The organism is Arthrobacter sp. 2RAF22 (genome assembly GCF_052115325.1).
Classification (GTDB): Bacteria; Actinomycetota; Actinomycetes; order Actinomycetales; family Micrococcaceae; genus Arthrobacter.
In genome coordinates, this window is record NZ_JBFRGL010000011.1 from 1 (window position 1) to 57,671 (window position 57,671).

General features: G+C 64.3%; 49 protein-coding genes and 1 pseudogene (1 of these 50 running past the window's edge). 16 read left to right on the forward strand and 34 right to left on the reverse strand.

Annotation, left to right across the window (positions count from 1 at the left end):
- A pseudogene (locus AB4068_RS10205) lies at positions 1-183 on the forward strand (DUF222 domain-containing protein); the annotation flags it as partial.
- A gap of 82 nt (positions 184-265) precedes the next feature.
- Positions 266-1,021, forward strand: a complete 756-nt coding sequence (locus AB4068_RS10210) for an ArsR/SmtB family transcription factor (RefSeq protein WP_078106162.1) — start codon at positions 266-268, stop codon at positions 1,019-1,021.
- 27 nt (positions 1,022-1,048) lie between these two features.
- On the opposite strand, the gene AB4068_RS10215 is transcribed toward AB4068_RS10210, so the two are convergent.
- Both AB4068_RS10215 and AB4068_RS10220 read right to left on the reverse strand, forming a co-directional pair.
- Complete coding sequence (locus AB4068_RS10215; RefSeq protein WP_441433311.1) at positions 1,049-1,402, reverse strand: GNAT family N-acetyltransferase; 354 nt, start codon at positions 1,400-1,402, stop codon at positions 1,049-1,051.
- Positions 1,403-1,515: 113 nt separating this feature from the next.
- A complete protein-coding gene (locus tag AB4068_RS10220; RefSeq protein WP_113990616.1) occupies positions 1,516-2,340 on the reverse strand; it encodes a pullulanase X25 domain-containing protein in 825 nt (274 codons plus the stop codon).
- A 293-nt stretch (positions 2,341-2,633) separates the two neighbouring features.
- Between AB4068_RS10220 and AB4068_RS10225 the strand changes: the two genes are divergently transcribed.
- The gene (locus AB4068_RS10225) at positions 2,634-3,347 is read left to right on the forward strand and encodes a hypothetical protein (RefSeq protein ID WP_441433312.1); all 714 of its coding nucleotides are present in this window, start codon (positions 2,634-2,636) and stop codon (positions 3,345-3,347) included.
- A gap of 61 nt (positions 3,348-3,408) precedes the next feature.
- Here the strand turns inward: AB4068_RS10225 and AB4068_RS10230 are convergent, their stop codons facing one another.
- Positions 3,409-4,431, reverse strand: coding sequence for an adenosine deaminase (locus AB4068_RS10230; RefSeq protein ID WP_059388098.1), 1,023 nt, complete (start codon positions 4,429-4,431; stop codon positions 3,409-3,411).
- Between the two features lie 142 nt (positions 4,432-4,573).
- Here AB4068_RS10230 and AB4068_RS10235 point away from each other — a divergent pair, with 142 nt between their 5' ends.
- Together AB4068_RS10235 and AB4068_RS10240 are read left to right on the forward strand one after the other, a co-directional pair.
- Positions 4,574-5,479 (forward strand): MSMEG_6728 family protein, encoded by a 906-nt coding sequence (locus AB4068_RS10235; RefSeq protein WP_284989727.1) that lies wholly within the window; start codon positions 4,574-4,576, stop codon positions 5,477-5,479.
- An 18-nt stretch (positions 5,480-5,497) separates the two neighbouring features.
- The gene (locus AB4068_RS10240) at positions 5,498-5,902 is read left to right on the forward strand and encodes a DUF1622 domain-containing protein (protein WP_307054045.1); all 405 of its coding nucleotides are present in this window, start codon (positions 5,498-5,500) and stop codon (positions 5,900-5,902) included.
- A gap of 202 nt (positions 5,903-6,104) precedes the next feature.
- Here AB4068_RS10240 and AB4068_RS10245 read toward each other — a convergent pair whose 3' ends face one another.
- The 4 genes from AB4068_RS10245 to AB4068_RS10260 form a co-directional block, all read right to left on the reverse strand.
- Positions 6,105-7,418 (reverse strand): sensor domain-containing phosphodiesterase, encoded by a 1,314-nt coding sequence (locus AB4068_RS10245; RefSeq protein ID WP_441433313.1) that lies wholly within the window; start codon positions 7,416-7,418, stop codon positions 6,105-6,107.
- A 166-nt stretch (positions 7,419-7,584) separates the two neighbouring features.
- Positions 7,585-10,023, reverse strand: a complete 2,439-nt coding sequence (locus AB4068_RS10250) for a Tex family protein (RefSeq protein ID WP_441433314.1) — start codon at positions 10,021-10,023, stop codon at positions 7,585-7,587.
- A 108-nt stretch (positions 10,024-10,131) separates the two neighbouring features.
- A complete protein-coding gene (locus AB4068_RS10255; protein ID WP_284989722.1) occupies positions 10,132-10,569 on the reverse strand; it encodes a CBS domain-containing protein in 438 nt (145 codons plus the stop codon).
- 132 nt (positions 10,570-10,701) lie between these two features.
- Positions 10,702-11,160 carry a nucleoside deaminase gene (locus tag AB4068_RS10260; protein WP_441433315.1) on the reverse strand — a complete coding sequence of 153 codons (459 nt, stop codon included), beginning with the start codon at positions 11,158-11,160 and terminating at the stop codon, positions 10,702-10,704.
- Positions 11,161-11,239: 79 nt separating this feature from the next.
- Between AB4068_RS10260 and AB4068_RS10265 the strand changes: the two genes are divergently transcribed.
- The 3 genes from AB4068_RS10265 to AB4068_RS10275 all read left to right on the forward strand — a co-directional run bounded on the left by AB4068_RS10265 (position 11,240) and on the right by AB4068_RS10275 (position 15,988).
- Positions 11,240-11,632: a GntR family transcriptional regulator gene (locus AB4068_RS10265; RefSeq protein ID WP_307054041.1), complete on the forward strand. Its 393-nt coding sequence runs from the start codon at positions 11,240-11,242 to the stop codon at positions 11,630-11,632.
- A gap of 333 nt (positions 11,633-11,965) precedes the next feature.
- A complete protein-coding gene (locus tag AB4068_RS10270; protein ID WP_441433316.1) occupies positions 11,966-12,232 on the forward strand; it encodes a DUF5808 domain-containing protein in 267 nt (88 codons plus the stop codon).
- 90 nt (positions 12,233-12,322) lie between these two features.
- Entirely contained in the window at positions 12,323-15,988 is a 3,666-nt protein-coding gene (locus tag AB4068_RS10275; protein ID WP_441433317.1) for a TM0106 family RecB-like putative nuclease, read from the forward strand.
- Between the two features lie 38 nt (positions 15,989-16,026).
- Here AB4068_RS10275 and AB4068_RS10280 read toward each other — a convergent pair whose 3' ends face one another.
- The 12 genes from AB4068_RS10280 to AB4068_RS10335 all read right to left on the reverse strand — a co-directional run bounded on the left by AB4068_RS10280 (position 16,027) and on the right by AB4068_RS10335 (position 29,116).
- Entirely contained in the window at positions 16,027-16,860 is an 834-nt protein-coding gene (locus AB4068_RS10280) for a triose-phosphate isomerase family protein (RefSeq protein ID WP_441433318.1), read from the reverse strand.
- A complete protein-coding gene (locus AB4068_RS10285; protein ID WP_059388113.1) occupies positions 16,811-18,160 on the reverse strand; it encodes an MFS transporter in 1,350 nt (449 codons plus the stop codon). The genes AB4068_RS10280 and AB4068_RS10285 overlap by 50 nt, the downstream gene beginning before the upstream one ends.
- A gap of 80 nt (positions 18,161-18,240) precedes the next feature.
- Positions 18,241-19,008, reverse strand: a complete 768-nt coding sequence (locus tag AB4068_RS10290; protein WP_306962219.1) for an SDR family NAD(P)-dependent oxidoreductase — start codon at positions 19,006-19,008, stop codon at positions 18,241-18,243.
- Positions 19,009-19,031: 23 nt separating this feature from the next.
- Positions 19,032-20,021, reverse strand: coding sequence for a 3-hydroxyacyl-CoA dehydrogenase family protein (locus tag AB4068_RS10295; protein WP_284989716.1), 990 nt, complete (start codon positions 20,019-20,021; stop codon positions 19,032-19,034).
- Between the two features lies 1 nt (position 20,022).
- On the reverse strand, positions 20,023-20,505 hold the full coding sequence (locus AB4068_RS10300) for a ribose-5-phosphate isomerase (protein ID WP_441433319.1): 483 nt from the start codon (positions 20,503-20,505) through the stop codon (positions 20,023-20,025).
- Positions 20,502-22,241 carry a dihydroxyacetone kinase subunit DhaL gene (gene dhaL, locus AB4068_RS10305; protein ID WP_441433320.1) on the reverse strand — a complete coding sequence of 580 codons (1,740 nt, stop codon included), beginning with the start codon at positions 22,239-22,241 and terminating at the stop codon, positions 20,502-20,504. The genes AB4068_RS10300 and dhaL overlap by 4 nt, the downstream gene beginning before the upstream one ends.
- 4 nt (positions 22,242-22,245) lie before the next feature.
- Entirely contained in the window at positions 22,246-23,277 is a 1,032-nt protein-coding gene (locus AB4068_RS10310; protein WP_441433321.1) for a sugar phosphate isomerase/epimerase family protein, read from the reverse strand.
- A gap of 283 nt (positions 23,278-23,560) precedes the next feature.
- The gene (locus tag AB4068_RS10315) at positions 23,561-24,259 is read right to left on the reverse strand and encodes a GntR family transcriptional regulator (protein ID WP_284989712.1); all 699 of its coding nucleotides are present in this window, start codon (positions 24,257-24,259) and stop codon (positions 23,561-23,563) included.
- Between the two features lie 132 nt (positions 24,260-24,391).
- Positions 24,392-25,462, reverse strand: a complete 1,071-nt coding sequence (locus tag AB4068_RS10320; protein ID WP_441433322.1) for an alkene reductase — start codon at positions 25,460-25,462, stop codon at positions 24,392-24,394.
- 89 nt (positions 25,463-25,551) lie between these two features.
- Entirely contained in the window at positions 25,552-26,487 is a 936-nt protein-coding gene (locus AB4068_RS10325; protein WP_441433323.1) for a hypothetical protein, read from the reverse strand.
- Positions 26,488-26,493: 6 nt separating this feature from the next.
- Positions 26,494-27,132, reverse strand: coding sequence for a DUF6318 family protein (locus AB4068_RS10330; RefSeq protein ID WP_441433324.1), 639 nt, complete (start codon positions 27,130-27,132; stop codon positions 26,494-26,496).
- Positions 27,133-27,364: 232 nt separating this feature from the next.
- On the reverse strand, positions 27,365-29,116 hold the full coding sequence (locus AB4068_RS10335; protein WP_441433325.1) for a purine-cytosine permease family protein: 1,752 nt from the start codon (positions 29,114-29,116) through the stop codon (positions 27,365-27,367).
- A gap of 234 nt (positions 29,117-29,350) precedes the next feature.
- On the opposite strand from AB4068_RS10335, the gene bioB reads away from it, so the two are divergent.
- The 6 genes from bioB to AB4068_RS10365 are packed head-to-tail and all read left to right on the forward strand — an operon-like array spanning position 29,351 to position 34,916.
- Positions 29,351-30,379, forward strand: coding sequence for a biotin synthase BioB (gene bioB / locus AB4068_RS10340; protein WP_441433326.1), 1,029 nt, complete (start codon positions 29,351-29,353; stop codon positions 30,377-30,379).
- Positions 30,376-30,627: a biotin synthase auxiliary protein BsaP gene (gene bsaP / locus AB4068_RS10345; RefSeq protein WP_441433327.1), complete on the forward strand. Its 252-nt coding sequence runs from the start codon at positions 30,376-30,378 to the stop codon at positions 30,625-30,627. Before bioB ends, bsaP begins: the two co-directional genes overlap by 4 nt.
- Positions 30,624-31,934: an adenosylmethionine--8-amino-7-oxononanoate transaminase gene (locus tag AB4068_RS10350; protein WP_441433328.1), complete on the forward strand. Its 1,311-nt coding sequence runs from the start codon at positions 30,624-30,626 to the stop codon at positions 31,932-31,934. Before bsaP ends, AB4068_RS10350 begins: the two co-directional genes overlap by 4 nt.
- An 8-nt stretch (positions 31,935-31,942) precedes the next feature.
- On the forward strand, positions 31,943-33,118 hold the full coding sequence (locus AB4068_RS10355) for an 8-amino-7-oxononanoate synthase (RefSeq protein ID WP_441433359.1): 1,176 nt from the start codon (positions 31,943-31,945) through the stop codon (positions 33,116-33,118).
- Entirely contained in the window at positions 33,115-33,795 is a 681-nt protein-coding gene (gene bioD / locus AB4068_RS10360; RefSeq protein ID WP_441433329.1) for a dethiobiotin synthase, read from the forward strand. Before AB4068_RS10355 ends, bioD begins: the two co-directional genes overlap by 4 nt.
- Complete coding sequence (locus tag AB4068_RS10365) at positions 33,792-34,916, forward strand: cytochrome P450 (protein ID WP_441433330.1); 1,125 nt, start codon at positions 33,792-33,794, stop codon at positions 34,914-34,916. Before bioD ends, AB4068_RS10365 begins: the two co-directional genes overlap by 4 nt.
- On the opposite strand, the gene AB4068_RS10370 is transcribed toward AB4068_RS10365, so the two are convergent.
- Positions 34,900-35,157 (reverse strand): hypothetical protein, encoded by a 258-nt coding sequence (locus tag AB4068_RS10370; RefSeq protein ID WP_332601659.1) that lies wholly within the window; start codon positions 35,155-35,157, stop codon positions 34,900-34,902. The genes AB4068_RS10365 and AB4068_RS10370 overlap by 17 nt on opposite strands.
- 2 nt (positions 35,158-35,159) lie before the next feature.
- The gene (locus AB4068_RS10375) at positions 35,160-36,569 is read right to left on the reverse strand and encodes a glycosyltransferase family 2 protein (RefSeq protein WP_441433331.1); all 1,410 of its coding nucleotides are present in this window, start codon (positions 36,567-36,569) and stop codon (positions 35,160-35,162) included.
- Between the two features lie 277 nt (positions 36,570-36,846).
- Between AB4068_RS10375 and AB4068_RS10380 the strand changes: the two genes are divergently transcribed.
- Complete coding sequence (locus AB4068_RS10380) at positions 36,847-37,314, forward strand: very short patch repair endonuclease (RefSeq protein WP_059388124.1); 468 nt, start codon at positions 36,847-36,849, stop codon at positions 37,312-37,314.
- On the opposite strand, the gene AB4068_RS10385 is transcribed toward AB4068_RS10380, so the two are convergent.
- The 13 genes from AB4068_RS10385 to AB4068_RS10445 form a co-directional block, all read right to left on the reverse strand.
- Positions 37,256-37,492: a PLDc N-terminal domain-containing protein gene (locus AB4068_RS10385; RefSeq protein ID WP_084784400.1), complete on the reverse strand. Its 237-nt coding sequence runs from the start codon at positions 37,490-37,492 to the stop codon at positions 37,256-37,258. The genes AB4068_RS10380 and AB4068_RS10385 overlap by 59 nt on opposite strands.
- A gap of 91 nt (positions 37,493-37,583) precedes the next feature.
- Positions 37,584-38,774, reverse strand: coding sequence for a 5-methylcytosine restriction system specificity protein McrC (locus AB4068_RS10390; RefSeq protein ID WP_441433360.1), 1,191 nt, complete (start codon positions 38,772-38,774; stop codon positions 37,584-37,586).
- Between the two features lie 91 nt (positions 38,775-38,865).
- A complete protein-coding gene (locus AB4068_RS10395) occupies positions 38,866-41,100 on the reverse strand; it encodes an McrB family protein (RefSeq protein ID WP_284989699.1) in 2,235 nt (744 codons plus the stop codon).
- A gap of 143 nt (positions 41,101-41,243) precedes the next feature.
- A complete protein-coding gene (locus AB4068_RS10400; protein WP_441433332.1) occupies positions 41,244-43,175 on the reverse strand; it encodes a DUF5107 domain-containing protein in 1,932 nt (643 codons plus the stop codon).
- A gap of 151 nt (positions 43,176-43,326) precedes the next feature.
- Positions 43,327-44,067 (reverse strand): copper homeostasis protein CutC, encoded by a 741-nt coding sequence (locus AB4068_RS10405; RefSeq protein ID WP_441433333.1) that lies wholly within the window; start codon positions 44,065-44,067, stop codon positions 43,327-43,329.
- A gap of 52 nt (positions 44,068-44,119) precedes the next feature.
- Positions 44,120-44,536, reverse strand: a complete 417-nt coding sequence (locus AB4068_RS10410) for an acyl-CoA thioesterase (protein ID WP_307054017.1) — start codon at positions 44,534-44,536, stop codon at positions 44,120-44,122.
- A gap of 26 nt (positions 44,537-44,562) precedes the next feature.
- Complete coding sequence (locus tag AB4068_RS10415; protein ID WP_441433334.1) at positions 44,563-46,659, reverse strand: ABC transporter ATP-binding protein; 2,097 nt, start codon at positions 46,657-46,659, stop codon at positions 44,563-44,565.
- Complete coding sequence (locus tag AB4068_RS10420) at positions 46,656-48,389, reverse strand: ABC transporter ATP-binding protein (RefSeq protein WP_284751458.1); 1,734 nt, start codon at positions 48,387-48,389, stop codon at positions 46,656-46,658. Before AB4068_RS10420 ends, AB4068_RS10415 begins: the two co-directional genes overlap by 4 nt.
- A gap of 273 nt (positions 48,390-48,662) precedes the next feature.
- A complete protein-coding gene (locus AB4068_RS10425; protein WP_441433361.1) occupies positions 48,663-50,648 on the reverse strand; it encodes an MFS transporter in 1,986 nt (661 codons plus the stop codon).
- A gap of 65 nt (positions 50,649-50,713) precedes the next feature.
- Entirely contained in the window at positions 50,714-51,196 is a 483-nt protein-coding gene (locus AB4068_RS10430) for a MarR family winged helix-turn-helix transcriptional regulator (RefSeq protein ID WP_059388130.1), read from the reverse strand.
- A 195-nt stretch (positions 51,197-51,391) separates the two neighbouring features.
- Positions 51,392-53,122: a thiamine pyrophosphate-binding protein gene (locus AB4068_RS10435; RefSeq protein WP_441433335.1), complete on the reverse strand. Its 1,731-nt coding sequence runs from the start codon at positions 53,120-53,122 to the stop codon at positions 51,392-51,394.
- Positions 53,119-54,192, reverse strand: a complete 1,074-nt coding sequence (gene speB / locus AB4068_RS10440; protein ID WP_441433336.1) for an agmatinase — start codon at positions 54,190-54,192, stop codon at positions 53,119-53,121. The genes AB4068_RS10435 and speB overlap by 4 nt, the downstream gene beginning before the upstream one ends.
- Before the next feature lie 182 nt (positions 54,193-54,374).
- Entirely contained in the window at positions 54,375-57,035 is a 2,661-nt protein-coding gene (locus AB4068_RS10445; protein ID WP_441433337.1) for an exo-alpha-sialidase, read from the reverse strand.
- A gap of 280 nt (positions 57,036-57,315) precedes the next feature.
- Between AB4068_RS10445 and AB4068_RS10450 the strand changes: the two genes are divergently transcribed.
- Positions 57,316-57,671, forward strand: the start of a protein-coding gene (locus tag AB4068_RS10450; RefSeq protein WP_441433338.1) for an amino acid transporter. It continues 1,633 nt past the right edge of the window; 356 of the gene's 1,989 nt are visible here — the first part of the coding sequence; the start codon lies at positions 57,316-57,318; the stop codon falls past the right edge of the window.

A 57,671-nucleotide genomic window follows, 5' to 3' on the forward strand; every position in this document is an offset into this window, starting at 1 on the left:
AACCAAGGCACCACCGGAACCGACAACGGCACCCTGCTCTGCAGCCACCACCACCACGTCATCCACAAAGAACACTGGACCATCACCCTGGACAACGGCACCGCATGGTTCAAACCACCACCCCACCTCGACCCCCGCCAAACACCCCGACGCAACCACCACTTCAGACCCACCCGGACTTAAACCCGCCCACGCAGGAAATACGCCGGACCCAGTCCGCCAAAATCCGTTGACATGTGACCAAATGGTCACCTATTCTGAATGCATGGACGCCGTCTTCAAGGCACTTTCCGACCCCACCCGCAGGGATCTGCTCGACGAGCTGTTCCGCGAGGACGGGCAGACACTCAGCGCGCTTGAAGCACGGTTCGACATGACCCGTTTCGGGATCATGAAGCACCTCAAGATCCTTGAGGAAGCCGGGCTGGTTGTGACCCGCCGTCGTGGTCGCGAAAAGCTCCACTACCTGAATCCGGTACCCATCAGGCTCGTCCACGACCGCTGGGTGAGCAAATATGCAGAACCATGGGCCGCTGCGTTGAGCGACCTCAAGACCAGATTGGAAAGTCCCGTGGAAAAGATCTTCGAAATCTACATCAAGACCACTCCGGAGCGGCTCTGGGAAGCCATCACGGACAGCGACACCCGCAGCAAGTACCAGTTCGGCAACACCCACACTGCCGACTGGACGCCGGGCGGCCACTACGAGATGCACAATCCCAAGGCGAACGGAATGGTCCTGGGCGAAGGCGAAAACGTGGAAGTCGATCCCCCGCGCCGGCTCGTCCAGACCATGCGCGCGCTCTGGGGTGAAGACGTCAAAGCCGAGGGCACATCACGCGTCACGTGGGAGATCGAACCGGTCGGCGATTCCTGCCACCTGACCGTCACCCACAGCGACCTCCGCGAAGGCGGCAACGACCAGATCTACGGCGGTTGGCCGATGATCCTCTCCGGCCTCAAGACCTGGCTGGAGACCGGCGAAGTCCTGACGACTCCCGGTTCATTGATGTATTCGTGAGGCTCGACGGCGGCGCGACCCGCCGCTTTAGGCCCTGGCAGCGGGGACGAGGGCCGCGTTGAGGTACTCCAGGTGCGCCAGCGTCGGGGCAGTAACGTTCGCCGCGTACTCCGGGTGCTTGGTGAGGAACTTCTTGATGAAAGGGCACACCGGCACGATCCCGAGTCTCTCGCTCATGGTCTCGTTCAGGGCCACTTCGGCGAGCCTGCCCGCAAGCCCTTGTCCACCGAACTCCTCGTTGATCACGGTGTGGTAGAAGATCCGCTGCGGGGACCCGCCGTCGTCGTACGCCTTGTACGCGGCCTTCCCGATTACATGGCCGTCAACGAGCACCTCAAAGCGTTCGCGGTCAACGTTGTGGCGGAAAGTGGCATCGGTCATCGCTAGCTCCTCGGTTAGGTTCTGTTGACCTACCCTAACCTCGGAGCCTGGGCGCTTGTTCCCGCGTTTTCTCCAAGTCGCATGTGGACTTGGAGAAAACGTGGGAGAACCGGCTAAGCCGTGACGATGTCGCGTGTGGCGTGGTCGTACGTGAAGGTGACCTTGCCGCCGTCGTGCTTTAGCTCGTGGTTGGCACCGTCACGTGCGCCGAACGCGCCGTAGTTCTCGTCCCACGATCGGTTCAGCGCGATCTTGTACGTGTAGAAACCGGCAGGCAACGTGGCGGCGAGGGTCCACACCTTGCGACGGGCGTTGAACTTCATCTGCACCTCGTCGTATTGCGGAGCCCAGTCCTCAGGCGCGCCGAGAATCGTGTTGAAGTCACCAGCGATCGCGACGGCGGACGGCTGCTCGAGCTTCTCGACGGCGGCAGCCGCTTTGGGTGCTGCAGCTTTCTTGGGCGTTGCCTTGGCGGCGGGGGCCTTCGTTGCTGCAGCTTTGGCAGCAGGTGCCTTTTCCACTGCGGGAGCCTTCTTGGCCGCGGTCTTCCTGGCGGGAGCCTTCTTGACGGGAGCCGTGGGAAGCGGGGTATCTGCCGGGACGGGGATGCCCTCAGTCAGCGCCGTGACGAACTCGTCCGGCTTGGCGAAAGCGACCGTGGCACGCAGGCCGTCGTCGGTGATGGTCCAGCCTGAACGGCCCTTGACGAGCCAGCCGGCCTTGACCAGCTTCGCGGTCTCCGTCGTCAGGCTCTTATGGCCGCGCGGAATGCCTCCACTGAGCAGCTCACTCTCACGCTCATCCAGCGGGACACGGACAATCGCTTCTGCCAGGATCTCGCCGGCATTCAACGACTTCTCGGACCACGTTCCCTCAGCCAAGACGTCCAGGACGGTCTTGAGACGGGCACTGCTTTTTTCGACGGTGGACTTGGCCACTGGGTCTCCTTCAACGGCGAACATTCCTTCAGCAGTCTGCCAATGTTCTGTAAATTCTGGCGACTGTTCTTGGTAAACACCGTGTGTCGTGACCCACTATTACGCCCAAACGCCGGCAAGTGATGGGCGGCTCTCGGGTACCGGCCGGTAGCTGGCGCTTGGGGTACCCTCGAGGGCCTCCGGAGAGCCCCGGCTAGAATCCGCTTCCTTCCGAGCGGCGCCGTGTGCGCCGATATCCACAACCTTGCTCCTCGGCGGGCATATCCCCTCAGGAATCGGCTAGCTTAAACCCCATGGGGAAAAAGCCTATGCAAGACGAAAACGAGCAATGGACTGCCCGCGACGAGGCACTTTGGACCACCGCGGAATTGGCAGTCCTCACGATGCGCGGCCAGTTGGGGCAACGTCAGCACCTTCCAGTACCGTTCGCCCTTCGGCTGGGCGGACCCGAGGAGAGGATCGTTGCACATGGAGGGTTTCAGCTGCTCTCCTGGCATGCACCCGGTGACGGTAGTTACGCCCACAGCCACGGAATGATGGTTGCCACCGGAAGAGGTGGACTGGCCATGATGGCCGGTTTCGCCGCCGCGCAGGCTATTGGCAACGCATCACGACGCCGGCAGGCAGCTGAAATGGCCCAGCCGCGTTGGGTTCCAATCGACCACGGGACGGTCGCCGTGAGCAACTTTGGGTTTTACCTTCACTCCCCCACTGGCATCCATGCCTGGAACTGGCACAGCATCCATATGGCCTCATTGGTGGGTCCAGGGCAGCTCAGCATCGACGGAGTTTCGGAGAATGGCCCGATCAAGTGGATCCTTCACTCTGATTGGGCCGAACTCGTCTTCATGCTCTGGGCGTCCGTCTGTAATCCGACCCATCCCCAGATGACCGACCGGACATGGCTCCCCCAGGATTGGATGACCAAAGCCATGGTGCATGCAATGAGCAATCAAGGCTATCCAACTCACTTCGCGTTTCAGGAAGTGGTCCGGGAACTTCGATAGGGCTGGTGGGCCGACAGCGAGGGCTTAGCTCCGCGCAGCGCGGTGATCGACCCGCGACCGACTAATTGATGGCAGCCTTCTCCCACTCCGAAACCTCGGCCAGCAGCTCAGCCTTCCGGGCCTCGTCCGCGAACGACGAACGCACCGAGTTCGCGGCCAGGCGTGCCCGGTCCGCAATGGACAACCGGTGCACGGCGACAAGCTGCTCGAAGTTGTCGTCCACATAGCCGCCAAAGTACGCGGGATCGTCCGAGTTCACGCTGACATTCAGCCCGGCTGCCAACATCGCAGGCAAAGGGTGATCAGCCAAGGTGTCCACCGCGCGCAGCCGGACGTTGGACAAGGGACACACGGTCAACGGAATCTGGCCTGCCACCAACCGTTCCACCAGAGCCGTATCTTCCATGCAACGGATGCCGTGGTCGATCCTCTCCGCGCCGAGCAGATCGAGGGCCTCGTAAATATACGAAGCCGGGCCTTCCTCGCCCGCGTGCGCGATCCGTCGCAGTCCGGCCTCCGCCGCGCGGCGGTATAGTCGCTCGAACTTCGACGGCGGATTGCCCACCTCAGCCGAGTCCAGGCCGATGCCGGCAATCGGCGCCTTCATGGTTAGAAGCTGCTCCAAAACCTCCAGCGCAGATTCCTCGGACATGTCCCTCAAGAACGCGGCAATCAGGAGCGTCGAGACGCCGAAGTCCTCTACCGACGTCGCGAGCGCGGACGCCACACCGTTCACGCACGTCTCGAGGGCCACGCCGCGCGAGATGTGCGCCTGCGGATCCATCATGACCTCGACGTGCCGCACGCCACCGGCCGCGGCACGTGCCAAATAGGCCCTGGTCATGTCCGCGAAATCCTGCTCGGTGCGCAACACGGCCATGTTGGCGTAGTACAGATCAAGGAATGACTGCAGATCCGTGAACTCGTACCTTGCGCGCAGCTCGTCCAAATCCGCGTACGGAAGCTCAATCCCGTTCCGTTCCGCGAGCGCGAAAATCAGCTCGGGCTGAAGCGTCCCTTCGATGTGTAGGTGCAGTTCGGCAACCGGAGGTGCCGCCGTCGTCGATTCGCCAAAAGTTTCCACTCGACAAGACTAGGACGAATACTGGACGCGCCCCATCTGAGCGCCCGGCAAACAGCGATCAAAGGGCGCCAATAACACGAGCGAGGGGAAGGCCACACCGCGTCAACTTGGATCTACGCCGTTCGGCCCCCAAACTGAAAGGATGCAGACCTTCCTCCCGTTCCCCGATTTCAAGCAAAGTGCTGCCGTCTTGGACACCGCAAGGCTTGGCAAGCAGCGTGTCGAAGCACTGCAGATCCTTCGCGCACTGGTGATCCCCGAGTTCGGCCGGCCCTCCCACCCCGCTATCCGCATGTGGATGGGCTACGTTCCCGCGCTCACCCTCTACGGCCTGGCCATGGTGGACGAATGGGTCGCCCGCGGCAATCCGGACAACACCCGCGCCAGCATCACCGAGTTCGCACCCCAGGCAGCCCACCCGGACTACGCCTCCAAGATTCCGATGCCGCCGTGGCTGGGCGACGCCGATTTCCACCTGAGCCACCGCTCCAAGCTGCTCCAAAAGGAGCCCCGCTTCTACGCCGAGCTCTTCCCGGACACTCCGAACGACCTCGAGTACCTCTGGCCCGAGCCCAGCCACGAGTTCATCCCCGAAGACCCCTACGACGACTTCATCTGGGTGCTTCGCGCTCCGGTGGGCGACGTCGAACCCGAGAAGATCGACAAGGTGGGGATGCCGGCAGCAGGCAAGGCGAAGGCCGCGAACAGTGAGGGCGACGGCTACCAATTCGTTTATGCCTCGGAAACGTCCCGCCGTCCGGGCAAGACCGCCCGCAAGGCCCCGAAGCAGCTGGTGAAGAAGCCCACGCGCAATCGCCAGCGCCAAGATGAGGCCTTCCGGACGCTCCCCGGCAACACGCCAGTTCTCGTCCCCATCGAGGGCGGCGCCAAGTTCGCCTTGGGGAAGATCCATGGCCGCCCCATCACTTTGGAAGACGGCCGTTTCGGCCGCAACTTCGAGGTCACCAAGATCATCGACCGCACGGACTTCGACTACCCCGCGTTGCTGCAGGATCCTCGGGCGTTCTTCCCGATCCCGGCACCCTAGCCCGGCACAAGGGGACTCATGGATTTCCAGCAAATCATCGAGGCTGTCGGCCGATACATGGACTTTGCGGGAGTCGCGGTGATGGTTGTAGGCGCCATCGCGTCGATCCCCCTTGCCCTGCGCGGCTACAAGCCCAAGCGCCTGCCGGCGAGCTCGGCGCCGCTTTCGGTGTACCGCTCCTACAGGCAGCTCCTGGGACGCTCCATCCTGCTAGGCCTCGAATTTCTGGTGGCCGCGGACATCATTCGTACAGTCGCAGTCACCCCCACCTTTGAGAGCGTGGGGGTCCTGGCGGTCATCGTGCTGATCCGGACGTTCTTGAGCTTCTCCATCGAGCTTGAGATTACCGGGCGTTGGCCGTGGCAGAAGGCTCCCGCTCCCTCCCCGGACTCCGGAGCCCATCCGACATCACCGGCTTCGTGACACACGAGTAGGCGCCGGAGAAGCTACTTCCCCAACCGTGCCGCTCTTGCTTGGGACGAATGAGAACAGTTTCATCGGAGATGCCCGCTTGGCCCTTTGGTGAATACTCTGGTTCCCGATGAGTGCCAGCTCAGGCCATCCCTAACGCAACTAACTCGCAGTAGGTGTCGTTCTCAAGCCTCAAAGCGACAACAAATGCGAGTTAGTTGGGCGCCTCACCCCACCGTGCCCAGTCCTCTGGCCGCACCGAGGGCCGCCCGAGAAGGTAGCCCTGCCCGGCGGTCATGCCGAGCTCCGCCACCGCGCTCAACTCAGCTTCGGTTTCGATCCCCTCGGCGACCAAAGCTGCCCCGATTTCCTTCGCGAAGCCGACCATGGCCGCCCCCAAGGCCCGTTGGCCCGGGTCAGTATCGATGCCAGCAATGATTTCCCTGTCCAGCTTGATCACATCAGGCTTGAGCAACAGGACGTGGCGCATGGAAGCAAAACCCGCACCGGCGTCATCAACTGCGATCCTTAAGCCGCGGCAGCGCAAAGGTGCAAGTGCCGCTGCGAGGGGACCATAGTCAACAACGTGGTGGCGTTCCGTCACCTCGAGCACGATCCGGCTGGTCGATATTCCAGAGTGCTCGAGAGTATCGGAGAGTCTCGCGTCCAGGCATGCCCGGGGTGAGAGATTCACGGAAACCGACAACGAGAGTGGCAGCCCCTTCGCAGCCGCAAGTGCGGTCTCGAGGGCAAGAATCTCAAGCTCAACGTCCAGTTCGACAGCCGTAGCCTCAGCGAACATCACCTCCGGGGAAATATCCGGAGAGCCCGGGAACCGGGTCAAGGCTTCAGCCCCAACGATTGAATCTGATTCCAGGGAGCGGATGGGTTGGAATGCCGTCATCAAGGAACGCCCGGCGAGCACCGCCTCGACCCGGCTCCTGATCTCACCGGTAGCCAGCGTGTCCGCCCTCCCGGGGTCAAGCGCCCTGCTGGTTCCTTCGAAACCAGCAGGGCGTCCCGCGGCGTCGCGAAGCGTTCTTCCGGACACCTCCACCAGAACCCTGCTGCCGTCCTTGTGGCGGCACACGGCGTGAAGTCCGGACCAGCCCGCGGCAGCGTCCTCGGTGGAAGCCCTTCCTTGCAGGGCGTCGGCCAGATCATCAGGGTCAATGATCAGCCGGAAATGCCTGCCTAGTAATTCTGAAGGCTCGTATCCGGTCAACTCCACGCCCGCCGGGCTGGAGAAGGTGAAGCGCCCGTCAGGTCCTATGGCCCACAACCACTCCCGGCTGGTGGTCAGCACCGTATCCATCAAGCGCGTGGTCCGGGACGCTTCAGCCCGCTCCCGGAGCTGCTGGCGTACCAAGGAAAACGATGCGAAAACCACAAGCGGCACCACGAGCAACGAAAAAACGTCCGCAATCCAGACCGGCCATCCCCAGGCCTCCCAAGAGTCATCGCCGAAGAGGTACGGCAGGCCCACCGCCAAGGCAACACACAACTCCATGGCGAAGATGGCGTACAACCACCATCGAGGCCTGAACGTCCGTGTCCTCTTCCTTTGCCCGCGCGTTCGAAACATGGCCCCCCCTGGCACAGGCTAACGCTTCTGATCTCCTACATGATGCCACTCATGCTTCAGGAATCGGCAGCATTGCTTCGAAATCACCGCAGGGGATAGGCGGCCGTGGCTACTTCCCCAGCCCGGCCCGGCGCAACGCTTCCGCCATGGCCGTGTTGACCGGCGCTTGAGGAGCCGCCTTCGCGGGGGCCGCCTTCGCCGGGGCCCCCTTCGCGCCCTGTCCGGCCTGCGGTGCCGGACGCCGCTCGCCGCGCTCGCCACCACGCGGGCCGCGGTCACGCCCGCCGCCCCGGGCACCGGAGCCACCGCGCGAACCGGAGTCACCTGGGGTGCCGGGTTCGTCGTCGAGCCTCAGAGTCAGCGAAATCCGCTTCCGCTCCGGGTCTGCCTCAAGGACCTTCACGCGGACGACCTGTCCGGACTTCACGATCTCCCGGGGATCGGACACGAACTTGTTGGCCAGCGCGGACACGTGGACCAGGCCGTCCTGGTGCACTCCGACATCCACGAAAGCCCCGAACGCCGCCACATTGGTGACCGTGCCTTCCAGGATCATGCCGGGTTTGAGGTCGGAAATCTTCTCGATGCCCTCGGAGAACGTCGCTGCAGCGAAGGCCGGGCGGGGGTCGCGGCCCGGCTTCTCGAGCTCGGACATGATGTCGCGCACGGTGGGCAGGCCGAACGTCCCATCCACGAACACCTGGGGATCGAGCGATGACACGGCAGCTCCACGCGCGGCGGCCACGATCTTCCGGGCCACCGAATACGCTTCCGGGTGGACGCTGGACGCGTCGAGCGGTTCCGCTCCCCCGGTGATCCGCAGGAAGCCCGCACACTGCTCAAATGCTTTCGCACCCAGCCGCGGCACCTTCTTGAGGTCGGCCCGCTTGGCAAAGGGGCCGTTCTCATTGCGGTACGCAACGATGTTCTCGCTCAGGAGCGGCCCGACGCCGGCCACCCGGGCCAGCAGCGCGGGCGACGCCGTGTTCACGTCCACGCCCACCGCATTCACGCAGTCTTCGACGACGGCGTCCAACGAACGGTCCAGCTTCGCCGCCGTGACATCGTGCTGGTACTGACCCACACCGATCGACTTCGGCTCGATCTTCACCAATTCGGCCAGCGGATCCTGCAAACGTCGTGCGATGGAAACGGCCCCGCGCAGGGACACGTCCATGCCCGGCAGTTCCGCGGCCGCGAGCGCGGATGCCGAGTACACCGAGGCGCCCGCCTCGGACACCACGAGCTTCTGCAACGTGGGACCGCCGGACGCAGCCAGCGACTTGATGAGCTGCACCGCGAGCTTGTCCGTCTCGCGCGACGCCGTGCCGTTGCCGATCGCCACGAGTTCGACGCCGTGCTGCCGCGCCAAGCGCTCCAGCGTCACCAAGGCCTCGTCCCACTTCTTGGCCGGGGCGTGCGGATAGATGGTATCGGTGGCGACGACCTTGCCGGTACCATCGACGACGGCCACCTTCACGCCCGTACGCAGTCCCGGGTCCAGGCCCAGCGTTGCGCGGTTTCCGGCCGGGGCTGCAAGGAGCACATCGCGCAGGTTAGCGGCGAAGACCCGCACGGCTTCATCCTCGGCTTGAGCGAACATGCGGCCGCGCAAGTCGTTGCTCAAACGGTCCAGGATCCGCGAGCGCCAGGCGATCTGTGCCGTCTGCACAAGCCACGCATCGGCGGCCCGGCCACGCTCGGCGACCCCGAGGCACTTGGCCACAGCGTTCTCGTAGCGGCCGCGAGCGGCGGCCAGGGCGTCGTCGTCGGCTGGTTCTGCCTCGGCGAGATCAAGCTCCAGGACGCCGTCGTTCTCGCCACGCAATAGCGCGAGTACGCGGTGGCCGGGCATGCCGGAAGGCACTTGGGAGAACTCGAAGTAGTCCTTGAACTTCTGCCCCTCGAGTTCCTTTCCCTTCTTCACACGCGAAACCATCCGCCCTTGAGTCCACAAGCGCTCGCGCAGCGCTTCGGCGAGATCGGGATCTTGGGAGACCCGCTCCACGAGGATCGAGCGCGCACCGGCGAGCGCCGCGGAGGCGTCGTCGATGGAGTGCTCGGCGTTGAGGTACTTCGCGGCCTCGCGCTCAGGTTCGAGCTGCGGGTTCGCGAGAAGCGCCTCGGCAAGCGGCTCGAGGCCGGCCTCGCGGGCGATCTGCGCTTTGGTGCGGCGCTTGGACTTGAAGGGAAGGTAGATGTCTTCCAGCCGCGACTTGGTGTCCGCCCCGACGACGGCGGCCTCCAGTTCGGGAGTCAGCTTGCCTTGGGCGGCGATCGCCTCAAGCACCGTTCGACGGCGGTCCTCCAGGTCCCGCAGGTACCGGAGCCGTTCCTCGAGCTCGCGCAACTGGGTGTCATCGAGCGTCCCGGTGACTTCCTTGCGGTACCGGGCGATGAAGGGGACGGTGGATCCGGCGTCGAGCAAGTCAACCGCGGCCTTGACCTGCCAGGCCTTCACACCGAGCTCTTCGGCGATCAGTGCGTAGATGGCGGCGTCTGCCGACTGGGGCTGTGCTGACGGGCTTTGGGGAAGATGGGTCACCATGACATTTTGCCTTACGGGGTTCGCCGTGGCTAAAGACGGAGCGGAGTACCGCACACGGAAGCGCCACGGCCGGCGGGCCGTGACGCTTGATGGGTGCGAAAGTTGCGGTTAGCCCAGTTGCGCCATGGGGGTCTTGGCGGAGATGTGCTCCACCAATTCGCCTACGCGCTCCTCGGTGTAGTTGCGGGCGATGTCGCCCTGGCTGATGATGCCCACCAACTTGTGGTCGGTGATGACCGGAAGGCGCCGGATCTGGTGCTTTTCCATCAGGTCGATAGCTGCGTCGATGCTGGCGTCGGCATCGATCCAGATCGGCGTGCCCTGGGCGAGATCTGCCGCAGTGAGCCGGTCAGCATCCAGTCCCTCAGCAACGCACCTGACCACAATGTCGCGGTCAGTGATGAATCCTTTGAGTCTTCCATCGTTGCCGCAAATGGGCAGCGAACCGACGTCCAGATCGCGCATCAGGACAGCCGCGTCACGCAGCGACTGCTCTTCTTTGACGCACTGGGCATTGGTGGTCATGAATTCGCGCACAACACTCATGAGTCCTCCTTGATCGATTGGGTATCGACGCGGACCCCCGGCACCGACGCCGATGCTGTCAGCCTACGCTTGGGCCTTGGCTGTGGCCAGATGCCGTTTGATTCGCCGGGTTTCCCGCTGCTCGCGCCGGTCTTATTCGGCGATGTCCTCGGCCCACAGTTCCGGATTCCCTTCCTGGAACGTGCGCATCATGTCCACGCACCGCTGGTCATCGAGGACCACAACCTCTACGCCCCGGGACCGCAGCAGCTCGAATTCGCCGCCGAAGGTGCGGGCCTCCCCCACCACCACGCGCGGGATTTTGAACTGGATGATGGTGCCCGTGCACATGGCACACGGAGCGAGGGTCGTATAGAGGGTGGTGTCCCGGTAGCTCTTCTGCCGGCCGGCTGCGCGGAGGGCCGACATTTCCCCGTGGGCGATGGGATCGCCGTTCTGGACACGTTCGTTGTGCCCGCTCGCGATCACCAGCCCACCACGGGCGAGAGCTGCGCCGATGGGAATGCCGCCTTCGCGAAGGCTCTTTTGGGCTGCCTGGTACGCGGCTTCGAACGCGGGATCTTGGGCGGCTTGGGCGTCAGACTTGGTCATTCGGAGCCTGCTTTCGGGGAGGAGGGGATTTTCCGCTAGTTGTTCTATAACTTATATAATAAAGACGGAGGTGGGAGTCATGATCCTCAACGTAGACCTGGCCAGCGACGTGCCGATCTACCAGCAGCTGCGGGACCAAATCGTGGAGGCAATCGCCGACGGCGTGCTGGTCGAAGGCAGTTCGTTGCCGGCCACCAGGACCCTCGCTGCGGACTTCGGGATCAATTTCCACACCGTGAACAAAGCCTATGACCTGTTGCGCCAGCAGGGCCTGATCCAGCTCAACCGCAAGACCGGCGCGGTGGTGACCCCGGCGGTCGCGGACCCGCCGTTCGACGCGGAGTGGACGGCGAGGGCACGGACCCTGCTCGCCGAAGCCGTCGCCCGCGGACTTTCGGCCGAGGAAGTTCTCACGTCCTGCCGGTCGATACTCGATTCATTTGGAACCACGCAGCCAGAGGAAACACCATGACCGTCGCCATATTCCTGAGCTCCGCGTTGGCGGCACTGGTGCTCGCCATCGCGCTGGTCCTGCCCGCGATCAACAGCCCGACGGTGCCTTTCGGGGTCCGGGTACCGGCCCGGCGTGCCGAGGACCCTACAGTGGTCAGGCAGACCCGCATCTATCGCTGGCGGGTTCTCCTGAGCGGTATCGTCGCCATCGGGGTCTGCCTTGCCATTTATGGCGTGACCGGCGAAACGTTGCTCTTGCCGCTGTCCGTGCTGGTGCTCGTCGGTGCCTGGTATGGCTGCTTCTTCCTTGCCAACCGCGAGATCCGGGCCGCGAAGGCCGCCGGAGGTTGGTATGAGGGAGCGCACCAAGTCATCGCGGTGGATACCGAACTGCGGACCGATCCACCACGGTTTCCCTGGCTCTGGCTGGCGCCGGGAGGACGACAAATACTGGCGGAGCGGCTTGTTCTACGTCAACCGCGAAGACCACGCGCTCATGGTTCCGCGGCGCTTCGGCCTGGGATGGACCCTCAACTTCGGCAATCCCAGGGCAGCCATGATCCTGGCCGGCGTGGTCGCGCTCATCGGCCTGGTGATCACCATCCGCTTCAGCGGCTGACCCCCACTGCCTTGGTCCCTTGCCGGGGCTGCCTTACTGTCGGACCGCACTGATAGCTTGGCATCATCAGCTCAACGGTCTGGGGGCACGGTGTTTTTTCTCGATTCAGAAGATGCAGGGCAAGCGCAGGACCTGGTGTTTTCCGCCAGCGACCTCGTCACGGCCTCCACCTGCGAGTACCAGTTGCTGCGCAAGTTGGACGAGAAGCTGGGCCTCTCGCAGAAGCCGGCCTTCGACGTCGACGAAATGCTGGAGCGCACCGCCGCGCTCGGCGACGTCCACGAGCACAGGGTGCTGGACCGTTTCGTGGCCGAGTTCGGCACCTGGGATCCGCTCACGCGCAAGGGCGTGTTCGACGTCGTTCCCGCCGAAGCGATGGACCGCGCCACCTTGCAAGCCAAGCATGCGGAATCGATCGAGGCTTTGCGATCGGGCGCGGATGTGGTCTTCCAAGCCGCGTTCTTCGACGGCCAGTTTCACGGACGGTCCGATTTCCTCGTCAAGCAGCCGGATGGCAGCTACACGGTGTACGACACCAAGCTCGCCCGCCACGCCAAGGTCACGGCCCTGCTGCAATTGGCTGCCTACGGCGATCAGCTGCTCAAGGCGGGAATCACACCGGCCCCGGATCTGACCCTTGTCCTCGGGGCTACGATTCAGCGGGAGTCTGCTGGATCGGACGGCCGGGGCGGCTTCGACTACGTGCACACCGACCACCGGCTCGCCGACGTCTTGCCGGTCTTCCGCGAACGCCGGGACCGCTTCCTCGCTTTGACGGACACGCACCGATCGCGGCTGGAGCCTATCGAATGGGGCGCGCCCGGAGTCACCGCATGCGGCCGCTGCGACTACTGCAAAGAACAAGTGCGCCTCCACCGGGACCTGCTGATGGTGGCGGGCATGAGAATCACGCGGCGCAAGAAGCTCATGGAAAACGGCATCTTCACCATTGATGCCCTCGCCCAGATGCCCGACGCCGCCGATTCCGCGACGCGGCGCCTGCAGGAACAGGCCCGACTACAGACCAGAACAGCCACCCCCGATGGCACCGTCACGTACACCGACAAGACCGGCGCAGCCAAGAGCATCAGCTATTCCGTTCTCGAGTCCAACTCCTTGGCCCGGCTCCCCCGGCCGGACGCGGGAGACATCTTCTTTGACTTCGAGGGAGACCCCCTGTGGCAGGACCCGGTAACGGGCCGCTGGGGACTGGAGTACTTGTTCGGGGTGATCGAAAATCCGGCCGAGCCGGGCGGAACTCCCGTGTTCAAGCCGTTCTGGGCACACTCCCGGGCTGAAGAACGGCAGGCGTTCATCGATTTCCTCGACTACGTGGAAGAACGCCGCATGAAGTATCCGGACATGCGGATCTACCACTACGCGGCCTATGAGAAAACAGCGCTGCGGAACCTGTCTGTCATCCATACCGTTGGCGAAGCCGCCGTGGACAACCTCCTCCGCGAAGGCGTGTTGGTTGACCTCTACGACACCGTGCGGCACAGCATCCGTATCTCCGAAGACTCCTACAGCATCAAGAAACTCGAGCCCCTGTACATGGGCGAACATTTGCGCTCGGGTGACGTGACCGACGCCGGGGCCTCCGTGGTTGCCTATGCCAACTACTGCACGGCCAGGGACGCGCACCGCGAAGAGGAAGCGGCAACGATCCTGGCGGGCATCTCCGACTACAACGAATATGACTGCCTCTCCACTCTGGAACTGCGGAATTGGCTGCTGGGCCTGGCAGCCGAACGCTCCATTGAACCCGGTTTTCCGGGTACCTCGGGACCCGGGCTACCCGCGGAGACCGAGCCGGACAAGTACCAGGCCGCGCCCGAGGAAACAGCCCTCCTCGAGTACCTTGCCGACTTGCCGGACGATGCCCTCCGCTCCGACAACAACAGGGCGGTGGCCTTGGTGGCGGCCGCAGTCGGCTTTCACCGGCGTGAGGACAAGCAATTCTGGTGGGGACACTTCGACCGCCTGGACCGGCCAGTCTCCGAATGGGAGGACACCAGGGACTGCTTCATCGTGGAGGTCGGCGACGTGCTGGAGGACTGGGCCAAGCCGACGCCCCGAAGCAACCCGGCACGGAAGGTAAGGCTGTTCGGCCACGCAGCCGATGGCTCCGGTTTCGCGCCCGGCAAGAAGTACTTCCGGATGTACGAGCCACCCGTGCCGGAGGCTTTCGACGGTAAGGCAGTCAGCGCCCTGGGCAGGTCGGGAATGTCCGGCACGGAGGTGACCGAGGTCGGCGATCCAGAGGGCCTCGATGACGGCGGCCTGCTTTCAGGTCCCGACGACGGCGCTTCGGATGCCGTGACCATTTCGGAGCGGCTGCCCAAGGGTGCCGAGGAATACTCCCAGCTTCCCATGGCCCTGACGCCCGATGCTCCGGTCAACACCGACGGGCAGAGGAAGGCCTTGAGCGAACTGGCCATCAGGGTGCGTTCCAGTCTGCCGTCGTGGCCCAAGGATCCGGCGCTGGACCTGTTGCGCCGCGTCCCACCGAGGCTGGCCACGCTTGCGGAACTGCCCGCCGTCGGGCCTGGCGACGATGCATATGTGGACGCCATCACCGCCGCCGTGTCGGATCTTGACCAGTCATATCTCGCTGTCCAAGGCCCGCCGGGAACGGGCAAAACCTACGTTGGTTCGCATGTTGTCGAGCGCCTGGTGCGTGCGGGCTGGAAGGTAGGGGTTGTTGCGCAGTCCCATGCCGTCGTCGAGAACATGCTGCACGCCGCAGTGAAGGCCGGGGTGGATCCTTCGCTCATCGCCAAGGAAATGAAGCATGACGACCCCGTTCCCTGGGACCAGCAGGCCAAGGACGACATTGAGCGGCTGCTTGGATCGCGGGGAGGCTGCTTGGTAGGCGGCACGGCATGGACCATGACGGGCCGCACCGTTCCTCCGGGATCCCTGGACTTGCTGGTGATCGACGAAGCCGGTCAGTTCTCGCTCGCCAACACCCTCGCCGTGAGCCGGGCAACGAAGCGGCTCCTGCTCCTTGGCGACCCCCAGCAACTTCCCCAGGTCACCCAGGGCAAGCACCCGGAACCCGTCGATGAATCCGCTCTCGGCTGGCTGGCCCACGGCGCGCACACGCTGCCCGCAAAGCTCGGCTACTTCCTGGCGACGTCGTGGCGCATGCACCCGGATTTGTGCGCCGCGGTATCGGAACTGTCCTACGATGGTCGGCTGCATTCAGCACCGGCTGCTTCCAAGCGGCGGCTCTCCGGAGCTCGGGCCGGCGTCGAATGCGTCTACGTCCCGCACGGCGGCAACTCCACCCAGTCTCCCGAGGAAGCCGCGGAGGTAGTCCGGCAAGTCAGGGCGCACCTCGGGCTGGCTTGGCTGGACCCCCGGGAATCAACCGAGGAGCAGCCGCTGGCCGAAAAGGACATCCTCGTGGTGGCTGCCTACAACGCCCAGGTCCAGCTCATTCAGCACGAACTAAGGGCAGCCGGACTTCGCGGTGTGCGGGTGGGGACCGTGGACAAGTTCCAGGGGCAGGAAGCTCCCGTGGTGATTGTGTCCATGGCTGCGTCCGCAGCCGCCGAGGTGCCGCGCGGCATGGAGTTCCTGCTCTCGCGCAACCGGATCAATGTGGCGGTGTCGCGCGGTCAGTGGCGCGCCGTCGTCGTTCGCTCACCGGAGCTGACAAACTACCTGCCGACCCGGCCGGAAGGGCTGGAGCAGCTGGGCGGCTTTGTGGGCCTGTGCCAGCGTGGAGACCCAACTGACTGGCAGTAGTTGTCGTTTTGAGGGCTGAAAACGACAACTACTGCGAGTTAGTTGGGCAATCCCAGGGCCTCGGGCAAGCCCAGCGCCTCGTCCAGCCGCAGCGCCTCATCCAGTACCGCCCCGAAGTTCGCGGCGTCGTGGGCGAAGCGGCCTAGGAAGAGGCCTGACACGCCCCGCAGTTCGGGCAGGAGACCCGGTTTGGCCGAGCCACCGTAAATGATCGGCAGCCCGGCGAGGCCAAGTTCGGCGAGCAAGTCCCGGAGATGGGCGACGACATCGGACACGTAGGCTGCGCCGGCTGGCTCGGCAGCGCCGATGGCCCACACCGGTTCGTACGCAATAACCAGGCGGGCGGCGGTCGCCCAGTCGTCCCGGACGGCGGCAGAGATCTGCCGGAACACGAACGACGCCGACACCGCCGGATCGGCGACGGCCTCCTCGCCGACACACAGCAGCGGGGTCAACCCTGCCTCCACGGCGGCCCGGACCTTCAACGCGACCACGGCGTCGTCCTCGGCGAAGTGCCGGCGTCGTTCAGCGTGTCCGATCTCCACGAGCCGCACACCGAGCTCCGCCAGCAACGACGGTGACACTTCCCCCGTCCATGGACCCTCGGCCCAGCCGCAGTTCTGCGCACCCAGGTGGACAGGAGAGCCGTCCAGAATCCGGGCCGCCTCAGGCAACATGGGGAACGACGGGATCACAAACGGGACCACCCGCCCGGCCACGAGGGCCGGACGGGCGTCCACTTCGCTTCGGAGTTGCTCCAGCCAAGACATGCTGTGCCGGTACCCCATGTACATCTTGGTGCTGACCCCGATGTACAACGGGCTACTTGTCCAGGAGATCGTCGGCCTTGTTCCTAAACGCCCGGGTGCCATACATCATGGCGGCCGCCAGGAAGGGCAGGATGCCGAGCGCATAGACCCCGGCGGATCCGGTGGGGTCCGCCGTGGCGCTGTTGACCGCGGTCCGAAGGATCGGGGCCACGAAGCCGCCCAGGTTGCCCAGCGAGTTGATCAGGCCGATGCCCGCCGCGGCTGCCGAACCCGCAAGGAACGCCGTAGGGTAGGCCCAGACCACCGGCCCGACGGCGAGGAAGCTACAGACCGCGAGGGTGATGAAGATCAGTCCGAGGACCGGCTGGTGGTTGGTGCCGGCCCATGCCGAACCGAGGATGCACACACCGGTGGAAACGAACAGCACCGTGCCGAACATGCGGCGCTTGGCTACGGTGTTGGCGGCCCGGCCAATCAGGTAGCAGGAGAAGATGCCAAAGAACCACGGCACCGCGATCAGGAGCCCGACGGCGAGGCCCACCTTCTGGCCTGTCAGCGAGGACACCTGCTGCGGGAGGAAGAAGGTCACGCCGTAGACGGCGATCTGCAGGCAGAAGTAGATGAGGGTGAAGTACCAGACGCGGCCGTTGCGCATCGCAGCGAAGACTCCCCGCGGCCCGGTTTCATCCTTGACCGTGTCTTCCTGCGTCATGATCTCCTTGAGCGCGAACTTCTCGTCGACGTTGAGGAACTTGGCCTTCTCCGGCCCGTTGATCAGGAAGAAGAACGCCGCAACGCCGGCGAGTACCGCCAGGATGCCCTCGGTGAAGAACATGACCTGCCAGCCACGGACGCCAGGAAGCTGGTCGCCGATGTTGATGAGCCAGCCGGAGAGCGGGTTGCCGATCATCTGGGAGAACGGCTGGGCGAGGTAGAAGATCGCGAACATCTGCACGCGCACCTTGTTCGGGAACCACTCGGCCAAGTACATGATGACGCCGGGGAACAGGCCCGCCTCCGTCACGCCGAGCAGGAACCGCAGGATCACGAAGGACGTCTCACCCTGCACGAACGCAAAGCAGGCAGAGACGATGCCCCACGTGATCGCGATGCGTGCGAGCCAGACCTTCGCGCCGACCTTCTTGAGCAGCAGGTTGCTGGGGATTTCAAAGATCGCGTAACCGATGAAGAAAATACCGGCACCGAGCGCGAACGCCCCGGCCGAGACGCCTTTGTCGGCGCCGAGTGCAGCTTCGGCGAATCCGACGTTGGTGCGGTCGAGGAAGGAAACCACATAGAGGATGACCAGCATCGGCATGAGCCGGAAGGCAGCCTTGCGGATCGCCGATTTCAGGACCGGCGAATCCAGCATCTCCTTCGTGGACGTTGTTACAGCGGACATCGAAACTCCTCGTTGAGTAATCAGTGTTGAGAAATCAGTGTTGAGTAGTAAGGTTTGGGCAACGGTGGTGGAGCCGCGCTTTAGTGCATGTACAAACCGCCGTCGACATTCAGCGTCTGGCCCGAGATGTAGCCGGAGTCTTCGCTGATGAGGAAGGCGATGGCGGCGGCGATGTCCCGCGTGGAGCCCACGCGGTTCACCACGAGGTCCTTGGTGAGTTCGTCCTTGCGTTCCTCGCTGAGGGTGCCGCCCATGATGTCGGTGTCGATGGGGCCGGGAGAGATGGCGTTGACGGTGATGTCGTATTCCCCCAGTTCGCGCGCTGTGGCGCGGGTCAAACCGATGACGCCGGCCTTGGCCACCGAATACGGGGTCTTGGAGAACGTCCCGCCGCCGCGCTGGGCGGAAACAGAGGAGATGTTCACGATGCGTCCGATCCGGTTCCTGACCATGGATTCGGCCACGCGGCGGGTGGCGAAGTGGACGCCGTTGAGGTTGATGTTCAGGACGCGGTCCCATTCAGCGGGCTCGAGTTCCAGGTACGGAACCGGTGAGCTGACGCCGGCAACGTTGGCCAGTGCGACGATCTGCGGCAACTCGGCCTCGAGGGTGTCGATCGCCGACCGTACCTCGGCTTCGGAAGCCACGTTGGCGCCGACGCCGTAGGCCTGGACTCCATATTCGGCGGCGATTTCCTTGGCGGTGCTCTTGCAGAGGGCGTCGTCGAGGTCGATGATGCCGATATTCCAGCCCTGTGCTGCGAGGTAGTTGACGGTGGCCCGGCCGATGCCGCGCTCGGAGACAGCGCCGGTGACGATTGCGGTGCGTTCTGCGGGGAAGGTGCTCATGGGTATTCTCCTGTGAATGTGGGCTAGTTGATCGGTGCCGGGCCAAGCTCATCAAGGAGCTTCTGCATGGCCACGTAGGCCTTGTTCCGGTAAGCGATGAGTTCGGGCGTGCGTTCCGCCGGGACGTTGAGGAAGCCCGCGCCGGTCTTGGTGCCCAGCTTCCCCGCCTCCACGAGGTCGCTCAGGATCTTCGGGGTCGCGAAGCGTTCCGGGAATCCGGTCTGCAGGGATTTGTAGCAGAAGTTGTAGACGTCCAGTCCGGCCATGTCCGCGATCGCGAATGGGCCAAAGAACGGCAAGCGGAAGCCGAACGTCGTACGGACCAGGGTGTCGACGTCGTCCGCTGTTGCGATCCCCTGCTCCACCAACTGGGCGGCCTCGTGGAAAAGCGCGTACTGAAGCCGGTTGAGCACGAAACCGGTGACGTCCTTGACGACGGCGGTTTGCTTGCCGGCCGCGTGGACCAGTTCGCGGGCCGCAGCCACGGTCTCCGGCGTGGTGCCGGCGTGGGGGATGATCTCGACGCCGGGGATGAACGGCGACGGGTTGGAGAAGTGCACTCCCAGGAATCGCTCGGGGCCGACAACGGCCTCGGCGAGATCGGCGATGGAAATGGTAGAGGTGTTGGAGCCGATCAGCGCGTCGGGACGGGCGGCCGCGCTGATGCGGGCCAGGGTCTGGTGCTTGATGTCGAGGACCTCGGGGACGGCTTCTTCGATGAAGTCGGCGTCCGCCACCGCCTCTTCGATGTCCTTGGCGGCCCACAGATTGGCTTTCAGGATTGCCGTGGAACCTTCCGGAAAGAGACCTGCGGCCACGAATTCGTCCGACTCCACCAGCAGGCGGTCGTAGTTCTTCTGCGCGATTTCGGCGGACACATCCGCCAACGCCACGCGCGCTCCCCCGAGGGCCAGGACCTGCGCGATCCCGCCGCCCATGTAACCGGAGCCGACGACGGCGATCTTCCGGGCCGCGCTTCCGTCGCCTGTGGCGCTGCTTGCTGATTCAGTCATGTCACACTGCCTTTGTGTAATCGGGCTCGTAGGAGCAAATGGCGTCCACCTTGGCGGCGGAAGATGATGTTTCGTCGAAGTGGTGGCCCAGCCATTCGCCCACCAGTTTCTTGGCCAGTTCCAAGCCAATCACCCGCTGTCCCAAGGTCAGGATCTGGGCGTTGTTGCTGAGGACCGAGCGTTCCACGGAGTAGCTGTCGTGCGCGGTGACGGCCCGGATTCCGGGAACCTTGTTGGCCGCGATGGCCACGCCCAGGCCCGTGCCGCAGATCAGGAGGGCGCGATCTGCCTCGCCCTCGGCAACTTTGCGCGCTGCATCCACGGCAACGTGCGGGTAGGCCGTGGAGTCGTTGGCGCCTACGCCCACGTCGGTGACCGACGCCACCCGGGGATCGGCCTCAAGCAGCGCCATGAGTGCCTGCTTGTATTCGACGCCCGCTTCGTCATTGCCGACGATGATCCGCCAGCCCTCTGATGTGCTCATGCTTGAACTCCGTTTCCTGCCGGGGACGCCAGCTGCGCGTCGATATGTTGTGAGATCCTCGCCGTGATCAGCCCGAAGGAGACCGCTCCGGGATCGGGGTGGCCCAGGCTCTTCTCCGCGAGCGGACGGGCCCTGCCCTTGAGCGGACGCAACCGCGCCGTGTCAGCTGCCGCGGACTCGGCCGCCGCAGCAGCAGCCGCGAGGGCCCGGTCAACCGGGGCTCCGGCGTCGAACTCTGTGAGGAACGCATCCCGGAACGGCAGCAGCGCGTCCACCATGGTCTTGTCGCCGGGCTCGGCCTTGCCGAGTTCCGTGATCGCGTCCACAAAGCCAGTGACAGCGGCCGCGGCATCCTCGCCCGAGTAGCCTGCTTTGTTGCCGAGCGCCTGTCCGGCCGCAATGATCGCCGAGCCCCACAGCGCGCCCGAGGTACCGCCGGCGCGTTCGCTCCAGGCCTCCCCCGCCGCCGTCAGGACCCGACCCACAGAGGCTCCGCTTGCCGCCTCTGCTGCGCTGAATGCCGCTTCAACGCCGCGTCGCATACCGATGCCGTGGTCGCCGTCGCCGGCAATCGCGTCCAGCTTGCCGAGCTCTTCTTCATGTTCGACGACGACGTCCCGCACCTGGGCGAGCACGTCTACGGCCTGCCGGCCGAGTTCGGCAGCGGCCGCGGTGGGCTGCTCGACGTCGGACTCGTCCACCGCGGTGACGCTCGCCAAGTTGCGGGGCGGGCGGGGCGCGAGGTTGCCCTTGCCGAACGCCGGAGTGTCCGCGGGTGCTGCCCAATACTGTTCGAGCTCCTCGTCCAGCCAGAGCAGCGTGAGTGAAAGACCGGACATGTCCAGGCTTGTCACGAGCTCGCCGCACTCGGGTTCGACTACCGTGAGGCCAGCCTTGCCGAGGAGCTTTTCGATCTTGCCGAAGAGCAGGAAGAGTTCGTCGTACTTGACCGTGCCGAGGCCGTTGACAAGAGCCACCACGCGGTCTCCGGCGTCGTCCGGTTTGTCGTTGAGGAGCTTGGAGACGAGCAGTTCGGCGAGCTCGGAAGCGGTGGGCATTTTGTGCTCGGAAATGCCCGGTTCGCCGTGGATGCCCAGGCCGAGGGACATCTGGCCGGCCGGAACGTGGAACAGCGGATCCGAGGCGCCTGGGAGTGTACAACCGTCGAAGGCCACCCCGAGCGAACGCGTGCGGTAGTTCGTTTTGATGGCCAAGCGCTCGACGGCGTCCAGGTCCAGTCCCGCTTCGGCCGCGGCCCCGGCGATCTTGAAGACCGTGAGGTCGCCCGCGATCCCGCGCCGCTTTTCGATCTGGTCCAGCGGCGCGCTGGCGATGTCGTCGGTAACAGTCACGGTGCGGGTTTCGATGCCTTCGGCGTTGAGCCGCAACTGGGCCTGGCCGAAGTGCAGCACGTCGCCGGCGTAGTTGCCGTAGCTGAGCAGGACTCCGCCGCCCGCGTTGGCTGCTTTGGCCACGCGATACACCTGGCCGGCCGCCGGGGAAGCGAACATGTTGCCGCACGCCGAGGCAGTTGCCAGGCCCGGTCCCACCAGTCCGGCGAAAGCAGGGTAGTGTCCCGAGCCGCCGCCCACCACAAGGGCAACTTGTCCGGCGGGGACTTCGGTGGAACGGACCACTCCGCCGTCCACCCGGGCAACATAGCCGCGGTTGGCGGCGACGAATCCGTCGAGGGCATCGTCCGCGAAGTCTGCGGGGTTGTCGAAAATCCTTGTCATGATCCTAGACACCAGCCAGCTGGGAGGTTGCTGGCTGGGTGGAGCCGGTCCGGCCGGAAGGCTGCTGCCGGCCCTGGGCTACCTGGCTCTGGCCGAGGACGTAGTTCTCTGTCTTCGGAAGAACCTGCCGCCGGAGGTATTCCTGGTTGCTCGCCGTGACGCTGAGCCCGTCGCCGCCGTAGTGCTCGGTGCACAAGATGCCCTGGAAGCCTACCGACAGCGCGAGTTTGAAAGCCTCGCGGTAGTTGATCAGGCCGCTCTCCATCGGCGCAGGCATGGTGATGTAGCTGTCCCGGGCCACGTCTTCGTCGCGGATGTAGTTCTTCATGTGCCAGTAGTTGGAGTACGGCAGGGTCTTGGCCACCATCTCGCGCCAGTCCTCGATGGGACGGTGGAGGCGGATGAGGTTGCCAAGGTCCGGGTTGAGGCCAACGTTGTCCAGCCCGATGTCCTGGACCAGCCGGACCGAGGAATCGGCGGTGCCGAGGTAGGTGTCCTCATACATTTCCAGGGAGAGGAGGATGCCGGCTTCCGCGGCGTGCTCACCGAGTTCCCGCAAGCGGGCGACCGCCTTGCCCCAGGCTTCCTTGTCCCCCGCCGGATCCTTGTAGCCTTCCACCGTCCAGAACCACAGCTGCTTTTGCTGCTCGGCGGTGATGGCCTGGTGGAGTCCGAAGGAGACAACCTCGCAGCCGAGTTCGGCTGCGGCATCGATGGTCCGGTGGCTGTACGCCAGGTTCTCGGCCCAGTCGCCGGTGTGGATGATGCTGCGGCGGATAGCCGAGATGACCGGGATGCCAATGCCAACGTGCTCCGCGGTCTGCTTGAACTCGGCGAGGCGTTCCTTGCTGAGGTCGCCCGGGCGGACCCAGCTGTCCGTGAGGTCTGCGTTGGCAAACCCTGCGTCCTTGACTTCCTGCAGGACCTCGGCCCAAGCGGAAGCGTCGGCGTCGTTGATGTGCTGTCCTGTGGCGTCGGTGCCGGGGAACTGGAGCAAGGCCGCAGTGATGGGCCAGGTTTCGGCGGTGTAAGCCATAGTTTTCACTCCTTCGTGGAATCCTGTTTCCTATAGGATTTACTATTCAGGCAAGGCTGTCAACATATTTATTCGGACTTCCGTGGGCTGGCCCCGCCTCTTCGCACCCTAGCTCCGCGTCATCAAAGATCCTATATGTCTTACATATGTTTGTGAAGTGGGTCACCGGAACGCCGCGTTCGCCGCGCACGCAGAAGGCCCGCCGTTAGGCGGGCCTTCGGGGTCTGGCGGCGTCGAGTCGCCGTCCTGGATCGCCGTCGGACTCGGCTTGGGCGGCGGGAGATCAGTCAGCGGGTGCGTCGGCGATGGCCCGGGCGCGGACCTTGTGCACGTGGTCGGCCATGGCGGCCGCGGCCTGTTCCGGGTCACCGCTCGCCAGCGCGTCGAGCACTGCTTGGTGTTCCGCAATGGCCTGGTCTGCGTCGGTGATGCCCACTCCCCCGAACAGCCGGAACCGCTGGACCTGGCCACCCAGCGCGGCGTAGGCAGCAAGCATGAATTGGTTGCCGGACTGCTCGGCGATCAGCTTATGGAAGCGCTCATCGGCGTCGAGATAGTCCCGGAATTCCACGAAAGACGGGCCTCGAGGAGCAGTCTCCAGGTCCTTCACAGCCTCCCGCAAATCCGCCAAACCCTCCGGGGTAATCCGGCTGCACGCCAAGCGCGCATTCACCGGCTCAATCGCGAGCCGGGCCTCCATGAGTTCGGCAAAATCCTCGCGCGTGAAAACCGGGGCCACCCTGTACCCCTTGAGGGCAACCCGGCGGACCATGCCTGTGTGCTCCAGCCGCGCCAGTGCCTCGCGCACCGGCGTAGGCGAAACGTCCAATTCCCGCGCCGTCCCGTCGATGCTGACCGCGGCTCCCGGTTCGAGCCGGCCGTCCATGAGCCACGCGAGAAGTTCCTCATACACGTGGTCGGCGAGAACCTGGCGGCTGACGGGCCGGCCGGGGGCGCGGTCCCGGGAGGAAGCGAGTTTCATAGACAAATCCTATAGGAATGGTCTCTTTGTGGCGGCTTCGGACGCCCTATGCGGACTCTGAAGCCTCGCGCGCACGGTTAAACCCCGACGGCGGCACCTTTCGCAGGTGCCGCCGTCGGGGTTTCGGGGGTTCTAGTTGGCGTAGAACGGGTAGTCGGTGTACCCCTTGGCGCCTTCGCCGTAGAACGTGGACGGATCCGGTTCGTTGAGCGGGAGGCCTTCACGCCACCTGCGCGCAAGGTCCGGGTTGGCGATGGCCGGGCGTCCGACCACGACGGCGTCGGCATGGCCGTCGGCCACGAGCGCCAGAGCTTCATCCCGGGTGGTCACTACACCGAAGCCGGTGTTGACGAGGAAGGTGCCGTTGAAGCGCTCGCGCAGGTCCTGGACGAGCTCACCCTTGGGATCATGGTGGAGGATGCTGAGGTACGCGAGGTTGAGCGAGGCGATGGTGTCCACCAGGACTTCATAGGTGGCGCGGACATCCGTGGGGTCGGTCTCGGCGATTCCCTGGACCGAGTGCTCAGGGGAAATCCGGATGCCGACCCGGTTGGCGCCCAAGGCTTCTACCACCGCGTTGACGGTCTCGATCACAAAGCGTGCACGGTTTTCCGGCGAACCGCCGTAGCTGTCAGTGCGGACGTTGGTGTTGGGTGCCAGGAATTCGTGCAGCAGGTAGCCATTCGCCGAGTGGAGTTCGACGCCGTCGAATCCTGCCTCGACGGCGTTCCGGGAAGCTGTGACGATTTCCTGGATCACCGAGGGGAGTTCATCGGTACTCAGTTCGCGGGGCACCGGATAGGGCTTCTTGCCGTTCGGAGTGCGGACTTCGCCGTCGATGGCCACGGCACTGGGTGCCACGATCTCGTGACCGCCGGCGATGTCCGAGTGGGAAACGCGGCCACCGTGCATGACTTGGGCGAAAATCCGGCCACCCTCGGCATGGACGGCGTCCGTTACCTTCTTCCAGCCCGCGATCTGTTCCTCGGTGACGAGGCCGGGCTGTCCCGGGTAGGACTGCCCTGCCGGCGTCGGGTAGGTGCCCTCGCTGACGATCAGCCCGAGGGAAGCACGCTGCCGATAGTGCTCCGCGACCAGCGGACCGGGAACGCCTTCGATGCCCGAACGGAGGCGGGTCAGCGGCGCCATGACCAAGCGGTTGGGAATTTCAATCTCGCCGAGAGTCAAAGGGGAAAACAACATGGGCAGTGCCTTTCAAACGGGAACAGGTCCACTGGGGGCAACTGCCGCGCGCCTGCAACTATTCCTGTTGAGACGCGGATCACACGCCCTTAGGGAACGCCCGGGCAGCCTTCGCCCCGCGGATTCACGATGCAGTTGTCGGCGTAGTTGCGCGTGATCGACCTCCAGACGCTCACCTTCTGGGACGGCGACGCAAATTGTCCTGTGCCGGGAATCGGCATGTCCGGACCGCCGTTCACGGAGTAGGTGCCGCGGAAGGTGGTGGTCAGGGAGATCTGAAAGTCACCGGTCTGTTGATACACGTGGCTTGTTCTGGTCTTTTGGCCCCATTCGGACTCCGGAAGCGGCCCGCCAGCAAACGGTGTCGGCCCGAGGCTGCTGCCGTCCCCGTAGGCATAGGTGTACTCCATGGGGGTTGCGACTATGTGGACTCGCTGGCCGAGGATCGTGACATCGAATTGCTGCTCAACGGCGTCCGCGAAGATGTTTGTTTCAGCGCCCTTGAGCGTGTGCGGGCTTGGTTGAGCGGTAAGGCTAGCCGGTTTGATGGGAAGGTTGCGGAAGTCGCTCTCGATTCTCGCTGCAATCCTCTCCAAGACATCTTCGGGCTTTTCGTCGTACAGGCACGACGGACCGTTGTTACCCGATTTCCAGTCGACCCACGTGGGATTTGAAAGCGCTCTGGGCGCTACCTTCCAGATGACGGGCGTTCCGGACTTCCCACCGGGCTCGCGGGGCGGGCACTGCACTTGACCGGGAAGGCACTTCTTGTCCAAGGCATTCTCGTCAACCTGGCATTGGAGCTCTGCCTTGTATTGGTTGGGGTCGTCGCTGACAAAGTTTGGCGGGGCGAGCATGAATTCGCCGGTCTGGGGGTCACGGATCCACCTAACCAGGACCTCGATTCCTCTTTTTTGAAATCCCGCAGATACAGGATCGTCCTGTGTGGCGGCCGCGCGTTCGATCGGGGCGACCAAACTGACCACAAGTACCAAAACCGGAACTGCCCAATATCTCGGTTTCATTGTGTTCTACTGGATCAGTCCGAGGTCTGAGACTTTCCAAGCGTCTGATTCGAAAACTGCAATCATGACTGTTGCCGAGTTAGATGGAGGCGTTGGAGGCTGGCTAATGCTTCCATCGGCTTCGAAGTAGTCGATTTGGTCCTGGATAGTTTGAATCTCCACCTGCTGAGAAGGTGCATCCGGTTTGTATAGCGCCCTAATTGATGGTGTCGTCATCTTGCCGCCGACAAGCCATCGTCCTTTGGAGTATCCGGAATCTAGCCCTTTTTTGAGACTTGCACGGAAGACGCATTGAGAAGCGGTCTTCGGCGACCAGTGTTCAGTGTCCCCAGTCTCATAGGCATATGAAAGCGCCTGGAACCAGTACCTCGCAAACGCCTCCACGCCTTCCTTCGTGTTCGCCTTCGCGGCCTCCGGCAACACGGGAACCGGGACGTTCTCAGCTTTCCCCTTGGCGTCCGCGGGTTTGTAAACAGCCGTCGAGGTCGGAGAGGGAGCACCAGTGACGCTGGCTGAAGCTGAAGCAGAATCTGTAGGCGACGCAGACTGCGGCTGGGTAGTGTTCCCGCACGCAGTCAGCGTCAACGCCGTGCCAAGGCTGACAATCATGAAAAAGCGAGCAGAAACCGAGGTGCGTGGAGTCATGGTTTGCTATCCCCAAATAGTTTTCAAGACTAAACGTTTCCAAAAAGGGTAGCTTAATTGCCCGTCGTGGCGGGAAAGTTATCCACAGGCTCCGGTTCATTACACACGATCGCTTCACCAGCGCGGCCCACCACAGGCCCACCACAACAAACACAAACCAAAGGCCCCGACGACGGGACCGCGGCCAGGCCGCCCATCCGTCGTCGAGGCCTATGGGACCTTGAGCACCCGCCTACTTTTGGGCCGGCAGGACCAACCCGCCCGACTTATCCGTCGACAAAGCGAGCGAAGAGATGAACTGCGGCTCGCCGTCGGGCCCGTCCTGGGCCGAGCGGACCATATCCGGGCGCTCGAACTCCAGTCCGGTCACGTGGCACAGCAGCTTGGCGTCGCTCGGGTTGCCGTCGGCGTCGAACATCGGCAGATCGATTCCGTCGTCGGAGCGGCGTAGGTAGTACTTCCCGCGGGTCAACACGGCCAGCGCTGGCGGCAGCACAAGCGCCAGCCCAACGGCGAAGATCGGCGAATATGGCTGCACAGCTGAACCGAAAGCGCCGAAGAACACCGCAATCGAGACAACGGCCGAAACCAACATCGAGATAAAGCCCACCGGGTTGACGGCGTAAAGCATGCCTCGGCGGAATTCGGGAACCTTGGGCGAAATCTTGAGCAAATACTTGTTGATGGCAATATCGGACGCAACGGTAACCACCCATGCCATGGCGCAATTCGCGTAGAACCCAAGGATGGTGTTCAGGAACTCGAACATGTTCGCTTCCATCAGCACCAGCGCAATCACCAGGTTCACCACCACGAACACCATGCGCCCCGGGTAACTCTTGGTGATACGCGTGAAGCTGTTGGTCCACGCGAGCGAGCCGGAGTAGGCATTGGTCACGTTGATCTTGATTTGCGAAATGACCACAAGCACCACGGCCAAGGTCATCGCCAGCCAAGCCGGCATCATTTCCTGGTACACGCCAAGGAATTGATGCACCGGCTCGTTGGCATGCGCGGAGGCGGCTGGATCCAGGGTCGCAATCAGGTAGATGGCAATGAACATGCCCACGATCTGCTTGATCGCGCCGAAAATCACCCAGCCCGGCCCCGCCAGGATCACGGCACGCCACCAAGCACCACGGTTCTCGGCGGTCTTGGGAGGCATGAAACGCAAATAGTCAATCTGCTCCGCGATCTGCGCCATGAGCGACAGGCAGACACCCGCGGCCAGCATCACGGAGGCCAGGTTGGTGCCTTCAGCGCCGGATTTGCCCGTGAACGCGAAGAATTCCCCGATGCTGTCCGGGTGCGAAATCACCAAATACCCCACGGGAACCACCATGAGCAGGAGCCACAAAGGAGTGGTCCACACCTGCAACTTGGACAAGGCCTTCATCCCGTAAATCACCAAGGGAATCACAATAAGCGTGGACGCCGCATAACCGAGCCACTGCGGGATGCCCAGCCCAAGTTCCAGGCCTTGAGCCATGATGGAACCCTCAAGCGCGAAGAAGATGAACGTGAACGTCGCGAAAATGACGTTGGTGACCACCGAGCCGTAATAGCCGAATCCGGAACCCCGCGTGATGAGGTCAAGATCAATGTTGTACCGGGCCGCGTAGTAGGCCAAGGGAAATCCGGTGGCGAAAATGACCACGGCCGCCACGACGATTCCGAAAATAGCGTTCACGGTGCCGTACGAAATACCGATGTTCGCACCGATCGAGAAATCAGCCAAATACGCGATTCCACCGAGCGCACTCGTCGCCACCACACCCGCACCCCATTTGCGGTAGGACCGTGGCGCGAACCTGAGGGTGTAGTCCTCCAGGCTCTCCTTCGCTGCGCTCATCGCATCGGCATTACCAGCCGTGCGGCTCCCTGCGCCTAGCGCCTCCGAAGGTTCGACGACGGCGACCCCCACCGGGGAGCCACCCGCCGTCAGGGGTTCAAGCACTTGCGTTGTCTTCGAATCGTCAGTCATCCCCGCAACTTTCCTCGTCTCGACATCTTTCCCCGATGAACATGGGCTCGACGCTATCGGCGGGATGGAACCACGGAGTCACCACGATGTTTCCGCGCTGTAACTTATCCAGCGAGTTGGACGCCAAGATTGCGGCTCCGGGTTTGTGGACGTCCAACAAAATCGCGGTCCCGCAGGCCCACTACCGTCGTGAAGGAACGCACCATCCCCTGCAAGTAACGGCCGAGGAGCATCATGACCACCCAGCCAAACCCAAGGCGTACGTCCACCTATCCGATTCTGGAAACAGCCCGCGAGCAAGTCCTCGCGAAAGGCGAAGGACTCAGCGAAGCCCAACTGCTCGAGATCCTCGAGCTCCCGGACGAGGCCATTCCCGAAGCCCTGCAGCTTGCCCACGAAGTCCGCCTGGAGCACTGCGGCGAGGACGTCGAAGTGGAGGGAATCATCTCCATCAAGACCGGAGGATGCCCTGAGGACTGCCATTTCTGCAGCCAGTCGGGATTGTTCGACAGTCCGGTCCGGGGCGTCTGGCTCGACATCCCCGAGCTCGTCAAGGCCGCCAAGGAAACCGCCGCCACCGGGGCCACCGAGTTCTGCATCGTCGCAGCCGTCCGAGGGCCGGACATCAAGCTCATGAACCAGATCAAGTTCGCGATCGACCGCATCAACGCAGAAGTGGACATCAACATCGCGTGCTCGCTGGGCATGCTCACCCAGCGCCAAGTGGACCAACTCGCCGAATGGGGCGTCCACCGCTACAACCACAACCTCGAAACCGCGCGCAGCTACTTCCCCGAAGTCGTCACCACGCACTCCTACGAGGAACGCCTCGACACTTGCAACATGGTCAAGGCGGCCGGCATGGAACTGTGCTGCGGTGCCCTGATCGGCATGGGCGAAACCACCGCCCAGCGCGCCGAACTCGCCAGCCAGCTCGCGGCCCTCGAACCCCACGAAGTCCCGCTGAACTTCCTCAATCCGCGCCCGGGAACGCCCCTCGAAAACCAAGGAATCATGGACGGCAAGGACGCCCTCCGCGCAATCGCCGCGTTCCGCCTCGCCATGCCGCGGACCGTACTGCGTTACGCCGGCGGACGGGAACTGACCCTGGGCGACCTCGGAACGCGCGAAGGCCTCATGGGCGGCATCAACGCCGTGATCGTCGGCAACTACCTCACCACACTCGGCCGACCCGCCGACGCCGACCTCAACCTCCTCGTGGAGCTGAACATGCCCATCAAGGAACTCCAGAAGTCGCTGTGAGCACTGTTGAGACGGCATGCTTCTGCGGGCACTGCGGCGGACCCGCCACGCAAGCCGGACCCGCCATGCAGAGCGACCCGGTACCCCAAGGTGAGCGCCCGACGTCGGACGCCCACCTGGGCTGCCAGCAGCGCCTCGCGATGGAGCCTCCCCGCTATTGCGCTGTCTGCCGGCGCCGCATGAAAGTCCAGGTCACGCCGCTCGGCTGGACCGCTGAATGCTCGCGCCACGGCCGGGTTACGCCATGAGCGTCATCCAGCGTGACCGGGCAAGCCTGTGGCATCCCTACGCTCCGGCGTCGGGGACGCTGCCGTTGTGGGAAGTCGAAGACGCCGACGGCGTGACGCTGCGGCTCCGCGACGAAACCGGCCAACGCCACGAGGTGCTCGATGCCATGTCCTCCTGGTGGTCGGTCATCCACGGGTACCGGAATTCCGTCCTGGATGGCGCGGCGAAGCGCCAACTAGCTACGTTCAGCCATGTGATGTTCGGTGGCCTCACCCATGAACCCGCCGTCGAATTGGCCGAACGGCTGGTCGCCATGGCCCCTTCCGCGGCGGATCGGCCGAGGTTGGAGCGGGTTTTCCTGGCGGATTCTGGATCGGTGTCCGTGGAGGTGGCGCTCAAGCTCGCGGTACAGTTCCAGACTGCGTCGGGGTTCCCCAAGAGGCAACGCTTCCTCAGCATCCGCGGCGGTTACCATGGCGACACCTTCGCGGCGATGGGGGTCTGCGACCCCGTCGACGGCATGCACTCGGCCTTCCCCGGGCTGCTCGGAGCCAATGTGTTCGCCGCGAGGCCACCCGCCGCGGGCGCGCCGCCCGAGGAAATCGCGGAATGGCAGGCGTGCACCGAAGCCCTCGCCCAAGAACACGCCAACGAACTGGCCGCGATCATCGTGGAACCCGTGCTTCAAGGCGCCGGCGGCATGTTCGTTTACGCCGCCGCATGCCTGCGCATCCTCCGCGACATCGCCGATCGGCACGGGATCCTCCTGATCCTCGACGAGATCGCCACCGGTTTCGGCCGCACGGGCGAGCTCTTCGCCGCGCAGCATGCAGGCGTGGTTCCAGACATCATGTGCGTCGGCAAAGCCCTCACGGGCGGTTACCTCACGCTCGCGGCGATGCTCTGCACGGGCGAAGTGGCGGCCCGCGTTTCGAACGGCGGTGCCGGCGCCTTGCTGCACGGACCGACGTTCATGGGCAATCCGCTCGCGTGTTCCGTGGCCAATGCGAGCCTGGGAATTCTCGACGGCGGCGGGTGGCGCAGCGATGTGGCCCGGATCGGCTCGGGCCTGGCGGCCGGCCTCGAAGCTGCAAATGCGTTCGACGCCGTCAAGGACGTCCGCACCATCGGCGCCGTGGGCGTCATCGAGTTGAACACGGAAGTGGACGTCGCCGCAGCGACGAGTGCCGCCGTCGGGCATGGAGTGTGGGTGCGGCCGTTCCGGACCCTTGTTTACGCGATGCCGCCCTACATCAGCACCGCCGAGGAGATCCGGCGGATCGCAGAGGGTATGGTGGCGGCCGTGGCCGAGGTGCACGGGCCATGAGCAGGTCAATGACCGCGTGGTTGGAACAGCAGGCCGCGGTCCGCGAGCGCCGCGGCCTCGTCCGTTCGCCCTTGACGCGCCTCGGTCCGGACGCTGCGGTGGACCTGGCGAGCAACGACTATCTTGGACTCGCGACGGACCCGAGGCTGGCAGAGGCCGCCCGCGAAGCGATTGGCCGTTGGGGAACCGGTGCCACGTCCTCGCGGCTGGTTGCCGGTACCACGGCGCTGCACCTCGAGCTCGAATCCGAGCTCGCGAGCCTCACCGGCATGGAATCCGCGTTGGTCTTCTCGTCCGGATACTTGGCGAATCTAGGGGTCACTACGGCGCTCGGCGGCCCCGGGACGCTCATCGTGGCCGACGAGCATTGCCATGCTTCGCTGATTGACGGTTTCCGCTTGAGCCGTTCGAGGGTGGCAACGGTCCCGCACAACGACCTCAGCGCAACCGAGCACTGTCTGCGGACCCGTACAGAGCCCAGGGCCCTGATCGCCGTCGAGTCCATCTACAGTGTCTTCGGCGATGCCGCCCCGCTCCCCCGGCTGTTGGCGCTGGCCGAAGAGCACGACGCGGTGCTCCTCGTGGACGAAGCCCATAGCCTCGGCGTTTCGGGCCGTGGCGCGTTCGAGGGCCACGGCGCAGTGGCCGGAACGGATCTCTCGGGCCACCCCAACGTGGTGCTGACTGCGACCCTTTCCAAGTCGCTCGGCAGCCAAGGGGGTGCCGTGCTTGGCAGCGCGCTGCTCCGCGAGCACCTCGTCAACCGGGCCCGCAGCTTCATCTTCGACACCGGGCTCGCACCGTCGTCCGCGGCGGCCGCGCTGGCCGCCGTCGGGATCATCCGCACTGAACCGTGGCGTGCGGCGGCAGTTCACCACAACGCCGCCAGCCTCAGCGCCGGACTGGCGACGGTGCAACGTGAGCCGGGCATCGCCGTCGTGCCCGTTGGCGCGCCGCTTCAGACGGCAGGTGCCGTTCAGTCCGTTCCCATGCCCTCCGCTGCGGCCGCACTTGCGGCGAGCCAGGCGGCGCACGGGGCGGGTGTCCGCGTCGGCTGCTTCCGCCCGCCCTCGGTGCCCGACGGCGTCTCGCGCCTCAGGCTGACGGCCCGCGCCACCCTCACTCCCCGCGACATCGACTACGCGTGCGCAACGTTGCGCCGCATCCTGGAGGAAATGCCATGAAACTGCCACCCATAGTGCTGGTCACCGGAACGGACACCGGCGTCGGCAAGACCGTCACGACGGCGGCGCTTGCGTCCGCGCTGCAGGCGGACGGTCGCTCGGTGGCCGTGTACAAGCCGTGCCAGAGCGGCGCCGTGACGGGCGATTCCGATTGCGCCGAAATCACCCGCTTGGCCGGACCGCTCACAGCCGAGGCCGGCGTCGTGCTCCAAGAACCCCTCGCCCCGGTGCCCGCGGCCGCGCTGGACGGCGTCACGCTGCCTCAGCTTGCGGCATATGCCGCGCGCGTCCGCGAACTTGCCGGCACGCATGACCATGTTCTCGTGGAGGGTGCCGGCGGTCTCCTCGTGGAGTTGGACCCCGACGGCGGCACGCTGGCGGATCTGGGCAGCCGCCTTGGCAGTGACGCGACTTTTGTGGTGGTTGCCCGCCCCGCGTTGGGAACCCTGAACCACACGGCGCTGACGCTCGAAGCCCTGGAACGCAGGGATTTGGCTGTGCATGGAGTGATCCTGGGAACCTGGCCGGACGACCCGGGCGTGCTGGAACACGGCAACCGGGCGGCGCTCGGCACGTTGCGGCCGCTTCTTGGGGTGCTCCCCGAGCGCGCCGCGGACCTCCCACCGGTGACGTTCCGGGCGGCGAGTGTGCACTGGCTGAGCGGGGCTTGGTCATGAACACCACTACTGCCGGCGCCCAGACGTGCCCGTATCTGGTGCTGCGGGATCCCGCGGCTGTGCGGGAAGTCCTGCACCGCCCGGAAGACTTCAGCCCGGCGAATGCCCTCATCGCTGTGACACCTTTGTCCGGACCATCGTTGCGGGTCCTGCAACGCGCCCGCTTCGCGCTGCCGCCGGTGCTGGCCAGCAATGACACGGCTTCCCACGCTGGCATTCGCAAGGTGGTGGCCGGGTTCTTTACCCCGGCAACGGTGGGTGCTTTTGAGCCGCGCATCCGCGGCATCGCGCGGGATGCCGCTGCCGCCGCTGTTGGCCTGCTGGAAACGGGTGGGCAAGCGGATCTGGTGCAGGCCGTGGCAGCGTACCCGCCGGCGATCGTGATGTTGGAGCTTCTGGGACTCCCTGTCCGTGATCTTCCGGAGCTAAAAGCCTGGAGCCTGGACTCTCTCGAGCTCTTCTGGGGCTGGCCGGATCCCGAGCGGCAACTGGAACTGGCGCACAGCGCGGTCGGGTTCTACAGCTGGCTGCGGGAACTCGTCCTCGAAGCCGTGGCATCCCCCGGACGCAATCTCTTTCGCTCCTTGGCGGAGCACGGCCTCAGCACGCCGGAGATCTGTTCCCTCGGCTACTTCCTGCTCATCGCAGGGCAGGAAACCACCACCCAGCTCATCAGCACGGCGCTATTCCGGCTTGCCGAGGGATCAGTGGGCTTTGACTGGAAAAACGCGGCCTCCGGAACCACTGCACGGGACCTCATCCGGCACGTCCTGGCTACGGAATCCTCCGTTCCCACATGGCGCCGGGTTGCCGCCCAGGACACAGTGCTCGACGGCGAGCGCGTCCCCGCCGGTGCCGAAATCCTCCTGGAACTCACGGGCAACCACGCGTCATCCGGCCGGGCTTCGGCGGCCCACGAGCAGGGTCCCACGGCCTACGGGCTGGCCTTCGGCTCAGGGATTCACCGTTGCCTTGGTGCGAAGCTCGCGGAACTGGAGGCCGCCGTCGTCGTGCAGGAAACCGCGGCAGCGATGCAATGCGTCCGTTTGGCAGAGCCGAACCCCGAGTGGCTGCGCCTGCTGTCCTTCCAAGCTCCGCGGACGGTCAGCGTCGGGATTTGAGGAAGTCGGTGGCTTCGTTCACGGCCGGCGCATCGGGGTGGATGCTGCGGGTTTCCGATCGCTGGTTCCGGATGCGAACCCAATCGCCGGGGTGCAGTTTCGGCAAGATTTTGGCGATGGCCAGCGCGCCATACATCAACGTATTAATCGCGACGAAGGTCGCCAAGACGGCAAACCAATCGGAATGCAGAATTCCCTCAGGAAACAAAATTCCGGTGGGAAGGGAGGCGGAAATAGCCATGATTACCCTGCCTTCGATGGTTCGCCAGTTGGTGAATGGTTGAGGTGTTTCCAGGTGGCTTGCCGGGCGAGGGAAATGTCGATGATTCCCTTGACGTAGACCACGTTGAGGAACATATCGAAGAACAACTCCGGAAAGAGCGTGACTGCCAAGAGGCGTGCCCGCCAGCCACCCTTCCACACGGTGACGACGCGTTCGATGGAGAAGACGACGCCGATTCCCAGCCAGAACGGGAACCAGACCCAGTTGTCCAGGGACAAAACCATAAGGAGGATCAGCAGGAGGTAGGCGCTGAGGGCAATCACTCCGTAGCCAATGCCGAACTGCTGCGCCCAGTAGCGGAGCGTCTGGGGTGTGGCCCCGTAAGCCCCAAGGTTTTCCAGGGCACCCCGCTGCCAACGGAGTCGTTGCGCCCACAAGGTGCGGAAATTCGGCATCAACTCGGTGACCACGGTGCATTGCATGGGGGAAATCATGAGGCCGCCGAGGGATTTCAAGGCAATCGTGAGCTCATTGTCCTCGGTCAACGATGCCGTGTCGTAAACGTCTCCCCGAATTCCCGGGATCGATTCGCCCCGGCTCTGGGCAACAGTGCGCAAGGCACGGGGACGGAAAAGCGAGGCCGTCCCGGTCAGCACAAAAACGCGGCCACGCCGTCGTCCGATTTCCCGGGAATACCGGATATATTCGTTGCGCTGGAATTGGCCGACAATTCCGTGTCCCTCTTCCCCGTAGAAAAGACCACCTACAGCCATCAGTGCCCGGTCATTGCTCATCCGCGCAACCGCGACTTCCAGGAATCCATCGTCAAGGCGGGTGTCGGCATCCATGACCATGACGACGTCGTTATCGCCTTGGCCTGGTAGCAGCCACTTCAGTGCCTGGTTGAGTGCGCCGGCCTTCTTCTTCGTGTTGTCCACCGATTCGAAGACCTCAACCCCGGCCTCGCGGGCAAGCGCAATAGTTGCATCCGTGCAGTTGTCGGCAACCACAACCACGCGTTCCGGGCGGTGCGATTGGGACAAAAGCGAAGACATGGTGGCGGGCAGCGAGGCTTCTTCATTGTGCGCAGGGATCAAGACGGTCACCGTGACCGGGCCAGCATACACACCGCGGGTTTCGGCCATGACGATCTTTGGCGCCAGTGGTGTCCGGGGATGCGCGGAGCGGCGTGATCTGTTGGCAATGCGCTGCTCCAGCACAGCCACGCCAGCGGATAGCAGAAGGGCAAAGGCTATGGCCACGAGAATCACGCGGGGCTGCGGCGCCACTGAATCGTAGAGAATCCTCCAGACACCGAGGACAATCCCCTCAGCCCGCGATTCGACCGCTGAATTCCCTGTCGAGGCAATAGCGAACCACAAGAGGGCCGCTGCACCGCCGACTGTTACCGCGATCACAATGCCGACCATGCGCTGAAATATCCCTCGACCCACCGGCGAATGCTATCAGTCGTTCGCGGCGCGAGGCCGACGCTCGCTCACATCATGGGCATTTCCGGCCGACCCTCGCTCACAAACAAGCCCTTTCCGGCCAACGCCCGCTCACAAACAAACCCTTTCCGGCCAACGCCCGCTCACATCATGTGATCGAGGGTTCTAGTTTTGGGCGCCATACGTGAGCGGGCGTCCACGGAAAAACCCACATACGTGAGCGAGCGTTGGAGGGGGTGCTGCGTAGACTGAGGATATGGGCGAGAGCCGCGACCTGCTGACGCCTGAGCAACGCAGCCTGAACATGTCCAAGATCCGGGGCAAGAACACCAAGCCCGAGCTCTTGGTCCGTCGGCTACTGCATGCCAAGGGTTACCGCTACCGGCTCCATGGCCGGGCTGCGGGCGGGAAATTGCCAGGCAGCCCGGATCTCGTGTTTGCCGGCCGGCGCAAGGTGATTTTCGTGAACGGATGCTTCTGGCACTTCCACGATTGCAAGGCAGGCCAGCACTCACCGACCGGCAACGCGGATTTCTGGGCAGCCAAGCGCAACCGCACCCGGGAGCGCGACGCCGGACAGCGCGAATTGCTGAGGGCCTCGGGATGGGAGGTTCTCACCGTGTGGGAATGCGAACTGCGGGACCGTTCGGCTTTGGAGAGTCAGCTCACGCAGTTCCTCGACGGCGGCCGAACAGGAAGTAGCTCAGCGGCCCGAAGAAATTGATGAAGCTTGCAGCCCGCCAAACAGCTTTGTTCCCCCTGATCTGGGCCGCGGGGGTCTTGGAAATGCTACGCTGTGCCGCGATGAGCAACGCCATCTGTCCCGCACCCATCACAAGCACGCCTACCCGCTGCCCCGGAGTCATGTCCTTCCAGGACTTCTTCTTTTTCTTGCCGTGCATGATGCCTCCATCTGCAGTGACTTGCCCTCTCAGGCTAGTCTGCCGGCCGCCCGGACGGAACAGGACGGAACAGGACGGAACCGGATGCCCCTCATAGCCGAGCCTGGCGCACCACTTCGCCCCAGGACTGCTGGGCCAGGTCCGTGACGGCGGCAAGGATCTCCGCCGGTGGCCGCGACAAGTCCAGCGGGTACTCCACAATGTCGATATCCGTGTTGAGGATCCGTCGCAGCTTCATCTCGCCCTTGCCCGCGTAGACCAGCCACGCCGTGGGCACTTGCAACGCCGTGCAGTAGGCCAGGAGTTGATAGTGGTCCGCGTTGAGCGATGCCCCGGAATCGGTGGCCGAGGCGTATTTCGAGTCGTACACCACCACGGGCCGGCCACCCAGGAAATGCACGGCGTCGGGGCGCACGGTGAGCCGGTCCGAATCCCGCACAGCTTCGTTGAGGGTGGCGCCGTATTGAAGCCGCATTTCACCCGGATGTGCCCGCATGGCCGCCCGCAAAGCCACACCCACGAATTCCTCAAACACAGTGGACATGTCCACTACAAACGAGGCGGTCTGCTGCTTCCCCTCGCCCGCTTCCGCAGAGGCATTCCGCAGGATGAGCTCGGCCAAGCGGAGGACAGGGTGGTAGCGGAGGTTCATCCGGTTGGCCTGCCACTTCGGCAGCGGCGCTCCGGACTGCAGCCGCGTGACGGCGTCGAGCTTTCCCTTGAGCTGCCGCAAGCGGCTCAGGACGTTTTGCCGCACGCCGGGAACCTTGCCCATCCGCTCAAGGGCGGCACGGAGAATGCGGTTCTCGGCAATGTCCTCGGTGAATTCGTCGTAGGAGACTTCCAGCGGTACCAGCATTCCGGGGCGCCGGGAGATCTGGTCCGAGATCCGGATACGGCCCTTGACCGTCCGGAGCGACTCGTCCACAGTGAGATAGCCCTGCAGCGGACCTCGGCTGAGCGCCCGCTCCGCCAACTGGGCGAGGGACTCGGCCAGGGCGCTCCACAGGTCCTTGTGCTCGACGGCGGCCACGGAATCCTCGCGGAATCCTTGGTCCCCGGCGTAGCTGAGGAGGAAGAGGAGCCGACTCAAGCCAAGGCGGTCCTTGGGCCGCACGTCGATTTGGACGGTGGGCGTCCGCACCGACCCCACCTTGCCCACAGGCTCGATGCGATAGAGCCCCATCCCCATCGCCGAGGCCTTCGCGAGTCCGCTCGAGTTGAGCAGGGCGGCCGTGTCCGGATCAAGCTTATCCACGATGCCACCGGAGAGCTCGTCCATGACGATGTGCCGCACCGCCGGTGCCTTGGTTGAAGCGCGGACCGCAGGCTTTCCAATGCCCGGGGGGCGGGCCGGCCGCGGTGGCGCGGTCTTAGCGGACCGCAAGTCGACCCAACAACTGGTCCAGCCCGAAGCGCTCCTCCAGCTGGGCCCGGTTCAACTGACCGTGGTAGTGCTCTTCCAGGAGTGGCATGAGTTCGTACTTCCAGATCCGGCGCAGCCCTGCGGGGTTCTGGGCCGCGTTCTTCATGAAGTAGGAGGGACCGATCATCAGGTCCCGGTCCCAATCGTCGATGGAGTCGTTCAAGGCGTCAAGCAGGTCCGCGTTGAGGGTGTCCAGGCCGCGGGCCGCGAGGAACCGCCGGAGCGAACCGCGGATCGGTTCCACCTTCGGATGCAACTCCACGAATGCGAAGCGGCGGCGGATGGCCGCGTCCATCATGGCGATGGAGCGGTCCGCCGTGTTCATGGTGCCGATGATGTAGAGGTTGTCCGGCAGGCTGAACGGTTCGTTGGGGCTGTACTGGAGGTAGATGCGGTCGTCACGGTATTCCAGCAGGAAGTACAACTCACCGAACACTTTCGCCAGGTTGGCCCGGTTCATCTCGTCGATGATGAGGAAGTACGGCTTGTTGGAGTTCCCGGGCTTCGCTGCTTCTTCCGCGAGTCGACGCAACGGTCCGGCCACCAACTTGAACGAAACCTGGCCGTCGTCGGTCTTGTCCGGCCGGTACCCCTCGAAGAAGTCCTCATACGCGTAAGACGGGTGGAACTGCACCAGCTTGACGCGCTCATCGGTGCTGTCGCCCGCGAGCTCGGCCGCCAAGTGCTTGGCGAGGTAGGTCTTTCCCGTTCCCGGAGGGCCGTAGAGCACCAATTGGCGGTTCTCCTCCAGGAGTTCGGCGATCTCCTTGAGCGGCTCGAGCTCCATGTGAAGGGACGCTGCGAACTCTTCCGTGAGGGGGCGGAACCCTTCAATCACGGGCTCGACGACGGCGTCCGGGGCGGCGGTTTCCTCGCCGTCGGACTCCGCTTCGGCCGGCAGGAGGGACTGCAGAGACTGGATGACCCTTGTAACGTCCACGACGATCCCCGACGTGGAGAGTTGGCGCTGGACGTGCCGCGGAGCCTCGGCAATCGGGTGGGTCTCATCGAACCAACGCACTTTACGGCGGAGCCGACGGTTGTCCTCATTGTGTTCCGGCTCGCCCAGGACCACTCCGATCCTGATGGCCCCGGAATTCTGGAACAGCGCGAGGTCGCCGGGCTTCATCACAGTCAGGAACGCGAAAACGGCAGTCTTGGTGTCCTCCCGCTCCACGTAGCCGAGGTGCTTGTAGTCCTCGTCCACGGCGTGCTGGACCACCCCGGCCGTCACCCCGGGAGTGAGTTCGCGGAGGTGTTCGACGTCGAGCGTCGCCTTTTCCTCGTCCCGCCACGCGGCGAGGAGCTCGGCGGAGTCCTGGTGCGTGCGCAGCAGCCACGCCCGGCGGCCAGGATCTCCCACTTTGCGCCACTGGCTGACGAGCTGGCGGTCGTACCAATCGATGCGCTGGCCGGCCTGTTCGTCCAGGTGAAGCCGGATGCGGTGGACATCCGCGGTGATGTCGGCTTCCGTTTCGCCGTGGGCACCGCCAACGAGCGAGGCGAAGGCGTCCCTGATTTCGCGCCGCTCAACGTCCGCGACCACGGGCTCGAAGTAACTGGGCCACGCCAAGTATTCGATGCTGCGCCGGATGGCCGGCTGGTCCTCGGGGGTTGCCGCCGCGAGTTCGTGGAATTTCAGCGGGTCCTTGAGGGCTTTGTTGATGCTCGCGTTGGACTGGCCATCGACGTGCGCCACGAACCGGCACAACCAGGTCAGGTGGTCCCAGATCGTCCAGTTGAACTCAGCGGTCCTGTCACGGATGACGCCGTGATCGGTCATCCCTTGGTACAGCTCCTTGGGGAGCTCGAGCTCGGGATCGAGCCAGGACGCGGCTTCGGCGACGCGGGCGCGCTTCACCTTGAGCGATTTGACCTCGTGCGCCAGGGGCAGGGACTGCAGGAAGAGAAGCTCGACGGCGAGCAACTTGGCCTCGCGGGAAGCCCCTTCCAGGTTCTGGCGCAGGTTGGTCATCATGGGCGCCTTGGCATCTCCGACGCCGCGTTCCAGGCGCTCCAGGAGCTCGCCGGCGGCGTCCACCGTCCAAGTGCGGGTACTGGCGTCGAGCGCCGAAGCCTTGCCTTGCAGCCCCGGGCCCAGCACGAACCACGCCGCATCTTCGATCTCCTTCGAGATACCGGGGGCACGGGTCAGTGGGGTTTTGGTGGAGGGAGTCACCATGCCAACTTACATGGTTTCTCTTGGTGCTGGCATCAAGAAAGCCGGCACCCCCGCCACAGGCGTCCCGCCTCTCATGTTCTGCCACATGCGTCCCACAACGTGCTTCCCGACGCATGCGCCCCGGGCCGATGCGCCCGGGAAGTTCAGTGCATCCCGAAGCGATAGCCGGCAGGCACCGGCTCCCCGGGACACACTTCCTGCCACAGCTCGGCGATCCCGTCCTCGCCTTCCCGGATGTCCGGTATTTCGACGCCGTCCCGCAGCATCGCTGCTGCCTCCCGGCCTTGGCCGACACCCGCGAGGGCGAGCGCCGTCAGGAAACGGACGCGTCCGACGTCGGACATTCCGGCAGGTGCCTCGCTCGCCAGGGCGAGTGCTTGGGCGGGGTCTCCGTGCCGGATGCTGAGGGTCATGGCTTCGCTGAGCAAGGGGAGATTGGACGGTTCCAGCCGGCTCGCGGCGGCAAGTTCCGCCAAGCCGTTGTCAGTCTTGTTGGTGGCGAGAAGCGCCAGGGCCCGGCCCCTTGTGGCGAGGACCTTGGAACGGGGCGAGAGGTCCTCGGCAATCAGCGCGGCGCCGTATCCGGCGATCGCACCGCCAAGATCCTGGCGGGCGTGCTTCATCGTGGCCAGGTGGAACTGTGCCTCGGCTCCGCCATCCTTGGCCAGCAGCTCTTCCCAATCGGCTCCGGCCACAAAGGTCCCGGCGCCCAGGAAGCTGGCCCCGTCCAGCAGGCTGTGCCACGGACCCGTTTCCTCGATGGCCTCAGGGGTTGCGTCATCCGCGAAGGGAGTGCCGATTTCGTCCAGCCACCCGCGGCCTGAGTGCCGCCGTCGGGCACTTTCCAAAGCACCCCAAGCACTGCCGCGGACCAGCATCTCGTCCGGAGGCAGGGCATAGTTCCGCGCGGCTTCGGCAAGGGCGACTTCGAGCTCCGCGTCCGGGACGAGGTCTTCGAGCCGGGCGCTGGCGTGGGTCACGGCCGCATCCCAATCCTGGCCGTGGGAGGTTGCGGGATCCAGCTTCGCGTTGCCGTAGGCCTCTACCCAACTCCACTCGGCGCCGGCAGGCATGGCCAGATGCTCGAACTGTGTCTGCGCGAGCCCAGCCTGGATCTCCGCGTAGGGGCCAGCGCCCGGGCTGAGCCATTCCTGCCAGCGCTTCCCGCCGTCGCCCTGGCCCCAGACGAACAGCTTCTTGCCCCGCAGGAGGCTCGTGGACAGCATGGCCAGGCCGTCGCCGTCGTGGTCTACCGCGGCGATCCAATGCCGGTGCCCAGGCTGGATGTCGAAGAAGAAGTCCGCGGCGTGCGGGCTGTTGACCAGCCAGGTGGCGTCCATGCCTTGGTGTTCCGTGGGCCGGACGCGGGCGATGTCGGTGGTGTAATCGCTACCGAAAGCCTCGGAGGCGGGCGCGATCACGCGCGTTTCCGCCGTCTCGGGAACCGCGGCGTTGCTCCACCAGTACATGGGGACCTCGTGGTCATGCGGGTTCCTGATCCGGACCGCTGTGAGTAGGACGTCCGAGTCCTCCGGAAGCCACATGTCCACTTGGAAGACCACTTCGCGGAGGCGTTCGAACTCCCACATGCGCAGAATGTCGTGGCCTTCGGGGGACTTGACGATCGCCGTGTGCAGCGGATCGCACGTGGTGGGCGAGTGACCGCGCGTGCCGATGTTCCATTCGAGCCCGCCGGCGAACCACGCCTTGCGCAGGGCGATGTTGGCGAACTGCAGTGTCCCATGGGTGTGGAGGAGCTGCTTTCCCGAGGCCTTGTCGAAGAGCTGCCAGAGCCGGCCGCCCAAGGTGGGGAGGACAACGGCACGCAGCTTGTTGTTCTCGAGCACGACGGCGGGCACCTCGTGGGCAGTCCGCTCGCGGGAGTAGCCGTCCTGCATCAGGTACGGGAACATGTTCGGCACCTGGCCATAGCGAGCCGCCGCCCGCAGCTCCTCCGGGACGCCGTCGCCGATTCTGTACGGCTGGTCCAACTCAGCCATGACCACCGGCAGGGGGCTATTGGGACCCAACTCCGCCATGTTCAGGGTGATGGTGGAGAAGCTCACGTTTTGCATCTTTATGACTCCTGGAGGCTATTTTCGATCGTAAGACTTCACCCATCTTTGACCCAAGTCGCCGCTGTGTAAAGGGAGCCACCCAACTAGCTCGCATTTGATGTCGTTTTGAGGGCCCAAAACGACATCAACTGCCAGTCAGTTGGGATTGTCAGCGGGAGACGGCGCGGGCGGCCCTCACCAGGTCCCGGTTGGTGACCATGTACGCCGTCGGGTCTGAATCGCCGGGTGTGCCGAAGGAGTCCCCACGGTCCTTCCGCGTGGAAACCGTGGCCTTGGCGGACAAATGGACCGCGCTCAATCCTGCGGCGTGCAGGGCGGGGATATCGTCCAAGGCGAGTCCGCCGCCAGCCATGACCTCAAGCCGCCCCGCCGCCCGCTGGACCATGCGCTCGAGGGTCTCGATCCCCGCTCCCACCGTCGCGGCGCCCCCGGAGCTGAGCACCCGCGTGAAACCAAGTTCCACGAGTTGCTCGACGGCGGCCGCCGGGTCCGGGGTTTGGTCGATGGCCCGGTGGAAGGTCAGTTGGGCATTGGGGTTGGTCCGCAGAGCCGTGTTGGCGAGCTTTCGCGTGGCTTGGACGTCGATGTGACCGGCGGCCGTGAGGACTCCGATCACCACGCCGTGGGCCCCTTGCCCGAGCAGGAACCGGATCTCGCGGTCCATGGTGTCCAAGTCCGCGTCGGAGTACAGGAAGTCTCCTGGCCGGTTGCGGATCAGCGGGTGGATCTCCAGCCGTCCGTCGGCGGCTTCCTGCGCGGCTTCCATCAGCCCTTGGCTCGGGGTCAGTCCCCCGAGCTCCAAGGCGCTGCAAAGTTCAATCCGGTCCGCGCCTTCTTCAGCGGCAACGGCAGCGCCCTGGGCACCGACGGCGACGATCTCGAGTTTCATGGGAAAACTCTAACGGCCACCGCAGTGCCCAGGGCGCTGCTGCAATGCTTCGCTAGGCCCGATAGGGCTCCAGCTGCTCCTTCTGTTCGGGAGTGAGCCTGCGGACACGGCCGGTGGACTCGTCGACGAACGCCAGATGGGTACTCGCGTTGACGCAATCCTGGCCCGTCACGGGATCTTTGATGACGTAGTGAAGGTCAAAACTTGCCCCCTTCACGGCCCCTACCCAGATCTCAACCAGTGCGGGAATGTTCCGGTACTCCAAGGTCCGGACGTACCGGACCTTGTGCTCCACCACGAGGGTCATGACCCCATCCTCAACGGAGTCGAAAACAGAGACCGGTGGTTCCACTCCGGGGAGTCCGGCACCCCGCGGCGGACCGAAGGCCGCGATGCGGGCCTCTTCGAGCATGCGCACGATCTGGACGTTGTTGATGTGCCCGTACGCGTCCATGTCTCCCCAACGCATGGGTACTTGGACCGAAATTCGCTCGCTCAGCTGTGCACCGCCGTCGAGTCATCCACAACCGTCTCCTCGGCATCCTCACCGGCGAACTGCGACATGTAGAGGCGGTAGTACGCACCCTGCAATGCGAGCAATTGGTTGTGGTTGCCCTGCTCCACGATGCTGCCGTTTTCCATCACCAGGATGGTGTCGGCGTCGCGGATGGTGGACAAGCGGTGGGCGATGACAAAGCTGGTGCGATCCGTGCGGAGGGCAGCCATGGCCTTCTGCAAGAGCAGCTCCGTACGGGTGTCCACGGAGCTTGTGGCCTCGTCCAGGATCAACAGCGAAGGATCGGAAACGAAGGCCCTCGCGATGGTGATCAGCTGCTTCTCGCCCGCACTGACGTTGTTGCCTTCCTCGTCGATGATGGTCTGGTAGCCATCCGGTAGCGCACGCACGAAGCGGTCCACGTAGGTGGCCTTGGCCGCCTCCATGATCTGCTCCTCGGTGGCATCGAGGTTGCCGTACTTGATGTTGTCATAGATGGTCCCGCCGAACAGCCAAGCGTCCTGCAGCACCATGCCCACCTTGGAACGAAGCTCGGAACGGCTCAGCTCCTTGATGTCCACCCCGTCCAGGGTGATACGGCCCGCATTGAGCTCGTAGAACCGCATAACGAGGTTGACGAGGGTGGTCTTGCCCGCGCCTGTGGGTCCGACAATCGCGACGGTGTGTCCGGGCTCCGCACTAAGGGAAAGGTTCTCGATGAGCGGCTTGTCGGCCACGTAGCTGAAGGACACGTTCTCGAACTCGACGTGGCCGTCCGTGCGCGGGGGCAGGTGGCGGGCCGCGTTCTCCGGCATTTCCTCGTCTGCATCCAAGAACTCGAAAACGCGCTCAGCAGAGGCCACGCCGGACTGGAGCATGTTGGCCATGCCGGCGATCTGGCCAAGCGGCTGGGTGAATTCACGCGAGTACTGGATGAACGCCGTGGCGTCGCCAAGGCTCATGGACCCGGAGGCCACACGCAAACCACCGACGACGGCGATGCCCACGTAGCTCAGGTAGGACACGAAGTTCATGGCCGGGAAGATGATGCCGGAAACGAACTGTGCCCCGAACGAGGCCTTGTACAGGGCTTCGTTGCGTTCGTCGAAGCGCTCCAGCATGTCCGCGTCGCGCCCGAAGACCTTGACCAGCTCGTGGCCGGAGAACGATTCCTCGATCTGGCCGTTGAGAGAGCCGGTGTTCTTCCATTGGGCGGCGAAGAGCTTCTGGCTGCGCGAGCCGATCACGCCGGCAAGGACGCCGGAGAGCGGCAAGGCAACCAGCGCAATGAGGGCCAGCTGCCAGGACACGATGAACATCATGATGGTGATGCCGAAAACCGTCAGCACCGAGCTGACCAGCTGGGCGAACGCCTGCTGCAGCCCTTGCTGGACGTTGTCGACGTCGTTGGTCACGCGGGAGAGGATGTCGCCGCGCTGGCGGGTGTCGAAGTAGTTCAGGGGCAAGCGGTTGAGCTTGGCCTGGACGTCATTGCGGAGCCGGTTGATGACTTTCATGACGATCTTGTTCAGGATGTAGCCCTGGGCCCACAGGAAGATGTTGGCCACGAAGTACATCAAGAGCACGATCGAGATCAGGAACGTGAGCTTGGAGAAGTTGATCCCGTTGGTGAGCTCCATCTTGGAGACCATGTCCGCGAAGTTGTTCTGGCCGGCTTGGCGGAGTCCTTCGGCGAAGGCGGCCTGGCTCACGCCGGGAGGCAATTGCTTGCCCATGACGCCGCCGAAGATGACGTCCATGGCGCTGCCGAGGATCTTCGGGGCGATGACGTTCAGGACGACCGAGACCACCACGAGGCCGATGACGAAGACGACTCCGGCAGCCTCCGGCTTGAGCAGCCCGAGGAGCCGCTTGGCCGACGGTCCGAAGGCCTTTGCCTTCTTGGCCGGCAGGTTGCCGAACATGCCGCCGTCGGCTTCGCCCGGGGTGTATTCGGTTTCCTCGATGTCGTCATCGTCCACCGCCGTTACGGCACCGGCGGCGTCCGCATCCTTCACTTCCGCAGCGTCGCGCGCGGCCTTCGCTGCTTCGGCCTTCGCGGCCCAGCCGCGCTTTTGCTGATTCTGTTCGCTCATGCCACTTCCTCCGCGCTCAGCTGGGATTCGACGATCTCCTGGTACGTGGGTGATGTTTCCAGGAGTTCTTCATGGGTGCCGCGGTCGACGATTCTGCCGTTGTCCAGGACCAGGATCTGGTCCGCGTCCGCAATGGTTGAGACGCGCTGGGCCACGATGATGACCGTGGCATCCTGCGTCTTTTCCTTGAGCGCCCTGCGAAGGCGGGCGTCCGTGGCCACATCCAAGGCCGAGAAGGAGTCGTCAAAGAGATAGACCTTGGGCTGCGTCACCAGCGCCCGGGCGATGCAGAGGCGCTGCCTCTGGCCACCGGAGACGTTGGTGCCGCCCTGGGCCACACGACGGTTGAGGCCGGAGGACTTTTCCATGACGAAGTCCTTGGCCTGTGCGGTTTCCAGCGCATCCCAGAGTTCCTGGTCCGTGGCGTCGGTCTTGCCGAAGCGCAGGTTGTGCTCGATGGTTCCGGAGAACAGGTACGGCTTCTGCGGCACGGTGGCCACGCGGCTGGTGATCTCGTCGCGGTCCAGGCTGGTGACTGGAACGCCGTCGAGCAATACATCGCCGGACGCGACGTCGTACAGGCGCGGAAGCAGCGACACCAAGGTGGTCTTGCCTGCGCCGGTGGAGCCGATGATCGCGAGGGTCTGGCCCGGCTCCGCGGTGAAGGAGATGTTGCTCAGCACGGGAGCTTCAGCGCCGGGGTATTTGAAGGTGACATCGCGGAATTCGACGCGACCCTTCTTTTCCGCGGGCGCCACGGGCGCCTTCGGATCGTGGATGGAGGGTTCGACGTCGAGGACCTCGCCGATGCGGTCCGCGCACACGGACGCGCGCGGGATCATCATGGCCATGAAGGTACCCATCATGACGGCCATGAGGATCTGCAGGAGGTACTGCAGGAATGCCGTCAGGGAACCCACCTGCATGTTGCCCGCGTCCACCCTTTGGCCGCCAAACCACAGCACTGCCGCCGTGGAAAGGTGCAGGATCATTCCGATGGCCGGGAACATCAGGACAAACAGGTTGCCGATCTTGACCGACACCAGGGTGAGGTCCTTGTTGGCATCGCCGAAGCGCTTGGCCTCGTACGGTTCACGAACGAACGCCCGTACCACACGGATGCCGATGATCTGCTCGCGCAGGACACCGTTGATGGCGTCGATCTTCTTCTGCATGGAACGGAAGAGCGGCATGAGCCGGACCACGAGGTAACCAACCACGGCCACGAGGACGGGAACCGAGACCCAGACGAGCCACGAGAGGCTGAGGTCCTCGCGCAAGGCCATGATGATGCCGCCGACGCACATGATGGGCGTGGACACCATGAAGTTCAGGCCCATCAGCATGAGCATCTGGACCTGCTGGACGTCGTTGGTGCCACGGGTGATCAACGTGGGTGCGCCGAAGCTGTTGACGTCCTTGGCCGAGAAGCTGCTGACCTTCCGGAAGACGTCCCTGCGCAAGTCGCGGCCCATGGCCATGGCCACGCGGGATCCGAAATAGACACCGGCAATGGCCGCGACGACCTGGCCGAGCGCGACCGCGAGCATCAGGGCGCCGGTTTGCCAGATGTAGTTGGTATCCCCCCGGGACACCCCTTCATCGATGATTTTTGCGTTGAGGCTTGGAAGGTAAAGGGTGGCAATGGTAGACGCCAGCTGGAAGATGATGACGGCTAGTATCTGCGGCAAATACGGCTTGGAGTAGCGCCGTATCAGGGTGACAAGCATGCCCACGGATCCTTAATGAGAGTGCGCGAATGAATTACTGCGAATGACTAAATACTGCGAATGACTAAATACATGGATAGCAGCAGGCGCTGACAGTATTAGTCCCTCAACTCTACGAAATCCGTTGCCCCAGCGAAATATCGATAGCCAAATATCATCCTTGCGGCGTAGCTGAGCCGCTGCAGCGCTTCAAAACTCGCTGCAGCGGCTCCCGTCGCCAGCCTGGCAGGCTCCCGGCCCGCGTCCCGCGGGCGCGGAGGAGGCGGACTCCCCCTAGCCCGCGTGCCGCCCGGTTTCGCCCGCCCGTGAGGCATCACCGGCGAGGAGCAGCAAGGCAGCCCGTTCCTGGCGGCGGCGTTCCCGCTTGAGTTCCTTGCGCAGCGCGGCCAACTCCTCGGCGATCCGCGACTGCTCGACGGCGGTGGCAAGTTGTTCTTGCACGCGTACTTGGAGCTCGCGCTGCGCCTTGCTCAACTGAAGCTGTTGCTCGGCCAGCAACCGTTGGGTGCGGGCCAGCTGGTCCTGGACTTCGCGCAGGCCAGCTGCCGGATCGGGCCGTTCCTGCGTCAGGATGCGGGCGAACTCAAGGTCCAGCTCATCGTGCTCCTTCTCGGCTGCCGCTCGGGCGCGGCTGGCACCCAAGGGGGTGCCGGCGTCGTCGGCTGCTGGGACAAACCCAGCGGACTCGATAACCGGCAGGGTGGAGGTGTCCAGAGTCATCCCGGCCTCGCCGGAAGCGTTTGCCAGCAATTCCCTCTCAGGCGTTGCGTCCACGGTTTTCCGCAGTGGAACTTCCTTGATGAAGAGCACTGCTATGAACGCGACCAGGGCAATCGCCGCGGAGATCATGAAGATCTGGGCGGTGGCATCGCCGTAGGCGGCCCGCATAATGTCGCGGATCGGGGCCGGCAAATCCGTCAGGTCCATGCTCGCATTGCTGGAGCCGCCGCTCACCGGGATGTGTGCCGCGGCGAGGCCTTGGGTGGCAAGGTCCTTGACGTGCGTGGCCATGATGGCACCGAGCACCGAAACACCGATCGCACCGCCGACGGAGCGGAAGAATGCCACGGACGCGCTGGCGGTGCCGATGTCCTGCGCGCGGACGGTGTTCTGGACCGCGAGGACCAGGTTCTGCATGAGCAAGCCAAGGCCCAGCCCGAAAATGGCGGTGTAGCAGCAGGTGATCCACAGTTCGGTGGTGTGGTCGATGGTGCCGGTGAAGGCAAGGCCACCGGCCAGGAACACGGTACCCGCCAGGAGGAAGCGCTTCCACTTTCCGAAGCGGCTGATCAGCTGGCCGGATGCCACCGAGCCCAAGAGATTGCCCGCAATCATGGGCAGCGTCAGGAGGCCGGCCTCGGTAGGCGTGGCGCCACGGGCTACCTGGAAGTACTGGCCAAGGAACGTGGAGGAGCTGAACATCGCGATACCGACGGCGACGGAGGCCAGGATCGCCAAAGCCGTGGTGCGCTGGGAGATGATCTTCAGCGGAATGATGGGCTGGGCCACCTTGGATTCGACCACTACCAGCAGGGCCAGGAGAAGCACGCCGCCGCCTACCATGAGGGCGGACTGCCAGGAGATCCAGTCGTAATAGTCCGGGTTGCCGGCGAAGGAAACCCAGATCAGGAGCAGGCTCACGCCCGAGGTCAGCAGGATGGAGCCGAGCCAGTCGATCTTGGCGGGGCGCTTGATGTGCTGGATCTTGAGGGTCACCTGGAGCAGGATGAGTGCGACGACGGCGAGCGGCACGCAGACGAAGAACGTCCAGCGCCAGCCGAGCGGGCTGTCAACGATGAAGCCGCCGAGCAGCGGGCCACCTGCGGTACCGACCGCCATGACGGCGCCCATGTAACCCGAGTACTTGCCGCGGTCCCGCGGCGGAATCATGGTGCCGATGATGGCCTGGGCCAAGGCGGTGAGGCCGCCCATCGCGATGCCCTGGATGACGCGGGCGGTGAGCAGGAAGGGAATGCTCGTGGAGAAGCCCGCCATGACCGAGCCGGCCACGAAGACCACGATGCTCAGCTGGACCAGGAGCTTCTTGTCGAAGAGATCGGCGAGCTTGCCCCAGATCGGGGTAGTTGCGGCGTTGGCCAGCAGTGCGGCCGTGATGACCCACGCGAAGTCCGTTTGCGTGCCGTGGAGATCGGACATGATGGTCGGGAGGGCGTTGGCCACGATGGTGCTGCTCAGGATGGCGGTGAAGAATGCCGCGAGGAGGCCCGTCAGGGCCTCCATGATCTGGCGGTGCGTCATGGGCGCGGATGACGCCGGTACCGCCGTCGAACGTTCTTGTATTCGGGTTGCCAATGCTGCTGCTCCTAAGCTGTGTGGTTCAAGTGGTGGGAGCCGGCCGCCGTTGCCCGGACTGAGTGGTTGAGTGATGTGGTCAATTTCTCCAGGACCTGCCCTGCTTCCAAGGCGTCTTCCTCGCTCCACTCCGCGAGGTAGGCCCGCAAATTGAGGCTGCGCTGTTCTTCGAAGTTCCGGACCTTTTCGATGCCGGCTTCGGAGAGGGCCACCAATTGGGCCCTGCCGTCGGCAGGATCGGGACGGCGGACCACCAAACCGAGTTCCTCCAGTTCGGCGATGTGCCTGCTGAGGACCGGTGGGCTGACGCCGAGCCGGGATGCGAGCTTCGTGGCCCGGGACTCCCCCTCGCCGATGAAGCGCATGACGCCCTGCAAGGCGAACCCGACGTCGGCATCCTTCGCGATGTTCGCGGTCACGATGCAACGCAGCACCCGCTGGAGATCGAAAATCTGATGGACGAGTTCGGTTGCTGTGCTGGATGCTACAGCCATGGAAGACACCTCACTTTTGTTTGCCTAAAGCAACTATACGCCCAAATGATTGCTTTGGGAAACTAATGATGTGTGAGATGCGTTAAACACCTAGCGCGAGCTGGCAGTTAATGCCCTCATCTTTCGAAAAATGGGTCATTACCTGCCAGCTCGCGCTGGGGTGTGAAGCGTCTGGGGTGTGAAGCGTCTGGGGTGTCAGTCGCCCAAGTGCGTCGGGCCGAACATCTTCAGGAGGGTTTCAACCACGACGACGTTGGGGCCGTCCGCGGCGAAGCCCTCTTTGAGCGCGTCCCCGACGTCCTCCGGGGCCACCCTGCGGGCCGGGACGCCGAAGGCCTCGGCAAGCTTGACGAAGTCCGGGCGGGCGAGCTCGGTGGCCGTGGCCTTGCCGAAGGCGCCCACCATGTATTCGCGCAGGATGCCGTAACCGCCGTCGTCCACGATCAGCCATGTGACCGGGACGTTGTGCTGCTTGGCGGTGGCCAGCTCGGAGATCGAGTACATGGAGGACCCGTCACCGGAGACGGCCAGCACGCGGCTCGGCTTGCCCACGGTTTCCAGTCCCACGGCACCGCCGATGGCCGCCGGGAAGCCGTAGCCGAGGCCGCCGGCGCCCTGGGCCGAGTGGAACTGGCCTTCGCGGGAATCCCAGCAGCTCCAGCCCCAGTACGCGGAAATCGTCATGTCCCAGAAGGTCTGCATGTCCGCCGGAACGGCCTCGCGGATATCGGCCATGAACTTCAGTTCCTTGCCGAGGTCCTGCTCTTCAAGCCGTGCCTTGACCTTGGCGAGGGACTCCTTGACGAGGTCCTCGGGCGTGATGCCGTGCCAATCCGGTGCCGCAGCCGTCGCAGCAAGTGCCTCATCCAAGGCAGAATCGAGGGCGGCGAGGGCCTGGCCGGCGTCGGCGCGGATGCCCAGGCCGGGCCGGTTGGACTCGAGGACCCGGGGTTCGGCGTCGATCTGGATGATGCGACCGCGCGGCTCGAAGGTGAAGTAGTTGGACGTCACCTCGCCCAGGGAGGAACCAATGACGATCAGCACGTCGGCGTCCTCGAGGACATCGGTCATGTGGCGGTCTTCGATCCAGGACTGCAGGGACAGCTCGTGGGTCCAGGGGAACGCCCCGTTGCCACCGGGCGTGCAGATCACCGGGGCGCGGAGTTTCTCGGCGATAGACAGGAGCGACTTCTCGGCCCGGCCACGGCGCGTGCCGCCGCCGGCGATGATCGCCGGACGCTCCGCCGTCGAGAGCCATTTGACGGCTTCGCGGATCAGTTCCACACGTGGCGGGTTGTCGGCCGCTTCGGCGAGGGCGTCCTCCACCGGCGGGACCATGATGGGGTCCAGGAGCACGTTCTGCGGAATTTCGATCCACACCGGGCCCTGCGGAGAGGAAATGGCCTCGGTCCAGGCATCCTGGATGGCCGAGGGAATCCCGGACGCGTGCTGGATGAGGCGCTGGCTCTTGGTGACGTTCGCGGCCGAGGCTTTCTGGTCATCGAGCTGGTGGAGCATGCCCTTCCGGCGCGCCCCCAGACCTTCCAACGGGATCTGGCTCGCGACGACGACCATCGGCACGCCGCTCGCGTACGCTTCCTGCAATCCCGCCAGGGACGTCAGCGCCCCCGGACCGGTGGAGAGGAACAGCACCCCGACCTCGCCGGTGGCACGGGAGTACCCGTCCGCGGCGAACGCCGAGTTGTTTTCCACGCGGGAGGACACGAAGTGAAGCTTGCCGCGGCCCATGGCGTCGAACAGGCCCAGGGCGTGCTGGCCGGGGATCCCAAAGACGGTCTTCGCACCGAGCGCCTCGAGGGTCTCGACGACGAGGTCCCCGCCGTTGCGGACAGGCCTGCCAGGGGCCTCAGGCCGCGAGGGGCCCCCGGCCGAGCTTGCGAGGGTGGGGAGCGGCTGGGGATTCACTTGAGGGCCTCCGCAGCGTTGGCGACGAAACCGGCCGGGCGCCGGGATTCCTGGCCAAGCGCCTGGGCAGCGTAGCCATTAAGGGCGCCGTGGCGGCTGCCTTCGACGGCGTTGTCCGCCATGAGGGTGACGAGCTCGTAGGCAACGTGGCTGGCCGCGACGCCCGTGATCTCGGCGTGGTCGTAGGCCGGTGCGACCTCGACGATGTCCGCGCCCACGAGGTTCATGCCGCGGAAGCCACGGATGATTTCGAGGAGCTCGCGGCTGGTGATGCCGCCGGCTTCAGGCGTGCCGGTACCCGGAGCGTGGGCCGGATCGAGGACGTCGATGTCCACCGAAATGTACAGCGGACGGTTGCCGATGCGGTCCCGGATCTTGGCCACGGTTTCGAGGACGCCCTGGTAGTAGACGTCCGCCGAGGTGACGATGCCGAAGCCGAAGCGGTGGTCGTCGTCGAGGTCCTTCTTGCCGTAGAGCGGGCCGCGGGTGCCGACGTGGCTGATGGCCTCGGTGTCCAGGATGCCTTCTTCGACGGCGCGGCGGAACGGGGTGCCGTGGGTGTACTCGGCGCCGAAGTAAGTGTCCCAGGTGTCCAGGTGGGCGTCGAAGTGAAGCATGGCAACGGGCTCGCCGGCGCGTTCGGCGGCGGCGCGGAGCAGCGGCAGGGCGATGGTGTGGTCGCCACCGAGCGTCACGAGCTTGCTTCCATTGGCGGTCAGGTCCAGCGCGTTCTGCTGGATGGTCTCGATAGCCTCGTTGATGTTGAACGGGTTCACGGCCATGTCGCCGGCGTCGGCAACCTGGATATTCTCAAAGGGGCTGACGTCCCAGGCCGGGTTGTACGGGCGCAGCAAACGGCTGGCTTCACGCACGTGGTTGGCGCCGAAGCGGGCGCCGGGGCGGTAGGAAACACCGGAGTCGAAGGGGACGCCGACCACCGTGACATCGGCCTTGGCAACCTGGTCCAGTCGCGGCAAGCGGGCATAGGTGGCAGCACCGGCATAGCGCGGGATTCGGGCCGAATCAATGGGACCGAGGTTGCCGTTGGCCTCAATACGAAGCTCTTCCAAAATGCGCCACTCCTTTGTGAATAGGTGGATCGGACAGTGACTGTGACACCAATCATACACTCAAAGTTGTCTTATATGCATCACTTGTTTACATCAGCAAAAACCGCCATTGTCCCCTCAACAAGACCGGGCCGGGCGCCTTTGCGCCCGGCCCAGCTTGTCATCTCATGCCTCCTCCCGGGCTACTTGTTCCCGAAGGGCGTCACGTGGAAGTCTCCAAACGACACTTGATGGCCGTCCGTATCCAGCACAACGAGGCTGTCCATTCCGTTTTTCACATCGTCGGGCAGCACGAAGGTCAGGGTATTTTGCTGCGTCGGGAAGAACCAGCCCAAACGGTAGCTGCGCTTGTTCAGGTAGACGTAGTACCACTGGCCGTACTCCACGTTGTGGACCGTCACGGTCTGCCCGCTGCGGTACTTATCCGTTCCGAGCCCCAAGTCCAGCGGCGGAGTCGCGCCGATCAACTCCTGGGAAGCCACGGCAGGCTCCGAACCAGGCTTCGCAGGCTTGACCTTCAGCTCGACCGCTGGCCTGGCCAACTGAAGGGACGCAAGCTTGGCACCGTTGTTTGCGCTGACCGGGATGGTGATTGCCGGGATCTGCTTGGCCGCGATGTCGGCGTCGGCCAGCGTGTAGGTGGAGGTGAGGTTGACCGACTCGCCCACGGCCAGGGTTGGCTTGGACAAACCAATGGCCGCAGCCGAAAGGTCCGTCAACGCCACATTGCCGCTGTTGCTCACCGTGTAGGCGAAGGTGACGGTATCGCCCGGACCGGCAAATCCATCCCCGTCAACATCATTGAAGGTGGGAACCACCGATCCGTTCACTTGGGGATGACGGACCATCAGATCCACCTCGTCACCCGTGACCGTGTAGTTCTGGGTGGCAGCCCCACTACCGGTCACCTGCCAGCCGGTGCTGGGGACGAAGAATCCCTGGGCCGCTTCGTCTGCCGTCACGGTGTGCTGCGGGGTGCCGCAGAGGTAATTGCCCCACACGCTAAGGGCGCTGAACCGGCAGTTGCCCGAGCCTGGCGGCAGGAACGGTTGGAAGTTGCCGGACTGCGGGACAACGGATTCCGTGACGTTGCCCGTGCTGTACACCCGGAACTTGTAAGGCACCGTACTACCTACGGCGTACGGGTGGCTTGCCAGGTCCCGTCCGGCGTCATTGCGGGCGCCGAAAATGTAGGCGCCCACCACGTTGCTGGCGGAACCACCCGAAACCGTCACGGACACGGGTGCGGTAATCGACGACCCGCCCACGTTCAACCTGGCGGTCAGGGGAACCGCACCTGCCTTGGCGTACGACGGCGCCGCGACAGTCAGCTGGACAGTCGCCGAGGCGCCCGGATCGAGGGAGGCGAGCTGCGCCGTCGTCGACGTCCAATCCTGCAAGGCATCAAGGCTGACGGTCGAAGCGGGAAGCGGTGAACTGTCGTTGTTGGTGACGGTCACGCTGAGCTGGGCGCTGCCACCGTTCGTGACGGTGGAGGCACCGGGGACGACGACGGCGGCAACCGGGCTCAGCCAGGCCGTGTCGAATTTCCCGAAGGTGATGGTGTTGCTGTCACCTTCGTACAGGACGCCGAAAGTCCCGTCCGAAAGGGCACTCAGGGTGGAGTAGGACATGCTTCCGGGCTTGAAGACGCGCGAGGAGCCCCACGTCTTGCCGTCGTCGGCAGAGTAGCGGACAGTACCGTCCACCCGCGCGCCGCCGGCGGTAGGAGTGGGCGAATTGGAGAAGAGCAGCTTCTTGGCATCCGCCGATCCTTGAGCCGCGTCCGGATACATCCTGGTGATCGAGCCGTTGTTCCGCGGATCCGGGAGTTGCGTCTCGGCAACAGGCGTGCTGTACGTGACACCGCCGTCGGAGGAATACCCCACCTTCCGGAAATGCGGATTGGCGCCGGTGCTGTCCCGCGAGTTCAACATGACGCGGCCGTCGGAGAGTTCCACCGCCTTGTTCTCGTCCATGCCCGTTCCGGTGGGCTTACCCATGTTCCACGTCTTGCCGTGGTCATCGGAGTAGACGCTGTACGCCTGGATCTGGCGGCTCCCGTCGGGCTGGACAATGGTTCCGGCAAACTGCTGGATGAGCCTTCCGGCGTGCGCTCCGTACTTGAGCTGGATGCCCTCGCCGGACGAAGCGAACATGCTGACCACGCCGCCAACGTTGGGGACGCCGTTGACAGTGCTGCCGTTTGGCTTGACGGTACTGGTGACCAGCGGACCTGCAAACCCGGCGTAGGCGGAACCCGCAGCGTAGCTGGAGGGCACAGGCAGGGTGGTCTGATTGGCCGGATCCGTGGACCACGTGAGTCCGCGGTCGGTGGAGACGGACACTTGCGAGCTGATCACGTTGGGGTCGGTGTCGTCGTTGCCGAGCACGCTGCCCGCAAATCCCTGGTTCTTCGAGTAGACGTGGAAGTTGAACACCGTCCCGGTGACTTTGTCCACGACGTAGCTGGGGTCGCTGAAACCGTATTTCTGTACGCCCGCTGAGCCCATCTGTCCCCGCGCGATGAAGGTGGGACTGCCCCACGTCTTTCCGCTGTCGGTGCTGCGCCGCTGGACGATCGAGTTGGCCGAGGGTGAATCGCCCCCATCGGGACGGCCATCGTAGGAAGCCAGGAGGACTCCGTCGCCCAAGTCCGCGAGCGCGACGATCCGGTAATACTTGCCGAGCACGGGGTCGATGGCGTTGTCACCGTTGGAAGCCAGGACCTGCTCGGCGTAGCTTCCCGGAGGGTTGGAGGGAACGTTGGGACTCGGGAATGGATCCAACGCGGCGTAGGCGGGCACAACGGTTGACGTCACGAGAACTGCGGCGGCTGCCAAGGAGACGGCTAGTCTGCCCCGACTCCATCCCGGCCGCCTCCTGACCCTGTCACTGAGTAGCGGGTTATTCATGCGTAGCCCTTTCGTTTTTGGTCACATCCAACATAGGACGTTCTATATGCTACGTGATGCCGCTCACATGCCAAATGCTTGAATGCGTCTTTCCTGGAAGTGACCCGCCTCACAAGCGGCGTAAAGATTCCATAAAGACGGGCATCCACTCCCCGGTACACCCGTACGCTCCATCTGGAGCAGCTTCCAGGCTGCGCGAAAGGACCATGTGACAACGCTGACCAGGCCGCCGGCCGAACCCTCTGACCGGCACAAGCCCGCGGGCGACATCAAACAGGGGCAATTCAAGCGATGGCTGCTCGACGGAATGCCTGAGACCTCGGGAAAACGCCAGGGTCCACACGGCAAGCCGGACGAGGGCCACACTCCCCAGTCCTGGTGGAAGGTCATGTGCCTCACGGGCGTCGACTACTTCTCCACCCTCGGCTACCAGCCCGCCATTGCGGCGCTCGCCGCGGGTATCGTTTCGCCGCTCGCCACGATTGTCCTGGTGGCCGTCACCTTGCTCGGCGCCCTGCCGGTCTACCGCCGGGTGGCTTCCGAAAGCGCCCGCGGCGAAGGCTC

Excerpts from the sequence above, each read along its gene's own strand:
- AB4068_RS10210 (WP_078106162.1), top strand. The coding sequence starts at position 266 with ATGGACGCCGTCTTCAAGGCACTTTCCGACCCCACCCGCAGGGATCTG.
- AB4068_RS10215 (WP_441433311.1), bottom strand. The coding sequence starts at position 1,402 with ATGACCGATGCCACTTTCCGCCACAACGTTGACCGCGAACGCTTTGAG.
- AB4068_RS10225 (WP_441433312.1), top strand. The coding sequence starts at position 2,634 with ATGGGGAAAAAGCCTATGCAAGACGAAAACGAGCAATGGACTGCCCGC.
- AB4068_RS10235 (WP_284989727.1), top strand. The coding sequence starts at position 4,574 with ATGCAGACCTTCCTCCCGTTCCCCGATTTCAAGCAAAGTGCTGCCGTC.
- AB4068_RS10240 (WP_307054045.1), top strand. The coding sequence starts at position 5,498 with ATGGATTTCCAGCAAATCATCGAGGCTGTCGGCCGATACATGGACTTT.
- AB4068_RS10250 (WP_441433314.1), bottom strand. The coding sequence starts at position 10,023 with ATGGTGACCCATCTTCCCCAAAGCCCGTCAGCACAGCCCCAGTCGGCA.
- AB4068_RS10255 (WP_284989722.1), bottom strand. The coding sequence starts at position 10,569 with ATGAGTGTTGTGCGCGAATTCATGACCACCAATGCCCAGTGCGTCAAA.
- AB4068_RS10260 (WP_441433315.1), bottom strand. The coding sequence starts at position 11,160 with ATGACCAAGTCTGACGCCCAAGCCGCCCAAGATCCCGCGTTCGAAGCC.
- AB4068_RS10265 (WP_307054041.1), top strand. The coding sequence starts at position 11,240 with ATGATCCTCAACGTAGACCTGGCCAGCGACGTGCCGATCTACCAGCAG.
- AB4068_RS10270 (WP_441433316.1), top strand. The coding sequence starts at position 11,966 with ATGAGGGAGCGCACCAAGTCATCGCGGTGGATACCGAACTGCGGACCG.
- AB4068_RS10280 (WP_441433318.1), bottom strand. The coding sequence starts at position 16,860 with ATGGCACCCGGGCGTTTAGGAACAAGGCCGACGATCTCCTGGACAAGT.
- AB4068_RS10285 (WP_059388113.1), bottom strand. The coding sequence starts at position 18,160 with ATGTCCGCTGTAACAACGTCCACGAAGGAGATGCTGGATTCGCCGGTC.
- AB4068_RS10290 (WP_306962219.1), bottom strand. The coding sequence starts at position 19,008 with ATGAGCACCTTCCCCGCAGAACGCACCGCAATCGTCACCGGCGCTGTC.
- AB4068_RS10295 (WP_284989716.1), bottom strand. The coding sequence starts at position 20,021 with ATGACTGAATCAGCAAGCAGCGCCACAGGCGACGGAAGCGCGGCCCGG.
- AB4068_RS10300 (WP_441433319.1), bottom strand. The coding sequence starts at position 20,505 with ATGAGCACATCAGAGGGCTGGCGGATCATCGTCGGCAATGACGAAGCG.
- dhaL (WP_441433320.1), bottom strand. The coding sequence starts at position 22,241 with ATGACAAGGATTTTCGACAACCCCGCAGACTTCGCGGACGATGCCCTC.
- AB4068_RS10310 (WP_441433321.1), bottom strand. The coding sequence starts at position 23,277 with ATGGCTTACACCGCCGAAACCTGGCCCATCACTGCGGCCTTGCTCCAG.
- AB4068_RS10315 (WP_284989712.1), bottom strand. The coding sequence starts at position 24,259 with ATGAAACTCGCTTCCTCCCGGGACCGCGCCCCCGGCCGGCCCGTCAGC.
- AB4068_RS10320 (WP_441433322.1), bottom strand. The coding sequence starts at position 25,462 with ATGTTGTTTTCCCCTTTGACTCTCGGCGAGATTGAAATTCCCAACCGC.
- AB4068_RS10325 (WP_441433323.1), bottom strand. The coding sequence starts at position 26,487 with ATGAAACCGAGATATTGGGCAGTTCCGGTTTTGGTACTTGTGGTCAGT.
- AB4068_RS10330 (WP_441433324.1), bottom strand. The coding sequence starts at position 27,132 with ATGACTCCACGCACCTCGGTTTCTGCTCGCTTTTTCATGATTGTCAGC.
- AB4068_RS10335 (WP_441433325.1), bottom strand. The coding sequence starts at position 29,116 with ATGACTGACGATTCGAAGACAACGCAAGTGCTTGAACCCCTGACGGCG.
- bioB (WP_441433326.1), top strand. The coding sequence starts at position 29,351 with ATGACCACCCAGCCAAACCCAAGGCGTACGTCCACCTATCCGATTCTG.
- AB4068_RS10350 (WP_441433328.1), top strand. The coding sequence starts at position 30,624 with ATGAGCGTCATCCAGCGTGACCGGGCAAGCCTGTGGCATCCCTACGCT.
- AB4068_RS10355 (WP_441433359.1), top strand. The coding sequence starts at position 31,943 with ATGACCGCGTGGTTGGAACAGCAGGCCGCGGTCCGCGAGCGCCGCGGC.
- bioD (WP_441433329.1), top strand. The coding sequence starts at position 33,115 with ATGAAACTGCCACCCATAGTGCTGGTCACCGGAACGGACACCGGCGTC.
- AB4068_RS10365 (WP_441433330.1), top strand. The coding sequence starts at position 33,792 with ATGAACACCACTACTGCCGGCGCCCAGACGTGCCCGTATCTGGTGCTG.
- AB4068_RS10370 (WP_332601659.1), bottom strand. The coding sequence starts at position 35,157 with ATGGCTATTTCCGCCTCCCTTCCCACCGGAATTTTGTTTCCTGAGGGA.
- AB4068_RS10375 (WP_441433331.1), bottom strand. The coding sequence starts at position 36,569 with ATGGTCGGCATTGTGATCGCGGTAACAGTCGGCGGTGCAGCGGCCCTC.
- AB4068_RS10380 (WP_059388124.1), top strand. The coding sequence starts at position 36,847 with ATGGGCGAGAGCCGCGACCTGCTGACGCCTGAGCAACGCAGCCTGAAC.
- AB4068_RS10385 (WP_084784400.1), bottom strand. The coding sequence starts at position 37,492 with ATGCACGGCAAGAAAAAGAAGAAGTCCTGGAAGGACATGACTCCGGGG.
- AB4068_RS10390 (WP_441433360.1), bottom strand. The coding sequence starts at position 38,774 with ATGGACGAGCTCTCCGGTGGCATCGTGGATAAGCTTGATCCGGACACG.
- AB4068_RS10395 (WP_284989699.1), bottom strand. The coding sequence starts at position 41,100 with ATGGTGACTCCCTCCACCAAAACCCCACTGACCCGTGCCCCCGGTATC.
- AB4068_RS10400 (WP_441433332.1), bottom strand. The coding sequence starts at position 43,175 with ATGCAAAACGTGAGCTTCTCCACCATCACCCTGAACATGGCGGAGTTG.
- AB4068_RS10405 (WP_441433333.1), bottom strand. The coding sequence starts at position 44,067 with ATGAAACTCGAGATCGTCGCCGTCGGTGCCCAGGGCGCTGCCGTTGCC.
- AB4068_RS10410 (WP_307054017.1), bottom strand. The coding sequence starts at position 44,536 with ATGCGTTGGGGAGACATGGACGCGTACGGGCACATCAACAACGTCCAG.
- AB4068_RS10415 (WP_441433334.1), bottom strand. The coding sequence starts at position 46,659 with ATGAGCGAACAGAATCAGCAAAAGCGCGGCTGGGCCGCGAAGGCCGAA.
- AB4068_RS10420 (WP_284751458.1), bottom strand. The coding sequence starts at position 48,389 with ATGCTTGTCACCCTGATACGGCGCTACTCCAAGCCGTATTTGCCGCAG.
- AB4068_RS10425 (WP_441433361.1), bottom strand. The coding sequence starts at position 50,648 with ATGACGCACCGCCAGATCATGGAGGCCCTGACGGGCCTCCTCGCGGCA.
- AB4068_RS10430 (WP_059388130.1), bottom strand. The coding sequence starts at position 51,196 with ATGGCTGTAGCATCCAGCACAGCAACCGAACTCGTCCATCAGATTTTC.